Below are 57,671 nucleotides of genomic sequence, written 5' to 3'. Positions count from 1 at the left end.
GGGGCGCAGCAGCGCGGCGTCCAGCACGTCGGGCCGGTTCGTCGCGGCGATGACCACGACGCCCTCCGACCCGCTGAACCCGTCCATCTCGGTGAGGATCTGGTTGAGCGTCTGCTCGCGCTCGTCGTTGCCGCCGAAGCTGGTGCCACCGCGCGCCCGGCCGATCGTGTCGATCTCGTCGATGAAGATGATCGACGGTGCCGTCTTGCGGGCCTCCTCGAACAGGTCCCGCACACGGGCGGCGCCCACGCCGACGACCATCTCGACGAACTCCGACGCCGCCGCGGAGTAGAAGGGGACGTCCGCCTCACCGGCGACGGCGCGTGCGAGCAGGGTCTTGCCGGTGCCGGGCGGGCCGGTCAGCAGCACCCCGCGGGGGATTTTCGCGCCGAGCCGGCGGTACTTGTCCGGGTGCTTGAGGAAGTCGACGACCTCGGTCAGTTCGTTCTCGACCTCGTCGATGCCCGCGACGTCCTCGAAGGTCGCCCGCTTGGCGTCGGCGCCGACCGGCTTCGGCGTCCGTTTCAGGCTGCCCAGGACACCGCCGCCGCCGGCTCGCCGGGAGATCCACACCATCGCGGCCACCCACAGGCCGACGAAGAGCAGGGTGGGCAGCAGGGACACCACGAGGCTGGACAGCAGCCCACGCGGCTCGTTGATCGGCTTGGCCTGGATGACCACGCCCTTGGCCACCATCTGGGCGTAGACCTGGTCCTGGGCGAAGGAAGGCCGCTCGGTCCGGAAGTCGCGGTACTTCTTGCCCTTGCCGTCGGGCTGCGGCTGGGAGCTCTTCAGCTCACCCTGGATCGAGAAACCCTTGGTGTAGATGTCCTTGACGTTCCCGGCCTGCACCTGCTTGGTGAACTCGGTGTACGGGACCGTGATCTCGGTCTTCTGCCCGGACAGGAATGCCGACAGGTAGCTCGACCCGAAGATCAGCGCGAGCAGCAGCCAGAAGATCCACAGGCGGTTCGGCGGCCGCATCCGCCCCGGGCCGCCCGGGACCTGCGGGCGCCGTCCGCCGGGGACGCCCTCGGAGCGCCACGGCGTCTTCGGGTCCTTCCGCGGCGGGGCGGGGGAATCGCGCCGCGATGACTCTCCGGCCACTTCACGCTCCTTTACGCCTGATTCGGCACAAGGCTATTCGCAGATGCGACCCCTGTGGTCGCCGCCCCGTGCACCGGAGACCCCGCCCTGATCACGGGGTCGGGAAGCCGTACTTGCGCAGGATCGCCTTCGCGGTGGGGGAGCCGAGCCAGGCGACGAACGCCTTCGCGGCCGGGTCGTGCGCGCCGCTGCGGACCGCGGCGGCGAAGTAGGTCGCCGTGACGTTCTGCTGCGCCGGGATCGGCACGCTGCTCGCCGAGATCCCGGCCGACCGCATGTCGGTCACGTAGACGATCCCCGCGTCGGCCTCGCCCGTACGGACCCGGGTGAGGACGGTGCGCGCGTCGGACTCCTCCGACCTCGGCCGTACGGTGACGGCCGCCCTGGCCAGGACCTGGGCGGCGTACCGTCCCACCGGCACGATCGGCCCGCCCAGGACCACGCGCAGGCGGCGGTCGGCGAGGGAGGCGAGTCCCTGGACGTGCTTCGGGTTGCCGGGGGCGACGGCGATGGTCAGGGTGTTGTAGGCGAAGGCGCGGCGGCCGGTGACCTTCCCGGCCACGGTGTCCATGGTCGCCCGGTCGGCGGTGGCCAGCACGTCGGCGGGCTCCCGCTCGTCGACGTCCATGGCGAGCTCCTGGGACCCGGCGAACTCGAACCGCACGGTCGTGTTCTTCTCGGCCGCGCCGTACGCCGTGCCCAGTTCCTCGAACGCCTCGGTCAGCGACGAGGCGGCCAGCACCTTCAGCGTGATCCGTTCGTCGCCGGAGGCGATGCCGCATCCGGCCAGGGCCAGGGCGACCGCGGCGAGGACGACGACGCGCGGCATGGGGGGCATGCGCGCTACTTTAGGGCGGCGCTTCCGCTGTTACCGGGCACAACGCGCCGTCAGCGCAGATATGCGTGTGTCGCCGTCAGGCCGGATATGCATGTGTCTCAGCGGCCTTGACCGCCGCCCAGACGCGGTCGCCCTCGGCGAGGCGGAGCTCGGCGAGCGCGGCGGGCGTGACGTCGGCGGCCGCGTGCACCGGATCCTCCAGATGGACCCGGATCTGGTCCGCGTGGGGTTCGAGACCGGCGACCGTCGCGTGCCAGAGATTGCGGGGGCTGCCGTCGGGCCGCGTACGGAACAGCGCGACGGCCGACGGGGGGAACGCCAGGAAGACCTCCCCGTCCAGGGACTCGGCCGCGTTGAAGGTGACGGCGTCCCCGGCCAGGGTGACGGAGTGGCCGTGGGCCGTTCCCCGGTAGAGGTTCAGGCCGACGAGCCGGGCGACGTAGTCCGTCCGCGGGTGGCGGGCGACGTGCGCCGGAGTCCCTTCCTGCACGACGCCGCCGTTCTCGATCACGACGAGCCGGTCGGCCAGGGCCATCGCGTCGAGGGGGTCGTGCGTGACCAGGACGGCCGCGCCGTCGAAGTCGGCGAGGTGACGGCGCAGCCGGGCACGGACGGCCGGGCGGGTGTGGGCGTCCAGCGCGGACAGCGGCTCGTCGAGCAGCAGCAGCCGGGGCCCCACGGCGAGCGCGCGGGCCAGCGCCACCCGCTGCGCCTGCCCGCCCGAGAGCGTGCGCGGCTTACGGGCGGCCTGGTCGGCGAGGCCGACCCGGTCCAGCCACTCCGCCGCCAGCCGGCGCGCCTCGCGCCGGCGCACGCCGTGACAGCGGGGACCGAACGCCACGTTCTCCAGGGCGGACAGGTGGGGAAAGAGGAGGTAGTCCTGGAAGACCACGCCGACCGGCCTGCGCTCGGCGGGCCGGTCGTGCCACGGCTCCCCGTCGACGCGGATGTGCCCCTCCGACAGCGGCGTCAGGCCGGCGAGCGCGCGCAGCGCGGTGGTCTTGCCCGCGCCGTTCGGGCCGAGCAGCGCGACGACCTCGCCCGGCGCGGCGGTGAGCGCCAGGTCGAGGGTGAAGTCCCCGCGCCGTACGACCAGACGAGCGTCGATCACGAAACCCATCGCCCCCGCAGCCCGGCCAGCACGACCACCGAGACGGCCAGCAGCACGAGGCTGAGCACGATCGCGGCCTGCGGGTCGTTCTCCAGCGCGAGGTAGACCGCGAGCGGCATCGTCTGGGTCCGGCCGGGGAAGTTGCCGGCGAAGGTGATGGTGGCGCCGAACTCACCGAGCGCCCGCGCCCAGCACAGCACGGCCCCCGCGCCCACACCGGGGGCGATCAGGGGCAGGGTGACGCGGCGGAACGTCGTCCAGCGCGAGGCGCCCAGCGTGGCCGCGGCGTCCTCGTAGCGCAGGTCGGCGGCGCGCACCGCGCCCTCCACGCTGATCACGAGGAACGGCAGGGCCACGAACGCCTCGGCCAGCACCACGCCCGCGGTCGTGAAGGGCAGCGTCACGCCGAACCAGCGGTCCAGCCAGCGCCCGGCCAGCCCGTTGCGCCCGAGGGCGAGCAGCAGGGCCACGCCCCCGACCACGGGGGGAAGCACCAGCGGGACGGTGACGAGCGCGCGCACCAGCCGCCGGCCGGGGAAGTCGACCCGCCCCAGCACCCAGGCCAGCGGCACTCCCATCAGCAGGCAGAGCAGTGTGGCGAGCGTCGCGCTGATGAGCGACAGCCGGAGGGCGTCGAGGATCTCGGGACGGGCGAGGCGGGTGCCGAGCGTCGACCACGGCGCGCGCAGCAGCAGACCCGCGAGGGGAAGGACCAGGAAGGCGAGCCCGAGGAGGGCCGGCAGCACCAGCACCCAGGGCGCCCGCCGGTTCACGGTCGCTCGAACCCCGCCTGCAGCAGCGTGGCCTGGCCCTGCTGGGACAGCACCGACTGGACGAACTCCCCGGCCAGGCCGGGTTGTGGTGCCTTGGTGAGCGCGGCGATGCGATGTCTCATCACTGGGGCAGCTCCACGACGACGTTGGTGGACTTCACGACCCCCACGGCGACCACGCCGGGCTCCAGGCCGAGCTCGTCGGCCGCCTCCCGGCTCATCAGGGAGACGACGCGGAACGGCCCGGCCTGGATCTCGACCTGTGCCATCACCCCGTCGCGTACGACGTTGGTGACGATGCCGCGCAGCCGGTTGCGGGCCGATGAGGGCACCGTGCCGCCGCCGTCGGAGGGGGAGCGGACGAATGCCGCCAGATCTGCGCCCGAGACGATCCGGTGGCCCTGCTCGTCACGGTGTGCCGACAGTCGCTCCGAGTCGATCCACCGGCGCACCGTATCGGCGCTGACGCCGAGCAGGGACGCGACCTCACTGATCCGGAACGCCGTCACAACGATCAGTCTATCCCTCGCGAAAACGGCATATAACTCCGATTCCGGGTGCCGGATGCGAGGGGTGATCCCCGTCCGTCCTCGCAGTCGCGGCTCCGGATCAAACGGTGGTGACCACCTGGTCGTACTCCAGGCGCGGGTTGCGGGGGCGCCAGGCGTTCGGGCCGGGCCTGCCGATGTTCACGACGGCGAGCACCTGGTGGCCGCCCTCGGGGAAGAACTCCTTGGCGACCCCCTCGGCGTCGAAGCCGCCCATCGGCCCGGCCGCGAGGCCGGCGGCGCGCACGCCGATGATGAAGTAGCCGACCTGGATCGCGCCGTTGAAGGCGGCCATCCGGGAGCGGGCCTCGGGCGCGCCGTGCAGGCCGTCCCGGGCGTCCGGCTTGTGCGGGAAGACCGTCGGCAGGTGCTCGTGGAAGTCGCCGTCGGCGGCGAGGACCGCCACCAGCGGCGCCGCCGCTGTCTTGGCCTTGTTGCCCTCGGCCATGTGCGCGACGAGGCGCTCACGGGCCTCGGGCGAGCGTACGAGCACGACGCGCAGCGGCTGGGTGTTCATCGACGTCGGCGCCCACTTGACGAGGTCGTAGATGGCGCGCACCTGGTTTTCCGACACCGGCTCGTCCGTGAAGGCGTTGGCCGTACGGGCCTCGCGGAACAGGATGTCCTGGGCGGTCGCGTCGATGCTCAGCAGGTCGCTCACGGTGTCCTCCTTCGTCGGTCCGGTGGCCGTTCCACCGACGGAAGCGAGAACAATGATTGAAACTTCAATCATCCGGGTGGCCGAGTGATCCGGCTCACACACGCCGAGCGGCCGCTCCTACAGCGCCAGGCCGAGGGTGAACAGCGCCCCGAAGATGATCTGCAGGCGCCCGGTCTCCCCGAGCACGGCGATCAGGTCCCGGCCCTTCGCGCCCCGCAGGACCCGGCGGTTGGGCGCGATCGCCCACAGCGCCGACAGCAGCGCCAGGATGGCCCACGGCCGGGACACCGCGACGATCACCACGCACAGGAACGCCCCGGCGCTGCACCCGGTGTACAGCAGGCGCGTGCGCCCGTCGCCGAGCAGCACCGCGAGAGTGCGCTTGCCGGACGCGGCGTCGGTGGGGATGTCGCGCAGGTTGTTGACGACCAGCATCGAACACGACAGCAGCCCGACCGGCACCGCCGCCACCCACGCCGCCCACGGCAGGGTCTCCAGCTGCACGTACGCCGTGCCGACCACCGAGACCAGCCCGAAGAAGACGAACACCGACAGCTCGCCCAGCGCCTTGTAGCCGTACGGCCGGGATCCGCCGGTGTAGAACCACGCCGCCGCGATCGCCACCGCGCCGATCAGCACGAGCCACCAGGTGGTGACGGCCGCGAGGACCAGCCCCGCCACCGCGGCGAGCGCGAAGCAGCCGAACGCCGCGACGAGGACCTGCTTCGGCGGCGCGACCTTCGAACCGACCAGCCGCATCGGCCCGACCCTCACCTCGTCGGTGCCGCGGATGCCGTCGCTGTAGTCATTGGCGTAGTTCACCCCGATCTGCAGCAGCAGGGAGACGAACAGCGCGAGCAGCGCCCGCCACCAGACGAAATGGTCATAACCGATCGCCACGCCGGTACCGACGGCGACGGGAACGATGGAGTTGGGGAGGGTTCGGGGCCGCGACCCGGCGACCCACTGGGAGAGGGTCGCCACTATCGCCCTTTCTCGGAGCTGATGATCATGCGGGTGATTCTCCCGGATCCGTGCCACGACGCAGCCTCAGGGTCAGGAGAAGGCCGATCGCCAGCAGTCCGGCGGTGGCGAAGGCCGCGCGGTCGGTGGCCACGGCCAGGCTCTCGTCGGCGGCCCGGGACAGCCGAGGGTCGTCCCGGCGCAGGTCGCCGGCGAACGTCCCGGCGCTGTCGCGCAGCCGCTCCGCGTACGCCGCGCCCTGCCCGGCCGGCAGGCCCGCGTCGCGGAGCCGGGCCGTCATCGCGTGGCTCAGCCCGACCGCGAACACCGCGCCGATCAGCGCGATCCCCAGCGCCGACCCGACCTGCCGGGCCGTCGACTGGGTTCCGGAGGCGAGGCCCGCGCTGGCGGGTGGGACGTCGCGCAGCACGATCCGGGTGAGCTGCCCGGTCGTCAGGCCGAGGCCGATGCCGTACACCAGCATCCACGGCGCCAGCTGGAACCCGGTCGTGTCCGCCCGCGTGGTCAGGCCGATCAGCGCGGCCGCGATCACCTCCAGGGCCATCCCGGCCTGCAGCATCAGGGCGGCGCCGAGACGGCGCGAGAGCCGCGCCGACAGCCCCCCGGCGAGGAAGGTACCGACGGCCAGCGGCAGGATCGCCACGCTGACCTGCAACGGGGAGTTCCCGTGCACGTCCTGGAGGAACAGCGGCAGGACGAACATCAGCCCGAGCTCCCCGACGCTGATGAGGGAGGCCGCGGCGCTGCCGCGCCGGAAGTCCGGGATGCGGAACAGCGACAGGTCGAGGACGACCGGCCGCCCCGCCGCCGCCCGTGCCCGCTCCACCGCGACCAGCGCGCCCAACATGAGGACTCCGGCCACCAGAGCCACCGGGACCGGCGAGACGCCGGTGTCCGGCCAGCGGACCGGGCCGGCGGAGAACGGACGGGTGGGCGACCACCAGCCGTACCGCTGCCCCTCGATCAGCGCGAAGACCACCGCCGCGAGGCCGGCCGTGCTCAGCACCGTGCCCGGCCAGTCGCCGACGCGGCGCACCGCCGGATCACGGGTCTCGGGTACGAGCAGCAACGTGCCGGCGACGATCGCCGCCCCGAGCGGCAGGTTCACGCCGAACGCCCAGCGCCAGCCGTACGACGTCGCGAGCCAGCCGCCGAGCAGCGGGCCCACGGCGGCCATGCCGCCGATGAGCGACCCCCAGATCCCGAACGCGACGGCCCGGTCCCGCCCGGTGAAGACGGCCGTCACCGTCGACAGGGTCGCGGGCAGGATCATCGCGGCGCCGACCCCCTGCAACGCCCGGGCCGCGACCAGCGCGGGCCCGCTGCCGGCGCGGGCCGCCAGCAGGCTCGCCGCGACGAACACGACGGTGCCGAGGACGAGCATCCTGCGCCTGCCGTACGCGTCGCCCGCCCTCCCGAAGGGGATCAGCAGCGCCGCGAACACGAGCGAGTAGATCGAGGTGATCCACTCGGCGTCGGTCGTGGTCAGCCGCAGATCCGTCACGATCCTGGGGAGCATCACGTTGACGATCGTGGCGTCGACGATGATCAGGGAGACCCCGAGGCTGATGACCACCATGCCCAGCCACCGGCGGCGTCCGGGCGAGCCGGTCGCGGACGCGGGCAGGAGGGGGGCCGAGCGCAAGGTCATCGAGGTGTTCCAAAGCGGTTTATTCGATCCTGAATCGTTCGGCGTCAAACCTACCCCCGCTCTTTCCGGCTCCTCCCGGGCCCCCTCCGGCGCCCTGCCGACTTTCGATCCCCGCTGGCCCCGGGAGCCCTGAGCACAGAGAATGGCTGCCGTGCGCACCTCTGAGGCCGACCTCGAACGCATGTCGCTGTCCCGCCTGCTGGCCGTCGCCGGTCACGTCGTCGCCATGCGCTGGCAACGGCTCATGGGAGGTTACGGCCTCACCCCGCACGGCCTGGCCGTCCTCGCCTCCCTTGAGCGCGGATCGGCGCTCACACAGCGCGAACTCGCCAAAGGATGCGGCGTCGCCCCCTCGACACTCAACCACACGGTGGACCACCTCGAGCGTTCGGGCTGGATCGAGCGGCGGCGCGACGTCACCGACCGCCGCCTCGTACGCCTCGCGCTGACCGAGACGGGGCGCCGGCAGCTCCGGCAGGCCCAGGACGCGGCCGGCAGCCACATGGAGCCCATGCTCGACCACCTGCACCCGGCCGACGAGCGGATCGTGCGCGGCTTCCTCCTCGCCACCGTGCTGCGCTTCCAGGCTCTGGACGACGCCGCCGAAGACACTCTCGGCTACCCGGCCGCGCCGGAGACCGAGCGCTTCTGACAGGCGCGCGCACCCCGCACCGGATCACCGGAATCTGTCCCCTGGCGGTGTTAGTTTCGGCGCATGTCCTTCGACCTGCTGGAGCACCTTCCCGACGACTGGCGCGCACGTGTGGAGCCGCTGCTCGACCCCGACGCGACCCGGCGTCTCAGCGACTTCGTCGCCGCCGAGTACGCCGCCGGCACCGTCTACCCGCCGCTGCCCGACCTGTTCAGCGCCTTCCGCCTGTGCGCGCCCGATGACGCACGGGTGCTCATCCTCGGGCAGGACCCCTACCACGGTGCCGGTCAGGCGCACGGGCTGAGCTTCAGCGTGCGGCCGGGCGTGCGGATTCCGCCGTCGCTGCGCAACGTCTTCAAGGAGCTCCACGACGACCTCGGCGTTCCCGTGCCGACCACGGGAGACCTGACGCCCTGGGCCGAGCGCGGGGTGCTGCTGCTCAACGCGGTGCTGACCGTGCGCGCCGGGAAGGCGGGCTCCCACGCGGGGAAGGGCTGGGAGGAGTTCACCGACGCCGTGATCCGGGCACTCGACGCCAAGAGCGAGCGGGTGGTGTTCGTCCTGTGGGGCGCCTACGCCCGCAAGAAGCGCGACCTCGTCACCGGCTCGCAGCACGTCGTGTTCGAGGCGGGCCACCCCAGCCCGATGAACCCCCGCGGTTTCCTCGGCAGCCGGCCGTTCAGCGCGGTCGACAAGGCCCTGGCCGACGCGGGCCTCCCCGAGATCGACTGGACCCTCGAAGCGTCGGCGTGACAGAACTCGGTGGCCGCACCGCCGGGTGCGCGGGTGGTGCGGCCGACGGCCGGGAGCGGGATCGTCCTCCCGTGTAGCCGAATCAGGCGATCGCGGTGTGGAGGCGCACCATCGCGACCGGCTCGCCCATGTCCACCTTGCTGTGCGCGCCGTCGGGTGCCCAGCCCGCCGAGGTCAGGAAGGCGCGCAGCGTCTCGTCCGCCGCGAAGAGCCAGGTGACGGCCGTCGTGCAGCCGTCCTCGCGCAGATGGTCCACGGTGGCGGAGAGCAGGCGGCTGCCGTGCCCGGCACGCCCGTGGGCCGGGTCGATGAGCAGGGTCAGCAGCTCACCGGTGGCCTGCGGGTCCTGGTCGGAATCGCCCGCCGGGGCGTGTGCGGCGAACCCGGTGATGACCCCCTCGTCCACGGCGACCAGCAGCCGGTGCCGCGGGCTCGGCGGCGCGGCAACCGCCTCCGCCCAGCGCTCACGCCACAGGGCGGCCGCCTCGGAGCCGGTCATCTCGGCCAGCGCCGCGTCGGGGATGACACCGCGATACCCCTCGCGCCAGGCCCGTACCTGGATGTCCGCGACGGCGGCCACGTCTCCTGGATACGCCGCTCGTACCCCCACCACGCCCACCGGTGCCGACCCCCGCTTCCGTCACGTCCTGTATGCCGACGACCGTACCGCCCTTCCGCCGACCCACCGATCGCCGACCTTCGTGTTGAGAGTTGCGATCGGTCGGTCGGCGCGCGGCTTTCATCGTCGTCAGGCGTAGAACACTGGAGCTGCGAGGATCCCGTCACTTAGAGTCTTCACAGACGGCGACGGGGAGGTGGCATGGGGGCTTCGACGATGGGCGACGACTTCGCGATCCGAGCCACCGGTCCGGCGACAGAGGGGGGCCGGCTCTCACTTTCCGAGGTGGCCCGTATCGCCGGCGGCGTGCAGGCCACACTCGAGCGCCTCGCGTTGTCCCTCAGCGGCGGTGCTGTGACGCCTGGACGGCGCCCGCGGGAGATCGTCGACGCTGTGCGCCTCGACTTCGTCGGGTTCGCCGCGGGCTCAGCCGTCCTGAAGCTTGCCAGAGGACACGACACCGAGCTTCTTGAACGGTCTCTCGACGCTCTACGAGTCGGGGCAGAGGAGATACGCCGAAACCCCGGCAGGGTTCCCCGGCATTTCACCCAGCAGGTGATAACCGGGCTCCGTGCGCTATCTGGGGGTGTCGGCTCGGGTGGTATTTCCAAAATCGAGCTTCTGGCGCGTAATGTACCGATTTGCTCGATAGATGAGGAGTTTCGGGACCTGCTACATCGGCTCGAGAGGTCGACGACAGAGGAGGAGGTGACCGTTGTCGGCCGATTGCATATGGGGGATCTCTCTCCTGCTTCCCTGCGTTGCCGTATAGACACATTCTCGGGGAGTATCCTATGTGACTTTGACGCCGGGATGAGAGACGCCGTATTGGACGCGATGGACCAGCTGGTGATGGCGAGCGGCACCGCCGAGGTGCAGCCGGATGGATCGACGGTGCGGTTGTTGCACATCGAGGATCTTTCCGTCGTCCGCGAAACTCGCTCAAAAACGCTCGCGACGCTGGCGCGAGAGCAGGGCATCGCCCCGGTCAGAGGGGCGACGGAGTTGCACGGGGGCGAGGCCATCGACGACTTTGAAGACTTCCTTGCCGCCGTCAGGTCGGCAAGGCGCGACTGACCCATGGACCATGTCGTCGTCGACACGGACGTGTTCTCATACTTGTTCCAAGGTGTGAATACCTCCGACTATGAACCGCACCTCAAGGGCGTCGTTCCGGTGCTCTCGTTCACGACCGTAGGAGAGCTTCACTTCGGGGCCGCAAAGCGAGGGTGGGGTGCCCGACGCGTCACTCAACTGGACGAGGCGATTCGGCGCTACCTCGTGGTTCCGTTCGATGAGGACCTCGCCCGCTTGTGGGGACAGCTCAAAGCGCAGGCCGTGAGGAAGGGGCATCCTCTCGGCGATGCCATGCACAACAACGACATGTGGATCTGCGCGACGGCGATCTTCCATGATGCGCCTCTTCTGACGAACAATGTTCGTCACTTCAGCGGGTTTCCCGGGTTGTCGCTGCTCGCTGCGACGACGGAGTGACGTCAGTCGCCGGAGGTGGCACGGCGGCGGGCGCGGTAGGCGCGGGTCTTGGTCCGGTTGCCGCACATCCGCATCGAGCACCAGCTTCGCGAACGGTTCTTCGACGTGTCGAGGAACGCCCACCGGCACGTCGCCTCCCGGCACACCTTGAGGCGGGGCCAGTCGCCCTCGGCGGCAGTGTTGATGACCGCGGCGGCGAGGGCCGCCAGGCCGCCGCGGACGCCGCCGCGCAGGGGGATCAGCGCAGGGCCGTCGAGGGACACGCGCAGCGGGAGGCCGGCCAGGAGCCGGTCCAGGTCGGCGGGCGGATCCGCCCCGGCCGGGCCGTGATGGCCGAGCATGGCGGACCGGAGGCCTTCGCGGAAGGCGACCGCCATGGCCAGGTCGGACTCGTCGGCGCGCGTGCCGGGCGGCGTCAGCCCGCGCTCCGTCAGCCAGTCGCTCAAGTCGCAGGGCGCGCCGAGGTCGTCGATGTCACAGTCGACGTCGTACGTATTGACGAAGTCCCGTAGCAGCAGGGCACTGTCCGAGCCGCTCATTCACTCTCCCCGTTTCGACACCAGCGTACTTCGATCACCGGTTTCCCGGGCGGTGGCACGGCTCGTTCGCGGCCGCTACGAGGCCGCGGCCAGCGTCTGGGCGAAGCGGGCCGCGCCCTCGGCGAGCTCCGTCTCGCCCGCCGCCGTTCCGTAACTGAGCCGCATGCGGGGCTTCGGCGGCTCCGCGGGGAAGTAGCGGCGGCCCGGGCTGACCAGGACCCCTGCGCGGGCCGCGGCCTCGGCGAGGGCGACGTCGTCGACGCCCGCCGGCAGGCCGACCCACACGTGCAGGCCTCCATGCGGCCGGACGGCGGGGTGCAGCCCGGCCGCCGCGAGCGCGGAGATGAGGGTGTCGCGGCGTCGTAGCAGCGCCTCGCCCACGGTGCGCAGGTGGCGCGGCCAGGCGGGTGAGGTGACCAGTTCGAGAGCGGTCTCCTGCAGCGGGCGGGCGACGAAGAACGATTCGACGACCTGCGCGGACCGGATGCGCTCGGCGACCGGCCCCCGGGCGATCACGGCGGCGACGCGCAGGCTCGGCGCGGTGATCTTGGTCAGCGACGCGATGTGCAGCACCCTGCCGTCCCGATCGGCCGCGACCAGGGGCGGGGGAGGAGGGTCGATCGCCAGATGGCGGCTGTAGTCGTCCTCGACCACGAACGCTCCCGCTGCCCGGGCGACATCGAGCACCTGCGCGCGGCGTGGGGCGGACAGCACCGTACCGGTCGGGTTGTGGAAGGTCGGCTGACACAACAGCGCGCGGGCTCCGGTGGCGGCGAACGCGTCGGCCAGCAGGTCGGTGCGCAGGCCCTCCGCGTCGACCGGCACGGGAACGGGGCGAAGCCCGGCGGCACGGGCAGAGGCCAGAGCGCCCAGGTAGGTGGGCGACTCGACGAGCAGCGGCGCCCCGGGCGGCAGGAGCGCGCGCAGGATCAGGCTGATCGCGGCCTGCCCTCCGCTGGTGATCGTCACGTCCGCGGCGGTGACATCGCCGCCCGCCGTACGCGCGAACCACTCGCGCAGCTCGCGCAGGCCCGAGAGCGGCGGGCGCTCCCACGCGTACGGGCGGCGGGCCGCCCGCGCGGCGGCGGTGGCCAGCGCCCGTACGGGTTGCAGAGCGGGCGCGAGGTAGCCGCCGCTGAGCGCGATCACGCCCTCGGGCGCCTGGGAGAGCAGGCCCACCACACCGTCCGCGTCGACGGTGCGGTCGCCGAGGGCCACCGCCTGCCAGTCCAGGTCGGCCGGCTCGGCCGGCGCGGGCCGGGTCCGCTCGGCGACGTACGTGCCGCTGCCGGGACGGGCGACCACGAGACCTTCGGCGGCGAGCGTCCGGATCGCACGGGCGACGGTGACGGGGCTGACCTGATGGCGGGTCATCAGCGAGCGGCTGGAGGGCAGCCGGTCGCCGGGACGCAGCCTCGCCACCTCGGCCCGTAGCTCCGTGGCGAGGGCGGCGATACTGCTATCGTTGCTCATGAGGAATAAGGATAACGCTACTGTCCGAGGTGCGATAGCGCTGCCTGCGGGATTCGGTGCCGCCGCGCTCGGTGTCCTCGCCTTCTCCTTCACCTTTCCGGCCACCTCGTTCGCGCTGCGCGGTTTCGGTCCGTACCTGATCGGTGTCGGGCGGGCGGGGATCGCGTCCGTCCTCGCCGTCATCGCCCTGCGGCTGATGCGCGCCCCGCGTCCCCGCGGCCGCCAGTGGGCCTCCCTCGGGCTGGTCGCCGCCGGCATCGTCTTCGGATTCCCGATCCTGTCCACGTTGGCCCTCGACCATGGCTCGTCCTCCTCGCACGCCGCCGTGGTGATCGGTCTGCTTCCCGTCGCGACGGCGGTCTTCGCCGTCGTACGGGCCGGTGAGCGCCCCTCCCTTCTCTTCTGGGCGGCGAGCGTGGCGGGCGCGGCGTTCATCGTCGTGTTCACCCTGCGCAACGGTGTGGGGCGCTTCTCCCTCGCCGACGCGCTGCTGTTCGGAGCGCTGCTGGCCGCCGGCCTCGGGTACGCCGAGGGCGGCCGGCTCGCCCGCGAGATGCGGGGTCCGCAGGTCGTGTCGTGGGCCCTCGTCCTGGCCGCGCCGATCACGATCCCGGTCACGGTGGCACTGTCGATCGCCGCGCCCGCGCACTGGAGTCTCCCGGCCGTGGCCGGTCTGGCGTACGTGTCGGGCGTGTCGATGTTCCTCGGGTTCTTCGCCTGGTACGCCGGGCTCGCCAAGGCGGGGGTGGCACGGGCGAGCCAGGTGCAACTCGCCCAGCCGCTGCTCACGCTGCTGTGGTCATGGCTGCTGCTCGGTGAGCACGCCGACGGGAGCACGGTCGTCGCGGCGGCCGGCGTGCTCGTCTGCGTCCTCATCGCCCAGCGAGCCCGGATCGCGCGCGGCGCCCGCCCGGCGGGCGTCGGCGAGTCGGTTCGGCCGGGCGCCACGGCCACGCATGAGGCGGCGAACGGCTGACCTGGCCGATCCGGTCCGAGCGGAGCCGGTCCGAGGAGGTCAACGCCCCTCGCCACCGTCCCGCCGGTTTGCGATGCTCGGTGAAGGCGCGCGCGAAATGGGGTGAACGCTCGCATGACGAGCGGGCTCACGGGTCTTCGCCGAGACCCGGACGGAACGCTCGGCGAAGGTGCTTGCAGAAGGGGACAAAGGCGTCGGAGGGGGCAGGTCAGTACCCCTTCGCCGAGCGTTGTGCCCGCCGCCGGGAGGGAGCGGTCGCCCTTCGTCGGTGATGTGGTCGGGGATGACGATCAAGACAATAAAGCATCGAAAAAGATGCATCAAGATAGATGCATCTAGAGCGATGTATGGTGCCGGGATGAACGGAGTGGAGCTGTTCCTGCTGGGCCGGACCCTCATGAAGATCGGTGAGGAGGCCATGCCGACGGAGGGGTTGCCGAAGTACACGACCAGCGTTCGGACGGTCCTGATCGTGGCGAGCGACATCCTGGGGCACCCGGACAGTGCGATCGGCGAGATCGCCGCCCGTACGGGCCTGCCGCAGAGCCAGGTGTCCGGTGCGGTGGCCCGGTTGCGCGAGGCGGGTTCCATCGTCACGGCGCCCGATCCCCGGGACCGGCGGCGGATGCTCGTACGCCAGGCCCCCGGGGTCTCCGAGCGGGTGGCGGTGGTGCGTTCCACGTCCGTCGACGGCGCGCTGGCCACCGCACTGGGTACGGACGACCCGGAAGAGGTCGCGGAGGTCACCGCCATGCTCGAGACGCTCGCCGGGCGGCTGACGCCGGAGACCCTGGCTCGATTGCGGGTGGAGCCGACTTGACCTCAAGCGTGGTTGATGTTCAACGCTCCTCGGAGACAACGGGTTTTTCCGAGGGGAGTGACCATGCGGGTGATCGAGGTACGAAGGTTCGGCGGTCCTGAGGAGCTCGTCCCGGTCGACAGACCGGATCCCGAGCCCGGGCCCGGGCAGGTCGTGGTGGCGGTGTCCGCGGTGGACACCCTGTTCGTCGAGACGCAGATCAGGTCCGGCCGGGGCGGCGAATGGTTCGGCGTGCGGCCCCCCTACGTGCCGGGCGACGGCGTCGCCGGCGAGGTGAGCGCGGTGGGAGAGGGCGTGGACGCCGCCTGGACCGGACGGCGCGTCGCCACTCGGACTCCCGACGGAGGCTACGCCTCACACGTCGTGGTTCCGGCCGACGGGCTGCTGCCCGTACCGTACGGCCTCGACCTGACCGACGCGGCGGCGCTGCTGCACGACGGGGTGACCGGGCTCGGCGTCTTCGAGGCCGCGCGGGTCCGGTCGGGGGAGTGGGTGCTCGTCGTCGCGGCGGCCGGGGGCATGGGCTCGCTGCTGGTGCAGTTGTCCAAGGCGGCCGGGGCGCAGGTCGTCGCGGCCGCCCGGGGCAAGCGCAAGCTCGACCTGGCCCGTGAGCTGGGCGCCGACGTCGTGGTCGACTACAGCGAGCCGGAGTGGACGGACCGGGTGCGCGAGGGGGCCGACGGCCGGGGGCCGGACGTGGTCTTCGATGGCGCGGGCGGTGAGATCGGCCGGGTCGCGGTCGCGGTCGCGGCGGACGGGGCCCGGATCTCCGCGCACGGCGCGTCCAGCGGCGGATTCGCTCCGATCGACACCGACGAGGCGGCGCGGCGGGGGCTGACCGTGCGCGGGATCCAGGACCTGCAGTTCGGCCCCGAGGAATACCGCCGGCTCGCCGAACGGGCCTTCGACGAGGCGGCGGCGGGCCGGCTCAGGCCGGTCATCGGCCGGACCTTCCCGCTGGAGCGGGCCGCGGACGCCCATGCCGCGATCGAGGCTCGTGAGGTCCTCGGCAAGGCGCTGCTGGTCTGCTGATTCCGCCGTCTTCCACCGGCCGTACGCGACCCGGGTGAATCATCCGTGCCTCGGGCGAACCGGCGGGCGGTCCGACGCGTCCGAGGATCATGGGAGGGACATGACACGTCTGATCGTCCGCGCGGCGGCCTGGGTGTGCGCGCTGGTCCTCGGGGCATCGGTGATCTTCTTCGGGCGCGCCTGGTTCGCCTGGCAGCGGGAGCCGTCGGCGTACGGCACCTCGACCAACGCGCTCTGGGCCCGGCACCAGTGGGTCGGCGAGGCGCACGCCGAGGGCGAATATCGCGCGCTCGCGGACACGCTGCGCCGGAACAGGATCAGTGACGTGTTCTTCCACGTCGGCCCGCTCACCGGCGACGGAGAGATACCGCCGTCCCGGTACGCCCACGCGGGGGAGCTGCTCGCCGCGCTGCGCCGGCTGGCCCCCGAGGTGCGCGCCCAGGCGTACGTCGGGCAGGTGGAACGTTCCGGCGGCGGTCCGCTCGACCTGCGTGCGGCGGCGACGCGGGAGAACGTCCTTACGACCGACCGCGCCCTCCTGGATCTGGGCTTCGCCGGAATCCACTACGACATCGAGCCGATCTACCCCGACGACCGGAACTTCCTCGATCTGCTGACGAACACGCACCGGCTCACCCGGGCCCGTGGGCGGGTGCTGTCGGCCGCGCTGGAGCAACAGACGCTCGCCGACTGGACGCAGCCGCTGTTCCGGGCGGTGCTGCCGCGCGGGAAGGACCACTACCCGCCGCGGCCGACGGCGGCGTACCTGCGCGCGGTCGCCGACCGCGTCGACCAGGTGGCGATCATGACGTACGACTCCGAGGCACCGACACGGGCGCTCGCCGGGCGGCACTTCGCCCACCACACCGAGCGGACGCTGTCGCTCATCGGCGATCGCGTGACCGTCTTCATGGGGGTGCCGACCTACCGGTCGCCGACACCCTGGGCCGAGGATCTACCCACCGCGCTGCGCGGCGTACGGCAGGGCGTCGCCGAACTGCGCCATCGGCCCCGGCGACCGTACGGAGTGGCGGTGTACGCCGACTGGACGACGAATCACCGGGAGTGGGCGGCCTACCGTGCCGGGTGGCCGGCCGAGCCGCACTGACGGTGTTCGCCAGGCCTCCGGAACCGGCCGTCCGCGACCACGTGCGGTCGACCCCGCGAGCACGCTCCGTTCGCGTTCCAGGACCCTCGCGGACAAGGAAATCTCACGATTGCGATACATGCTGCTAAAGCTGGTTAAATGACGTGTCTTTGCAGCTCGGAGCACTTCCCCGCGGATCCCCTGACCGCTCGCGGCCACATGATCGAACCGTCCTCGCGCGGGGAAGGATTTTCGGCGACCGTGGCGCGGATCGCCTCGGCTGGCGGTGTGGGAGGTTCGGGAGAGATGCACATGGAGGACACTGTCCAGGGAGCGGCCCGTCAGCTCCAACAGCTCACGGCCGACTACTCGGGTTGGAGATTCGGGCTGGGCGGCTCCGGCCACTGGTGGGCGGTACGCCGCAACGAGTATCTCCGCGCCCAGAGCAGGGAAGAGCTGGAAGTGAAGCTGCGACAGCATCTCGACGCCCGGCAGGACGCCTGACGGGCGGACGCGCGGATGCGCGCGCCTCGGTGGCCGGTGCGCCGGTCGGGTGGGTGACCGGCGCGGAGAGCCCCAGACCCCTGCCACCGAGGCACGCATCCTCCGCCGGGAGAGGCTCCGCCAGCCCCGCCAGACCCCGGCGGAACCCCGTCCCAATCACTCCAACGTACGAGAGGCCGCCAAGGTTCTCCGGTAACGCCGGTTTTCTGAATCCCGATGCTGAAGGTGACGTCGTCAGAACGTGTACCCCCGAGCGCGTTCTGGCGACGTCTTCCTCATCACGGCCGTTCGCGCAGGCAGCGGGCTCCGGAGCGGGGAGTGCTCCGCGCTCCGAGACGACCCCGGCGAGGACGACACGGGGGTCCCCGCGGCTCCCGGCCACCGCCGATGCCCGGTAAGTTCGGTACATGGCACCCAGCACGAGCGCCCTGCCGCAGGGACGTGACGAGTCCGCGCCCTTCGGCCGGATGCTGACCGCGATGGTCACCCCCATGGCCTCCGACGGCACCGTCGACTACGACGGGGCGGCTCGGCTGGCCGCATATCTGGTCGACGAACAGCGCAACGACGGCCTCGTCATCAGCGGGACGACCGGAGAGTCGCCGACGACGAGCGACGAGGAGGACGAGCGCCTGCTGCGCACCGTCCTCGAGGCGGTCGGCGACCGCGCGACGATCGTCGCCGGAGTCGGCACGAACCACACCGCGCACACGCTGAAGCTGGCGCGCCAGGCCGAGCAGGCCGGCGCCCACGGGCTCCTGGTCGTCACCCCGTACTACAACAAGCCGCCGCAGGAAGGACTCGCGCGCCACTTCACCACGGTGGCCGACGCGACCGGGCTGCCGGTGATGCTGTACGACATTCCCGGCCGTACGGGCACGCCCATCGCCGCGGAGACGCTGCTGCGGCTCGCCGACCACCCGCGGATCATCGCGGTCAAGGAGGCGAAGGGCGATCTGTTCGGGGCGTCCAAGGTGATGGCCGAGACCGATCTGGTCTTCTACTCCGGCGACGACGCGCTGAACCTGCCGTGGCTGTCGGTCGGCGCCGCCGGCTTCGTCAGCGTGGTCGGCCACGTCGTCGGCGCCGACCTGCACGAGATGATCGACGCATTCCTCGGCGGTGACACGCGGCGCGCCACGGAGATCCACCGCAGGCTCGTGCCCGTGATCACCGCCATCATGACCCGCACGCAGGGTGTCATCGCCACCAAGGCGGCGCTGTCCCTGCTCGGGCTTCCCGGCGGACCCGTCCGGCCGCCCCTGGTGGACGCGACGCCGGAGTTCACCGCCGCTCTGCGCGAGGACCTCGTCGCCGGCGGCGTCAAGATCGTGGAGGGTCCGTGAGCGGACCACAGGTTTCCAAGGCATCGCCGGAAAGGCGAGCCGCTGATAGCTAGGAGGGCGCGTGACCAACGCGCATGACCATGCCCCCGCGCGATCCGGCGAGGGGGAGCGGTACTGATGAGTCATCCGCATCCCGGACTGGGTTCACCGCAGCCGCTCGTCCAAGGCGGCCTGCGCATCGTTCCGCTCGGCGGTCTCGGCGAGATCGGCCGCAACATGACGGTCTTCGAGTACGACGGCCGGCTGCTCATCGTCGACTGCGGCGTGCTGTTCCCCGAGACGGAGCAGCCCGGCGTCGACCTGATCCTGCCGGACTTCGACTACATTCGTGGCCGCCTCGACGACATCGCCGGCATCGTCCTCACCCACGGGCACGAGGACCACATCGGCGCGGTGCCGTACCTGTTGCGCGAGCGACGGGACATCCCCGTCATCGGCTCCCGGCTGACCCTTGCCCTGCTGGAGGCCAAGCTCGCCGAGCACCGCATCAATCCGGTCGCGATCCGGGTGGCCGAGGGCGAGAAGCAGTCTCTTGGACCGTTCGACTGCGAGTTCCTCGCGGTCAACCACTCCATCCCGGACGCCCTCGCGGTCGCCATCCGCACGCCGGCCGGCCTCGTGCTCGCCACCGGTGACTTCAAGATGGACCAGCTGCCGCTCGACGGCCGCCTCACCGACCTCGGCGGGTTCGCCCGCCTCGGCGAGGAGGGCATCGACCTGCTGCTGTCCGACTCCACCAACGCCGAGGTCCCCGGGTTCGTCACCAGCGAGCGCGAGATCGGCGTCGTGCTGGGCGACGTGCTCCGCATCGCGGCGAAACGGGTCATCGTCGCCTGCTTCGCCTCGCACGTCCACCGCGTCCAGCAGGTCCTCGACGCGGCGCACGCCAGCGGCCGCAAGGTCTGCCTCGTCGGCCGGTCGATGGTGCGCAACATGGGCGTCGCCCGCGACCTCGGCTACCTGCAAGTGCCGGCCGGGATCATGGTCGACCAGAAGGAGATCGACAAACTTCCCGCCGAGAAGGTCGTGCTGGTCTGCACCGGCTCGCAGGGCGAGCCGATGTCAGCGCTGTCGCGGATGGCCAGCCGGGACCACCAGATCCGGATCGAGGAGGGCGACACGGTGATCCTCGCGTCGTCGCTCATCCCCGGCAACGAGAACGCCGTCAATCGCGTGATCAACGGCCTCACCCGCTGGGGCGCGAAGGTCGTGCACAAGGGCAACGCGCTCGTGCACGTCTCCGGCCACTCCCCGGCCGGCGAGCTGCTGTACGTGCTGAACATGACCCGGCCGAGCAACTTCATGCCGGTGCACGGCGAGTGGCGCCACCTGCGCGCGCACGCCCGGCTGGCCGAGGCCACCGGCGTTCCCGCCGAGAACGTCATCATCGCCGAGGACGGCGTGGTGGTCGACCTCGTCGACGGCAAGGCGTCGATCGCCGGGGTGGTACGCGCCGGATACGTCTACGTCGACGGGCTGTCGGTCGGCGAGATCACCGAGACGTCGCTGAAGGACCGCCGCATCCTCGGTGACGAGGGGTTCGTCTCCGTCGTCGTGGTCGTCGACTCCGAGAGCGGCAAGCCGCTGGGCGGCCCGGAGATCCACGCCCGCGGAGCGGGCATCGACAACTTCGAGCCGGTCATGCCGCGCATCGAGGAGGCCCTGGAGACCGCCGCCGCCGACGGCGTCAACGACATGCACCAGCTGCGGCAGCTCGTACGCCGCACGGTGGGTCGCTGGGTCAACGAGTCGTACGGCCGCCGGCCGATGATCATCCCGGTCATCGTCGAGGTCTGACCCGCCTCCGGTAGCCGGCCCGGACCGGTGCCGTACGGACCGCCCACGCGGTCCCGTACGCCACCGGTTCCGGGCCGCCGACCGCACGGTCGCGCGTACGGCACGGTCACGCGTACGGCACGGTCGCGCACGGGGAGGTCCCGCTCGTACGGTGCGGTCGCGCACGGACGGTGGGGTGGCGCAGGACGGCGAGGTCGCGCGTGTACGGCGAGGTCCCGCACGGACCGCGCGGTCGGGTGCGTACGACGCCGGTTCGGCCTGATGAGGCATGGTCCGGCGACACGCCGTGCCGGCCGAATTCTGGGGCGGGCGGGCGGGTCGCCGCTAGTCTCGCCATCATGGCCACACGTACGCCCGGGGGTGCGAAGGGCTCCTCCTCAGGTACGCGTGGCGGCACGGCGCGAAGGCCCGCGGCCCGTAAGCCGGCGGCCGGGGGCAAGGCGTCGGCCGCGAAGACACCGGCACGCGCGTCGGGGACGCGCAAACGCTCCTCGACAACCCCGAGGCCGGCGGCGCGCTCTCGCGGGCCGCAGCGGCCCGACCCCATCAGCACTCTCTTCCTCGGCTTCTGGCAGTTCGTCGCCCAGATGTGGCTGCTCCTGGCCCGGGCGGTCGGCGGGCTCGCGCGCATGTTCGGGCGCGGCGCCCGCGAGCTCGACCAGGAGCATCGCCGCGACGGGCAGGGTCTCGCCTTCCTCGGCCTGGCCATCGTCCTGGCCGCGGCGACCTGGTTCGACCCGCACACGTGGGCGCTGAAGTACCTCGGGCGGCTGATCCGGGACTGCCTGGGATCGCTGGCCATGGTGCTCCCGCTCATCTGCCTGCTGCCGGCCTGGCGGCTGCTGCGGCACCCGGAGCGCAACGGCGACGTCGGCCGGATCCTCATCGGCTGCGCGGCCCTCATCGGCGGCATCGTCGGCATCGTCCACATCACGCACGGCACGCCGTACCCCAGTGCGGGCGAGCACGCGCTGCAGGGCAGCGGCGGACTGGTCGGCTGGCTGCTGTCCGCGCCGCTGACCAGCACCGTCACCGCCTTCGTCGCGGTCCCGCTGCTGTTGCTGCTGATCGGCTTCGGCGTCCTGGTGATCACCGCGACGCCCGTGCACCGGGTGCCGGACCGCCTCGCCGAGCTGCGGGACCGGATGATGCTGCGCGAGCCGCCGGAGCAGCCGGAGCCGACGGCAAAGAACAAGAAACGGTCTCGCAAGACCGAGGTCGACGTCGGCGAGCACCAGAAGCCGTACGACACGCCCGTCGTCTCCGACCGCGACACGCGCCCCGGCGAGATCTTCGAGGAGGACGACGCGCCGAGTCTCGCCGACGAGCTGCTGGCGCCTCCGGACCCGCCGGCGCTTCCCGCGCCGCCCGACCCGACGCCCGCGCCGCGGATCACCGAGCAGCTCACCCTGTCGACCAGCGCGAAGGGCGACGGCTCCTACTCGCTGCCGGCTCCCGGCGTCCTGAAACCCGGCTCGGTCGTCAAACCGCGCACCAAGGCCAACGACGTCGTCGTGAACGCGCTGTCGGAGGTGCTCGACCAGTTCGGCATCGACGCCCAGGTGACCGGCTTCACCCGGGGCCCGACGATCACCCGGTACGAGATCGAGCTCGGCCCCGCGGTCAAGGTCGAGCGGATCACCGCGCTGGCCAAGAACATCGCGCTCGCCGTCAAGAGCGCCGATGTGCGGATCATCTCCCCGATCCCCGGCAAGTCCGCGATCGGCGTCGAGATCCCCAACACCGACAAGGACATCGTCAGCCTCGGTGACATCCTGCGCTCCCCGGTCGCGACCGGGGACCACCACCCGATGCTCGTCGGCCTGGGCAAGGACGTCGAGGGCCGCACCGTCGTGGCCAACCTCGCCAAGATGCCGCACATGCTCATCGCCGGCGCCACCGGTGCCGGTAAGTCGACGTGCATCAACGGCCTGATCACCTCCATCCTCATGCGGTCGACCCCGGACGAGGTGCGCATGGTCCTCGTCGATCCCAAGCGGGTGGAGCTCACCTCGTACGGCGGGATCCCGCACCTGATCACGCCGATCATCACCAACCCCAAGAAGGCGGCCGAGGCGCTGCAGTGGGTGGTGGGCGAGATGGACCGGCGCTACGACGACCTGGCCGCGTCCGGGTACCGCCACATCGACGACTTCAACAAGGCCGTCGTCGCCGGGAAGCTCACCGCGCCGCCGGGCAGCGAGCGCGTCTACACGCCGTACCCCTACCTCCTCGTGGTCGTCGACGAGCTGGCCGACCTGATGATGGTCGCGCCGCGCGACGTCGAGGACTCCGTCGTGCGCATCACCCAGCTCGCCCGCGCCGCGGGCATCCACCTGGTGCTCGCCACCCAGCGGCCCAGCGTCGACGTCGTCACCGGCCTGATCAAGGCGAACGTCCCGTCCCGGCTGGCGTTCGCGACCTCAAGCCTCGCCGACAGCCGGGTCATCCTGGACCAGCCCGGCGCGGAGAAGCTCGTCGGCCAGGGTGACGCGCTGTTCCTGCCGATGGGCGCCAGCAAGCCCATGCGGCTGCAGAACGCCTACGTCTCCGAGAAGGAGATCTACGCGGTCGTCGAGCACTGCAAGAAGCAGGCCGAGCCCGACTACCGCGAGGACGTCTCCGTGGCGGAGTCGCGCAAGAAGGAGATCGACGAGGACATCGGCGACGACCTCGAGCTGCTCGTCCAGGCGGTCGAGCTCATCGTCTCCACGCAGTTCGGCTCGACCTCGATGCTGCAGCGGAAGCTGAGAGTCGGGTTCGCCAAGGCGGGCCGTCTCATGGACCTGCTGGAAAGCCGCAACATAGTGGGGCCCAGCGAGGGGTCGAAGGCACGTGACGTGCTGGTCAAACCCGACGATCTGCCAGGTGTGATGGCCTCGCTACGCGGTGAGTAGCGATCGAGATCTTGGGGTAGCTGACTTATACCGCGTTGCACGTCGCGTCTCACGCCCGGCCTTCATAGACTGATCGCGGAGCGGGAGGCGACCCGGCGGCGTGGCACCTGAACACCGCCACGAGGTTCCCAGGAGGCGCGCTGTGACCGAGCGAAGCGAGGGAGCCATTCCGCACAGCACCAATGGCCAGGGTGCCGACGAAGGAGGTGCCGTGACCATCGGTGGCACCCTCGCGAAGGCCCGCCAGGAGGCCGGTCTCAGCGTCCCGCAGGTCGCCGGCCGGACCCGCATCCGCGAGACGGTCATCAAGGCCATCGAACGCGACGACTACAGCATGTGCGGGGGCGACTTCTACACCCGCGGGCACATCCGCAACATCGCCCGCGCCGCCGGGATCGATCCCGAGCCGCTGATCCAGGAGTACGACGACGCGCACGGCGGGTCGCCGCAGGCGGTCCGGGTCCGGGAGATGTTCGAGGCCAAGGCCCCGGTGAAGATCCTGGAGCGGCGCTCGCCGAACTGGAGCGCCGCCATGGCGGCCGCCCTGGTCATCGTCGTCGTCTACGGGATCTTCCGGGTCGCCACCGGTGAGGAGAGGCACAAGTCCGCCGAGCGGGCCGCCGCTCCGGCCGCCACCGCCCCGGCCATTCCCCGGCCGTCGCACAGCGCGGCCGTGGCCCAGGCGCCGCGCAAGGAGGTCACCGTCCGCGTCAAGGCCAAGCGGGCCAGCTGGCTGAGCGTCCAGGACGCCAAGGGCAAGCAGCTGTTCAGCGGCGTCATCCGCCCCGGCCAGTCCGAGGAGTGGTCGGCAAAGAAGCGCATCAACCTGGTCATCGGCAACGGCGGCGGGGTGCACCTGACCGTCAACGGCAAGGACCTCGGCTCGCCCGGCCAGGACGGTCAGGTCGTCCGGCTCGGCTTCGGCACGGGAGACCCCCAGAAAGGCTGAGGGCCGCCCGCCGCCCGAGGGCCAGTACCGTATGGTGCATGTCCACCCCGTGTACTGAGCCCGTGGCGGCGCCCGGCGCGCGCCCCGCGAGAGGGGAGCGCCGCGCGTGAGCACCGCCGACCATTCCAACGACTCGGCGGATCGCCGCACCGTCTCCCTGGTCACCCTCGGCTGCGCCCGCAACGAGGTCGACTCCGAGGAGCTCGCGGCACGCCTGGAGAGCACGGGCTGGACGCTCGACGACTCCGGCGACGCCTCGGTCGTCCTCGTCAACACCTGCGGCTTCATCGCCGCCGCGAAGAAGGACTCGATCGACACCCTGCTCGCGGCGGCCGACTCCGGGGCGCGGGTCGTGGCGGCCGGCTGCCTCGCCGAGCGGTACGGCGCCGAGCTGGCCGAGTCGCTGCCCGAGGCCGACGCCGTCCTCAGCTTCGACGACTACGCCTCCATCGGTGAGCGTCTCGACGACGTCCTCGCGGGCCGGGGTCACCGGGCCCACACGCCGCAGGACCGGCGGAAGCTGCTGCCGCTCAGCCCGGTGGAGCGGTCCGGAGCCGACGTCCGGGTCCCCGGCCACGGTGACCCGCCGGCCGACCTCGGCGCGCCCGACCTGCCCGAGGGCATCGCCCCCGCGAGCGGCCCGCGCGTGCTGCGGCGACGCCTCGGCGGCGGCCCGGCTGCCCCCCTCAAGCTCGCGTCCGGCTGCGACCGGCGCTGTACGTTCTGCGCCATTCCCGCCTTCCGCGGGGCCTACGTCTCGCGCCGGCCCACCGAGATCCTCGACGAGGCGCGCTGGCTGGCCTCCCAGGGCGTCCGGGAGATCGTCCTGGTCAGCGAGAACTCCACGTCCTACGGCAAGGATCTCGGCGACATCCGGCTGCTCGAGACGCTGCTGCCCGAACTCGCCGCCCTCGACGGCATCGAGCGCGTGCGGGTCAGCTACCTCCAGCCCGCCGAGCTCCGCCCCGGCCTGATCGAGGCCATCGCCACGACGCCCGGCGTCGTGCCCTACTTCGACCTGTCCTTCCAGCACGCCAGCGGCCCGCTGCTGCGCCGGATGCGGCGCTTCGGCGACCGCGAGCGTTTCCTCGGGCTGCTCGAGCAGATCCGCGCCCTCGCGCCCGAGGCGGGCGTACGGTCGAACTTCATCGTCGGCTTCCCCGGCGAGACCGAGCAGGACGTCGACGAGCTGGCGCAGTTCCTCACCGCCGCCCGCCTCGACGCGATCGGCGTGTTCGGCTACTCCGACGAGGAGGGCACCGAGGCGGTCGGCTTCGACGGCAAGCTCGACGCCGACGAGATCGACGCCCGTGTCGCCGACCTGTCCTCCCTCGCCGAGGAGCTCACGGCCCAGCGCGCCGAGGAGCGCATCGGATCGGTCGTGGAGGTGCTGGTCGAGGAGCCCGGCGAGGGCCGGGCCGCGCACCAGGCCCCCGAGATCGACGGCGGTGTGACGCTCAAGGGCGACGCGCCCGTCGGGCGGATCGTACGCGCGCGTGTCGTCGAGGCGATGGGCGTGGACCTCCTCGCCGTCGTGGACGGGCCATGACCACCTCCGCCGGCGAAGACCCGATCGCCACGCCGGCGGCCCCGCAGGCGGGCGTTCTCAATGTCGCGAACCTGCTGACCGTCGTCCGCCTGGTGCTGGTCCCGTTCTTCGTCTGGCTCATGTTCGTCGAGGGCACCTGGTGGCGGGTCGCCGCGCTCGCGCTGTTCGCCGTCGCGTCGCTCACCGACCGGGTCGACGGCGAGCTCGCCCGTCGGCGCAACCTCATCACCGACTTCGGCAAGATCCTCGATCCGATCGCCGACAAGGCGCTCGTCGGATCGGCGCTCGTCAGCCTCTCGCTGCTCGGCCGGCTCTGGTGGTGGGTGACCATCGCCATCCTGGTCCGGGAGGTGGGGATCACCCTCCTGAGGTTCGTCGTCATCCGGTACGGCGTCATCGCCGCCAGCCGCGGCGGCAAGCTCAAGACCATGCTCCAGGTGATCGCCATCGGGCTGTACATCATGCCGGGTCCGATCGATCCGCTGCGGTGGATCGTCATGGGGGCCGCCACGGTGGTCACCCTCGTCACCGGCTTCGACTATCTGGTCAAGGCCTGGCAACTGTGGAAGGACGGGCGTGCGAGTCGAGCTGCTGACGGTCGGTGACGAGCTGCTGCGCGGCGACATGGTCAACGGCAACGCCAGGTGGCTCGGGTGGCGGCTCACGGAGGCGGGCGCGCGGGTCGTTCGCGGCGTGGTCGTCCCCGACGACACGGAAACGATCACAGCGGCGCTCCAGGAGGCCCTCAAGCGCGCCGACGCGGTCATCGTGACCGGAGGCCTCGGCGGCACCTCCGACGACGTGACACGGGACGCTCTGGCCCGCGCGGCCGGGGTGACCCTGCGGCGCGATCCGGCCCTGGAGGCCCGCCTGCGGGAGCGTTCCGTGAGCCGCGGCGTCCCGCTGCGGCAGTCGGCGCTGCGGATGGCCGACGTCCCTGAGGGCGCCCGGCAGCTTCCCAACCCGGCCGGCACCGCGCCGGGACTGCGCGTGGCCCTTCCGGGCGGTGTGGCGTACGCCGTGCCGGGGGTGCCGGAGGAGATGCGCGCGATCGTCGAGGAGTGGGTGCTGCCCGAGCTGGCCGGCACGCCGGTGGCGGCCCGGGTGATGCGCACCGCGACGGTGTGGGAGTCCGTGGTCGCGGCGCGGCTGACGCCGGTCGAGGCGCTCCCCGGCGTGCGGCTCGCCTACTACCCGTCCCCGGGCGAGGTCCGGGTGCGGATCGAGGGGGACGCCGAGGACCGGGTGGCCGAGGCGGCGGCGATGGCGCGGGAGCTGCTCGGCGGGGCGGTGTACGCCGAGGAGGACGTCGCCCTGGACCGCGTGGTCCATCGCCTGCTGGCCGAGCGGGGCGGCACCGTCGCGGTGGCCGAGTCGCTCACCGGAGGCCTGCTCGGCGCCGAGCTCACGGGAATGCCGGGCTCATCCGCGACGTTCCTAGGTGGTGTTGTCGCATACGCGACCCCACTCAAGAATCTGCTTCTCGGCGTGCCGGCGGATCTGCTGGCCGCGCACGGCGCGGTCCATCCGGACGTCGCCGCCGCGATGGCGGTCGGTGTGCGCGACCGCCTCGGAGCCTCCTACGGTCTCGCCGTGACCGGGGTCGCCGGGCCCGATCCGCAGGACGGGCAGCCGGTCGGCACCGTTCACGTCGCGGTGGCCGGTACCGGCGATCATCCGACGGTTCGCTCGGTCCGGCTGCCGGTCGCGGGCGACGGCGAGCGGGCCCGGGGCCCGATCCGCAGGATGACGGTCGTCCATGCACTTGACCTGTTGCGGCGTCATCTGCTCACACTGGAGTCCTGCGAGGGTTGGGCCGTCACGGCGGGCAACCGGGAAGAACCAGGGTGATTACAGCGTTACGTCGGAAGCGAACATGAAAGTTTCGGTCTGCCACGTGCATCGTGAAGACAGGTACGGTGGAACCGGTAGATGAGTCAGGACACACGGAGGGAGCGAGACATGGTCCTGCTTCGTCAGCTGCTCGGCGACGTACTCCGGCAGCTGCGGCTGCGCCAAGGCCGTACCCTCCGGGAAGTTTCCGCGGCGGCACGGGTGTCGCTGGGTTATCTTTCCGAGGTCGAGCGGGGACAGAAGGAAGCCTCCTCGGAGCTGCTCGCCTCGATCTGCAAAGCCCTCGGCGTGCCCCTCTCGCACGTGCTGCGCGATGTCTCCGACCAGCTGGCGCTGGCCGAGCTCCAGCAGGAGCCGGTGATGGCCGGTGCGCCGCCGGAGCACGAGCGGCTCGACGGCGACCGGATTTCGGCCGACGCCATTCCCGCCACCCCGGAGACGATCGAGAACGCCCTTCGCGCCGATATGGTCGCGGCCTGACCGCCCAGACCGCGTAGGCGCCCCCGCTGCGGATCCGCTCAGGTTCCATGAAAGCGGCGCGGGGCGCTTCGCTGTGCCGCGCGACATCGAGGGCATCCCGGGCGGACTCCCGTGTACCGCAGACGGCCGGGGAACCGGACATCTGACCCGACACGCCCCCTCCGGTCTCTCCCGCGTCCCGTTCCATCGCCGCGCAGGGCGGGACCCGGCGGCTGACGCTGTCTGCGAGTCGTGCGCATGATGTGGGACTAGAGTCTTGGGAGCCCCATCAACCCCTGCCGCGAGAGGTGCCGGAGTGGCTGACTCATTCGCCCACCTGCATGTTCACACTGAGTACTCGATGCTTGACGGCGCGGCGAAGGTCGCCCCATTGGTGCAGCGGGCCGCTGAGCTGGGGATGCCGGCGGTGGCGATGAGTGACCACGGCAACATGTTCGGGTCTTACGAGTTCTACGGCGCGGCGACGAAGGCCGGGATCACGCCCATCATCGGCATTGAGGCCTACGTGGCTCCGGTATCCCGGTTCCACAAGGAGCCCGTGCTCTGGGGAGAACGGTCGCAGCGCAAGAGCAACGAGACGACGGGTGAGGGCGGCGACGTCTCCGCCTCCGGTTCGTATCTTCACAAGACGATGTGGGCCGCGACGGCGCAGGGCTTGCGGAACCTGTTCAAGATCTCCTCGCTGGCTTCGCTGGAGGGGCACTACCGCAAGTGGCCGCGGATGGACGATGAGCTCTTCGAGCAGTACGGCGAGGGGATCATCGCCACCACGGGCTGCCCATCGGGCGCGGTACAGACCCGGCTGCGGCTCAACCAGTTCGAGGAAGCCCTGAAGGCGGCCGGTAAATATCAGGAGATCTTCGGCAAGGACAACTACTTCCTCGAGCTGATGGATCATGGCCTGCCGATCGAGCGGCGGGTCCGCAAGGACCTGCTGGAGATCGGCAAGCGGCTCGATATTCCGCCGCTGGTCACCAACGACTCCCATTACGTCACCGAGGACCAGTCCGAGGCGCACGACGCGCTGCTGTGCGTGGGGACGCAGAGCCAGATGGCGGATCCGAGTCGATTCCGGTTCGGCGGGTCGGGCTACTACCTGAAGACCGCGGAGGAGATGCGCGCGGTCGACTCTTCAGACGCCTGGCTCGAAGGATGCCGGAACACGCTGGCGATCGCGGAGCGCATCGAGGACTACGCGCCGGTGTTCGCGCACCGAGATCTCGCCGCCAAATATCCGGTCCCCGACGGCGAGACCGAGATGAGCTGGCTGCGAAAGGAGGCAGCCCGCGGAGCGCACGACCGGTACGGCGAGAACGTGCCCACCGAGGTACTGGAGCGGATCGAGTACGAGCTCGGCGTCATCGAGGGCATGGGCTTTCCCGGGTACTTCCTCGTCGTCGCCGACATCTGCCGGTATGCAAGGGAGTCTGGCATCTGGGTCGGGCCCGGCCGCGGTTCGGCCACGGGCAGCATGGTCTCCTACGTCACCGGGATCACCGAGCTCGATCCGATCGAGCACGGGCTGATCTTCGAGCGGTTCCTCAACCCCGAACGTGTCTCGATGCCTGATGTCGACTTGGACTTCGACGAGCGCCGGCGCGGTGACATGATCCGGTACGTCACCGAGAAGTACGGCGAGGACAACGTCTCACTGATCATCACCTACATGACGATCAAGTCCAAGGCCGCGGTCAAGGATGCCGGCCGGGTTCTGGGCTATCCCTTCGCGCTCGGGGAGAAGATCACCAAGGCGTTCCCGCCGGCGGTGATGGGGAAAGAGATCCCGCTTTCGGGTGTATTTGACGAGAATCACCCGCGGTACAACGAGGCCACCGAGCTTCGTCGTCTGTATGAAGAAGATCCTGACGTCAAGAAGGTCATCGACACCGGCCGCGGTATCGAGGGACTGACCCGGGGTACCGGCGTGCACGCCGCCGGGGTGATCTTGTCCAGTGAGCCGCTGGTCGAGGTCATGCCGATTCATCAGCGTCCCGATGACGGCGCTCGCATCACCGGCTTCGACGGCCCGAGCTGTGAGACGCTCGGCGCGCTGAAGATGGACTTCCTCGGGCTGCGGAACCTGACCGTCCTGGGTGACGCCGTCGCCAACGTCAAATCCAACCGCGGCATCGACTTGGACATGCTGTCGGTGCCGATGGATGACGCCAAGACCTATGAGCTGCTGCGGCAGGGCTGGACGCTGGGTGTCTTCCAGCTGGACTCCACCATGATGCGGGACCTGACCAAACTGATGGCCCCGACCCGATTCGAGGACGTCTCCGCCGTCCTGGCGCTGGGCCGGCCGGGCCCGATGGGCGCCAACGCGCACGTCAACTACGCGCTGCGCAAGAGCGGGCAGCAGAAGACCGAACCGATCCATCCCGATCTGAAGGAAGCCCTCGAGCCGATCCTGGGCACCACGTACCACCTGGTCGTGTACCAGGAGCAGGTCATGGCCATCGCCCAGCAGCTCGCCGGCTACACGTTGGGCGGCGCGGACATCCTGCGCCGGGCGATGGGCAAGAAGAAAAAGGAGGAGATGGACAAGCAATGGGCCATCTTCTCCGAGGGTATGGGCAAGAACGGTAACTCCCAGGAGGCCACCAAAGCCGTCTGGGACGTGCTTGTCCCCTTCTCGGCCTACGGATTCAACAAGTCCCATACGGCCGGGTACGGACTGGTGTCGTACTGGACCGCGTACCTGAAGGCCAACTACCCGGCCGAGTACATGGCCGCGCTACTGACCTCGGTGGGCGTCAACAAGGACAAGATGGCGGTCTACCTCGCGGAGGCCCGCCGGATGAAGATCAAAGTCCTGCCTCCGGACGCCAACGAATCCCAGCTCCGGTTCGCCGCGGTCGGCTCGGACATCCGTTTCGGGCTCGGCGCGGTCCGTAACATCGGCGAAAACGTCGTCGATGGCATCGTCTCCGGCCGGAGGGAAGGCCCCTACACCGACTTCAACGATTTCCTTCGGCGGGTCCCCATCGCGGTCTGCAACAAGCGCGCGATCGAATCGCTCATCAAAGCCGGGGCGTTCGACAGCTTGGGCCACCGGCGCAAGTCGCTGGTGCTCGTCCACGAGCAGGCGGTCGATGCGGTCATCGATGACAAACGTAACGCCGCCATGGGCCAGGATTCGCTGTTCGGCGAGATGGACGTGGAGTCCTCTGGGGATGCGATCAGCGTCGCGATCCCGGAGGGGCCCGATTGGGACAAGGCGACCCTGCTGGCGTTCGAGCGGGAGATGCTCGGCCTGTACGTCTCCAGCCACCCTCTCGACGGGGCTGAACGCGTCCTGGAACGTAACCGGGATCACGCGCTGGCCGAACTGCTGGCCGGGTCCCGCACCGAGGGCACCGTCAAGATCGCCGGAATCATCGGCAAGGTCGACCGGAAGGTGACCAAAAATGGCGACACGTGGGCGATCATCACGCTCGAAGACCTCGACGCCGGTATCGAATGCTTGTTCTTCCCCAAGGCGTACATGCTGTACGCGACCGAACTCGTCGCCGACCGCGTCGTGTCGGTGACCGGCCGGATCAATGAGCGCGACGGCGCCATCACCATCTACGGCGAAACGTTGGAGATCCTCGACGTGTCAACCGTGGGAAGCGACGTGGAGTCGCCGGTGGTGATCTCGCTGCCCGAGGTGCGGGTGAATCCCGCTCTCGTCCAGGACCTGAAGCAAATTCTGGTGACCCATCCCGGCAAGGCGCCCGTCCACCTGCGGCTGCAACCACACCGGCCCGGCGCGAAAGGCATCCTGATCAATCTGGAAAGATTCCAGGTCAGCGCCGACACCGCGTTCTTCGGCGATGTGAAGCATCTCCTGGGCCCGAGCGCGATCGGCACCTGATGCCTGAGCCCCAGTGCCTCCCATCGGGCGCTCGCGGCTCCTGACGGGCCCCGCGAGCCGAACCACGGTTACCGCGTTCCTCGCCGGGAAGGGTCGCCCCTGATAGGGATTCGACCCGACTGAGGAGGACCCGGCGATGTCGACCGTGAAGAGCCCGCTTTCCGACGAGGCGCGCAAGGTCACCGGCGCCGCGTTGCAGGAGTCGCTGGTGGATCTCGTCGATCTGCACCTGCTGGCCAAGCAGGCGCACTGGAATCTCACCGGGCGCAACTTCCGCTCCGTCCACCTGCAGCTCGACGAGGTCGTCGCCCTGGCGCGCGACCACGCGGACACGGTGGCCGAGCGGGCCGTGGCGATCGGTTTCAACCCCGATGGCCGGGCGCGCACGGTGGCCGAGACGACCAAGGTCCACCAGCTGGACGCCGGCTACCTGCAGGACGACAAGGTGGTCGCCGCGATCACCGACATCCTCGCCGAGATGATCCAGCGGTTCCGTGCCCGCATCGAGACCACGGACGACTCGGACCTCGTCTCCCAGGACCTGCTGATCACGGTCGCGCAGGACCTGGAGAAGCAGCACTGGATGTTCGAGACGCAGCGCTGAGGGCGCACCGGCGCCGCCGCGTCGACACGCTCTGCCCCGGCACATGGCAGCGGAGGAATCCGCTGCCATGACCTTTCATGGCGGCGGACTCCGCCGAGACTGACACGAGGGACACCAGAACGTGACCCGCTCCTCCGGCCGGTCACCCTGGTCCGCCCGCCGGATCGGCGTACCGCAGCGCCGGCAGGGCCGGCCGGCGCGTCCGTAGACCCACGTCTGCGCACCCGGCCGGCGGGCGCCGGTGGTGATCTGGTCCAAGTGATCCTTGTTGGCGTCGATCAGACGGCGGGCGAGTTCGACCAGCGCCTCGATGCCGGGGACCTCGCCGACGGGGCACCACGGGTCCACGCCCCGCAGGAACAGCACCTCCGCCTTGTAGAGGTTGCCGATTCCGGCGAGCCGGGTCTGGTCGAGCAGGGCCTCACCGACCGCTCGCTCCGGGCGCTCCCGCAGGCGACGGACCGCCTCGGCCGGATCCCAGTCCGGGCCGAGCAGGTCGGGGCCCAGGTGGCCGACGACGCGATCCTCCCGTGAGGTGCGCACCACTTCCACCACGCCGAGGGAGAAGCCCAGCGCCTGCCATTCGGCGTTCGCCAGGACCAGCCGCAGGCGGTGGTCGCGCGGGGGCGGCGCGCCGGCCGGCCGGATCCGCCAGGCCCCTTCCATGCGCAGGTGCGTGTGCACGGTGACGTCGCCCTCGACCCGGATGAGCAGATGCTTGCCCCGCGACACCACCTCGATGACCGAACGACCGGTCAGGTCGGTGGTGGCGTATCGAGGCACCCGGAATTCGCTGCGCGTGAGCACCCGCCCGGCGAGAGCCGCGTGCAGCCGCTTCGCGGCCGCCCAGACGACGTCTCCCTCCGGCATCGCGTCCTCCGGCTCCGCCGCCTCAGTTTCTGAAGGCGGGGGAGTCCCAGGCGGCGGGGTCCTCGGTCAGCTTGTGCACGGCGGGGGGCAGCTCGCCGGAGGCCACGTCGGCCAGGGTCACCTGCTCGAGGATGGCCCGCTCGCTGGCGCGCAGCGCGATCCAGACGGCCTGGAGCGCGCGCGCCGGCCCTTCGTACCCCACATGCTCCGGCCGCTCCCCGCGTACGCCGACGAGCGGGCCGTCGATGGCCCGGATGATGTCGGCCAGCGAGATCTGGTCCGCCGGGCGGGCGAGCCAGTAGCCGCCCTCCGGCCCGCGCTGACTGCGGACGAGCCCCGAACGCCGCAGCTGGCTGAGGATGTTCTCCAGGAACTTCGGCGGGATCTGTTGAGCCTCGGCCAACTGGACGGCCGTCACGGGGCGCTCACCGCCAACGGCCAACTCGGCGGACGCGCGGAGCGCGTAATCGACCCGGGCGGACAATCGCATGCTCTGATTATCCCGCCTCGTCGGAGCTGATCACGCCAGGAGCCCCTGTTTTCCGACCGGTGTTCGGTGTTTTTCACGCTCTCCTTCCCGACACCGAGCCGTCCGTCACCGTTCGAACACCGAGCGTTCACGCCGGCGCGTCAGCCGGCCAGGTGGATGCCGCGCGCCCAGAGACGCTGTTCAGCCACCTCCTCCGCTTGTCACGTCGGGTTCGTGCGCGTTCATGGGCCGCTCACCCTCCTCACTCGCTTCGCGGGCGGCCGCGTCGTGCCTGACGCTGTTCAGCCGCCCACTCCGCTCGCCGTGTCGGGTTCGCTCGCGCCGATCGGTCGCCCGCCCTCCTCGCTTCCGGCGACCGGCTGGACGAGGCCGATGACCTCGGCCGCGGCCCGTGCGTTGGCGCGCGTCGCCCCGTACGTCGCGACGTAGGCGACCCCCTCCGGCCGCCACACCGGCAGGCCCATCTCCACCAGGACGGCGTCCGGGCGCGCTGCCAGCAGCGCCGAGACCAGTGCGCGGTGCCCCGCGTACCGGTGCGCGTCCCGGACGACGATGACGAGCGATCGCCCGTCGGCACGTTCCAACAGCCGTCGCGCGTCGGCGTCGCCGGCCTCCACGGGCACCGCGTCGGCCGCCCAGGGCCCGAGACCCCAGGGGACCGGTCCGACCGCGATGTTCGACGGCGCCTGGATCTCGACGACGAACGGTCCGGGGGACACGGACGGCGCGCCGGTGACCCGTACCGCCCGCCGGGCGGCCTCCAGGCCGGCGGCACGGTCGACCTCGGCGCTCTCGGCGGTGGCGAGCCACGCCTTGAGCGCGGTGACCCGTCCCGCGGCCTCCTCGAGACGTTCGCCGGGCAGCCGCCCGTCGCGCACGGCCGTGACGAGGTGCTCACGGATGGCCCGTACGCTGTCCTCGTACTCCCGCGAGCCCAGGCACAGCAGGTCGGCCCCGGCGAGTACGGCGCGGACCGCCGCCTCGGGGATCCCGATCGCGTCGCTGGCCGCGCGCATGTCCAGGGCGTCTGTGATGACCGGCCCGTCGTAGCCCAGGGTGCCGCGCAGCAGCCCGGTGACCGCGGCGGGCGACAGGGTCGCCGGGTCGTCGCCGGTCAGGGCGGGGACGCGCAGATGCGCGGTCATGATCGCGGCGACTCCGGCGTCGATGGCCGCGCGGAACGGCACCAGCTCGCGGCGATCGAGCAGCGAAAGGTCGGCCAGCACCGTCGGGATCTCCAGGTGGGAGTCCTGGGAGGTCGCGCCGTGGCCGGGAAAGTGCTTGGCGCAGGCGGCGACGCCGGCCTCCTGCAGGCCCGTGACGGCGGCGGTGACGTGCCGCGCGACGAGGGCGGCGTCGGACCCGAACGCGCGGGTGCCGATGATCGGGTTGTCGTCGGCGGTGTTGACGTCCGCGGACGGGGCGAAGTCGAGGTTGACCCCGACCTCCCGCAGCTCCGCGCCCAGCGAGCGGTGCACCCGCCGGGTGGTGGCCGGGTCGTCGAGAGCGCCGAGCGCCGCGCTCCCGGGGTAGGGGCTGCCGGTCTCGTGGGCCAGGCGGGTGACGTCGCCGCCCTCCTCGTCGATGGAGATCAGCGGATCGGCGTACCGGCGCAGTCGTGCGGTGAGTTCCGCGAGTTCGTCGGAGCCCGGCACGTTGCCGTTGATGGCGAACAGCGTGACGCCGCTCAGGCCCTGCTCCAGTCCGTCGAGGACCCAGCGCGGCGCGGTCGCTCCGGGGAAGGGCACGAGCAGGGTGGCGTTGACGAGGCGTTCGAGAGAGGTGTCGCGGGTCATGCTCGCACCGCCCCCGCGGTCAGGCCCGGTCCGGCCAGGCGACGGTGGACGAGGAGGAAGAACCCGATGACCGGGACGGTGAACAGCGTGGACGCCGCCATGATCGGCCCCCAATCATTGCCGGAACGGCCGAAGAAGAACTGCAACATGATGGGCAAGGTCGCTTTGTCCTGATCTTTAAGGAACGTGAACGCGAAGAGGAACTCGTTCCAGGCGGTGATGAAAGAGAAGATGCTGGTCGCGATCAGGCCGGGTGCGACGAGCGGGAGCACGACGCGGAAGAACGTCCGCAGGGGCCCCGCGCCGTCGAGCGCCGCCGCCTCTTCCAGTTCCCTCGGCACGGCCGCGACGAACCCGCGCAGCATCCACACGCCGAACGGGAGCGCGAACGCCACGTAGACGGCGATCAGGCCGGCCAGGTCGTTCAGCAGGTCCAGACGCGCCAGGTCGGTGAACAGGGGGATGACCAGGGCCTCGGCCGGGACCATCTGAACGACGAGGAGCATGACGAGGAAGCCTGTGCGGAACCGGAAGCGGAAACGCGCCACCGCCGTGGCGGCCAGCAGCGCGAGCAGCCCCGAGACGGCCACGGTGGCGGTGGCCACGATGGCGCTGTTGGCGAAGTAGTGCCAGAACGGCACGCCGGCGACCTTCCCGGTCAGCACGGTGTCGAAGTGCCGCAGGGTCGGATGGGCCGGCAGCGGGTGCGGGGTGGTGGCGAAGATCTCGTCGTTCGGCTTGAACGCCGTCGACACCATCCAGCAGACGGGGAACACGGCCACCACGAAGACGCCCAGGCCGAGCGCGTTCAGCACCGCCCGCCGCAATCGCGCGCCCGGTCGCCTCGCCGGCCGCCGCCGGGGGCTCACGCGGCGCCCTCCTGGCGGATGACCGTGCGAACGTGCACGGCCGTGACGAGGAGGACGATCAGCGTGAGGACGACCGCGATCGCCGAGCCCAGGCCGTACTTGGCGTTGAGGGAGCCGAACGCCTCGGAGTAGCCGTACAGCGACAGGTTGAACGCGTCGCGGTTGGCCAGGCCGGACAGCACGAACAGCTGGGTGAAGACGCGGAAGTCCCAGATCACCGCCAGGGTCAGCAGGACGCCGAAGATCGGCCGCAGCAGCGGGAAGGTGATCTTCCAGAAGCGCTGCCAGGCGGTCGAGCCGTCGACGCGCGCCGCCTCGTACAGTTCGTCGGGCACGGTCCGCAGCCCGGCGAGCACCGAAACGGCGATGAACGGGAACGACATCCACACGACGCACAGCGTCAGGACCGTGTAGGTGGGCAGCGGCCGGGCGAACCAGTTGTAGCTCTGCCAGCCCGAGCCCACCAGCCCGTCGGGCAGGAGGTCCAGGAACCAGCCGACGAGGCCGCCGGTCGTGCCGAACAGCCACGAGAAGACGATCGCCGCGGTGACCTGAGGCGTCGCCCAGGCGACCATGATCCCGCCGGTGACCAGCGCCGACATCCGGCGGCCCAGGCTGCCGAGCAGCAGGCCGGTGAGCGTCCCGGCGATCAGGGTGGCCGTGACGGCGACGGCCGCGAACAGGACCGTGTGCCGCAGCGCCGTCCAGAACAGGTCGTCGCCGAGGATGCGCCGGTAGTTCGCCAACCCGACGTTCTCGGCCGGCCGGCCGCGCAGCTGCCGCACGCCGACGTTCTGCAGCGACATCCGGCCGATCTGGATCACGGGCCAGACCAGCAGCACGCCGATGACGACAAGCGACGGCAGGATCAGCAGGTACGGCCCGAGCCGGACGCGTCGGCGCACGGGCCCGGTGGGGGAGCCGGGGTCCGGTGACCCGCGAACGCGTCGCCCGGCCTCCTCGACCGTCTCGATCATGGCCACCTCGCTGGTCGGATCACTCGTTGAGCAGGGAGCCGGCCTGCTCGTCGGCCTTCTTCAGCTCCTGATCGGCGGATGCGCCCTGCATGATCGCCTTCACGGCGTTCGGCAGGACCTTCTTGGCGCCCTCGTAGTCGGCCCATCCCTTGCTGGCCGGCGTGAACCTGACGCCCGCCTCCGCGGCCCGCGCGAAGGGCCCCATGATCGGGTCGTTCTGGTACGTGCCGCTCCGCAGGACGTCGCTGAACTGCGGCAGGAACTTCAGCGTGGTCGCGAAGGCCTGCGCGTTCCTCTTGCCGTCCAGGACGGTCAGGTAGTCGAACGCGAGGTCCTTGTGGCGGCTGTCGTTCCAGACGGCCAGGTCGGACCCGCCGGAGAAGACCGGTGCCAGGCCGCCGTCCCGGCCGGGGATGGGGAACACGCCCCAGTTGGGAGCGCCCTTCTTGTTGATCTTCTCCAGCTGGGGCAGCGCCCAGCTTCCGTCCATGTACATCCCGACCTTGCCGAGGGCGAAGTCCTGCTGCGGGCCCTGCAGCTCGTTCTTGCCGATGTAGGCGTCCGGTGCGACCTTCTCCTTGGAGACCAGCCCGGCGTAGAACTCGATCGCCTCCCTGGCCTGCGGCCCCGCGAGGGTGCCGGTCCAGCGGCCGTTCTGCTTCGCGGCGACGTCCCCGCCGTTCGCCCAGACGAAGCTGAGGATGCCGTTGGTGAAGTCACTCGGCGCGGCGATGCCCGGCACGCCCTTCGCCTTCTGGATCCTTCTGGCCACCGCAACGAGCTGGGCCCACGACGCGGGCGGCTGCAGGTGGAGGTCGCGGAACCAGTCCTTGCGGTACCACACGGCCCGTACGCCGCCGTACCACGGAACGGCGTACGTTCGGCCGTCGACCTGGTCGTTGGCGAGCGCCCCCTGGCTGAGGTCGTGGCCCTCGGCCCAGTGGGACACCTTGGCGCCGATGTCGGCGAAGGCGCCCTGCTGGATCCAGGACCGTACGTCGGTGTTGCCGACCTCGGTGACGTCGGGGCCCGACCCGCCGGCGATCGCGGTCTGGAACTTCTGGGTGGCCTGCGGCCACGGGACGTACTCCACCCGCACGTCGGTCTGGGGATGCATGCGCCGGAACTCGGCCTTCACTCCGTCCAGGAACCTCGTCTGCTCGGGGCTGCCCTCGCCCATCTGCCAGACGACGATCCGGCGCGCGGTCCCGGACGGCTCGGTTCCCCCGCCGGACTCGCACGCCGCGGCGAGGACCAACGCCAGGGCCGCCGCGGTGACGCCCGTGGCGAAACGCAGGGTGGAACTCGCATCGATGACTCTCACAATGGAACTCCTTTCGGTCGCGCCCCGATGTCGCCGGGCGGCCGCACGGCCGGTCACGGCATGTCCACGCGCTGATCGCGAAATGCGTCCCTACAGTCGCGAAATGGGTCCTCCCGCCGGTTCCGCACGACGAGGTGCGGGCATTGTGGTCGGCTCGTGCGGCTAAACTAGCAATAAAGTTTCCAATTACGCGGAAACCGTTAGCGGATCGAGACGGAAGGCGGCCGGAATGGCGACTCGCCCGGGCACACCCAGACTGCTGCGCGAGCTGAACGACCGCTCCGCGCTCGATCTGCTGGTGAGCTCAGGCCCGCTCACCCGCGCCCAGATCGGCCAGTACACGGGCCTGTCCAAGGTGACCGCCTCCCAGCTGCTGTCGCGGCTGGAGGAGCGCGGCCTCGTGGCCGTCGTCGGAGAGCAGGCCGGCGGCCGCGGGCCCAACGCGGCCCTCTACGCCGTCGTGCCCTCCAGCGCGTACGTCGCCGGCCTGGAGGTCGGCCCGAACGCCGTGACCGCCGCGATCGCCGACATCACCGGCAACGCCGTCGCCGAGGTCACCGTCGACCCGAACGGCGCGGACGATCCCGTCTCCGTCGTCCACAGCGCCGTCGTGAAGGCATGCCGGTCCGGCAAGATCCCGCTCGCCAAGCTGCACGCGCTCGTCCTCGGTACCCCCGGCGTCGTCGACCCGCGCACCGGCGACGTGCAGTTCATCTTCGACCTGCCGCACTGGCACGCGGGCATCCTCGAGGCCCTCCGGCGCGACCTGCGGCTGCCCGTCACCATCGAGAACGACGTCAACCTCGCCGCGCTCGCCGAGAAGGCCGACGGCGCCGCCCGCGACACCGACGACTTCGCCCTGCTGTGGGCGGCCCGCGGTCTGGGCCTGGCGGTCATGCTCGGCGGACGCCTGCACCGGGGCGTGTCCGGCGGCGCCGGCGAGATCGGCTACCTGCCCGTCCCCGGCGCGCCGCTGCCCGAGAAGGACACGGAGTCGGTCACCTGGGGCATGCCGGCCCTCGCGGGCGGCCTCGGCGCCCTCGTCGGCGCCGACGCCATCCGCGAACTCGCCGCCGAACACGGCTTCACCGGCCCGACCGCCACCGAGTGCGTGCAGGCGGCCGTACGGTCCGGGGAGGCCGGGGACGCGTTCCTGCGCGAGCTCGCCACCCGCCTGGCCTACGGCGTCGCGTCCGTGACGATCGTGCTGGACCCCGGGCTCGTGGTGATCAGCGGTGACCTGGGCCGGGCCGGCGGAGAGCGCCTCGCCGAGTTCATCGAGGAGGCCGTCGGGCGGATCTGCCCCACCCGGCCGCGCGTCGCACTCACCCGCGTCGAGGGCAACCCCGTCCTGCGGGGCGCGCTGCTCGCCGCCCTCGACCGCGCCCGCGACGACGTCTTCTCCGCCTCTCCCGCCTGAGCGCCACGCGGAGGGGCGCATGCCCCATCGTCACGCAGCGTCGCCCGACGGATGAGTTCCGCCGTCGCGTACGGATCATTTGAGCGACGTTGATAGGTTCTGCGGCGTCCATGTCGATCCATCGGGAGGCCGCCGTGCCGAATGTCCAGCCGCTCACACACGGGGATCCCCGGCGGCTGGGGGCTTACGAGGTGACCGGCCGACTCGGCGAAGGCGGCCAGGGAATCGTCTACCTCGGCCGCGGCGCCACCGGGTCAGTCGCGATCAAGGTCCTGCACGCCCAGCTGATCGAGGATGCAGGGGCCCGCGCCCGCTTCGTCCGCGAGGTGGAGGTCACCAAGCGGGTCGCCCGGTTCTGCACCGCGCAGGTCCTGGACGCGGGCATGGCCGACGACGGCCCCTACATCGTCAGCGAGTACGTCCCCGGCCCGTCGCTGCAGCAGCAGCTCCGGCAGGAGGGCCCCCGCCAGGGCGGCGCCCTCGACCGGCTCGCCGTCAACACCGCCACCGCGCTCGCGGCCATCCACCAGGCCGACGTGGTCCACCGGGATTTCAAGCCCGGGAACGTCCTCATGGGTCCGGACGGCCCCGTCGTGATCGACTTCGGCATCGCCCGCGCCCTCGACGCCAGCGGCACCACCGCCGCCAGCCAGATCGTCGGCACGCCCGCCTTCATGGCGCCCGAGCAGCTGACCGAGGGCCGTGTCGGCCCGGCGACCGACATGTTCGCCTGGGGCGTCACGATCGTGTTCGCCGCCACGGGCACCCCGGCGTTCGGCAACAAGTCCATCCCCACGGTGATCCACCGCATCCTCCACGAGGACCCTGACCTCGGCGCCCTCGACGGGCGTCTGCGGGACATCGTCGCCGCCTGCCTCGCCAAGGACGCGGCGCGACGTCCCACCGCCCGGCAGCTCATGGACGAGCTCATGGGCCAGCGCGCCCCCGGCACCCCCGCCACCCCCGGCACCCTCGGCGCCCCCGCGGGCGAGCCCGAACCGCGGACGTCCGTGGACCCCGCCGACCGGATGCCCGTCCCCGGCCCGCCCGGCGGCCCCACCGAGATGCTCCCGCCGACCGGACCGCCGACCGGACCGCCGGCCGGACCTGCGGCCGGTCCGCCGGGCGGCGCCACCGAGGTGCTGCCACCGGCCGGTTCCCCGGGCGCCGGCACGGCGCGCATGCCCGCCGCCGGCCCTCCGCCCACCCAGCGGATGCCCGCGTACGGACCGGGGCCCGCCGCGCCACCGCCCGGGGGCTACCACCCGTCCGACGGCGGCACCTACAACCTGCCGCCCGTCACACCACCTCCGCCGCCGTACGGCCAGGAGCCCGCGCCGAGGAGACGTGGTGCGGGAGCCGTCATCGCCGTCATCGTCGCCGGTGTCCTGCTGCTCGCCGGAGGCGGCGTCGTGTGGGCCGCCATGAACAAGTCCAACGGCGACCCGGACACCTCCGCCGCGGCGAGCCCCTCCGCCAAGAAGCACGCGACCAAGCGGCAGCGCACGCCGTCGCACAAGGCGACCCACAAGAAGTCACCGACGACGCACCCGCCGGCCGCGAAGAAGCCCCCCAAGGCCAACCCGTACACCGCCGAGCGCCTGTGCGGCAACGGCTACCAGGTCATCGAAAGGCACCCGCTCGGTGAGGCGACGGCCTATCTGCTGTACAACCGGGGCAACGGCGGCAACTGCGTCGTCACCATGGTGCCCAAGTCCACCGGCCAGAAGAAGAGCATGACCGCGTCGCTCGCGGTCAAGGACGGCGGGCAGGGCGCACGGTCGGCCACCACCCCATTCTTCTTCGCCGGGCCGGTGCGGCTCCCCGCCAAGGACAAGTGCGTCCGGTGGGGCGGCTCCTCCCCGACGCAGACGTGGACGAGCGGCTGGACGCACTGCGGCTGACCACCCCGGTCAGCCGCGGAGACGGAGGCCGCGCGGGGTGGGATGGAACCCGGCGGCCTCCAGCGCGGCGGCGAGCGGGGACTCGACGATGGACGCGCCGTCCGCACGCTCGACGGTGAGCCGTCCGAGCGCGCCCTCCCGTACGGCCAGGGCGAGCGCGTCCACGGCGGGCTGAAGGTCGTCCTCGCTCCACGACAGCAGGGTCTTCCCGCCCCGCTCGACGTACAGCGTCAGCCGGCCCTCGACCAGCACGACCAGGGCCCCCGCCTTGCGGCCGGGCTTGTGCCCGCTCGCGACCTCTCCGGACCGCTCCGGCCAGGGCAGGGCCGCCCCATAGGGATTGGCCGGGTCGGTCGACGCGAGGACCACGGCGCGCGGCGCGCCGGTGTCCGGACGCGTCGCCCGCAACCGGTCGACGGCGCCGGGCAGCGCGAACTGCGCCGCGCCCAGGCCCTCGACGAAGTACCCGCGCCGACACCGGCCGGACTCCTCGAACGCCCGCAGCACCGGGTACACCGCCGCGAACCCGCCCGGCGTCCGCTCGGCCATGACCGCCCCTCGGATCACGACGCCGTACCGGTCGAGCAGCGTCTCGGCCAGCGCGTGCCCGCGGCGGGTCGTGTCGGACTCCGGCTCGGGCAGCAGCCACCAGCGGCCCGCGACGGTCGGCGGCCCGGTCCGCGACGGCATCGCCGGCCGGCGAAGCGTACGGGACCGGTGCACCGTCCGGCCGGAGCCGAGCCGGGCGCGCAGCGGCGCGAGAGTGTCGTTCGTGAGCCGTCCCGCCCACACCAGGTCCCACAGCGCGGTCACGAGCTCCTGGTCGTTCAGGGACCCGACACGGTCGGACAGCGTACGGAAGAACACCGCGCCGCCATCGGACAGCGACTCCAGCACGCGCTCGTGCAGCGGCGTCAGCGTGATCTCGGCGGACTCGGGCATCAGCAGCGGAGCCGTGTCCGCCAGATACAGGGACACCCATCCGTCACCGCCCGGCATCCCGCCCTGCCCGGCCCACACCACCTCGCCGGAGGCGGTCAGCTCGTCGAGCATCGTGGGGGAGTAACCGGGGACCCGTGCGGGCAGGACCAGCGACTCCAGGGCCGAGGCGGGCACCGCGGCGCCCTGCAGCTGCTCGATCGCGTGCACCAGCGCGTCGATGCCCCGCGGACCCGAGCCGCGCGCCGTGATGCCGTGCCAGGCCGGCAGGAACCGGGCCAGCGCCTCCGGCGGCGACGGCTCCACCTCGGCCCGCAGCCGGGCCAGCGACCGGCGGCGCAGCATCCGCAGCACCCCCGCGTCGCACCACTCCGTGCCGCGCTCGCCCGGGGTGAAGTCGCCCTCCGCGACCCGGCCCGCCGCGGCCAGCCGCCGCAGCCCGTCGGTCACCACCGCGACGCCCAGCCCGAACCGCGCCGCGACGCCGGCGGCGTGGAACGGCCCGTGCGTCCGGGCGTGCCGGCTGAGCAGGTCGGCCAGCGGATCGGCCACCGGCTCCAGGAACGCCTCCGGCACCCCGACGGGCAGCGGGACGCCAAGCGCGTCACGCAGCCGCGCGGCGTCCTCGATCGCGGCCCAGCGCTCCGTCCCGGCGATCCGCACGCGGATCACCCGGCGGGAGTCCTCCAGCTCCACGAGCCACCGCGGGTCGACGCCGCGCTCGACGAGCTCGTCCGTGCCCAGCGGGCCGAGCTCCCGCAGCAGGTCGGCGGCGCCCTCCCGGTCACGGGCGCGCCGGTCGGCCGTCAGCCGCCGCAGCTCCCGGCCGGCCTCCGCGATCACCTCGGGGTCGAGCAGCTCCCGCAGGTCCGCCTGGCCCAGCAGCTCGGCCAGCAGCGTCGAGTCCAGCGCCAAAGCCTGCGCCCGCCGCTCGGCCAGCGGCGCGTCCCCCTCGTACATGAACGCGCCGACGTACCCGAACAGCAGCGACCGCGCGAACGGCGACGGCACCGGCGTCTCCACCTCGACCAGCCGCGCCTTCCGGCTCGCCAGCTCCCGCATCAGCGCGATGAGGCCAGGCACGTCGAAGACGTCCTGCAGGCACTCCCGGACGGTCTCCAGCACGATCGGGAACGAGGGAAACCGGCTTGCCACGGACAGCAGCTGCGCGGCGCGCTGCCGCTGCTGCCACAGTGGCATGCGCCGCCCCGGATTGCGGCGCGGCAGCAGCAGCGCCCGCGCCGCGCACTCGCGGAACCGCGACGCGAACAGCGCGGAGTTGCCCAGCTCGTCGGTGACGATCCGCTCGATCTCCTCCGGGTCGAACACCGCCAGGTCGCCCGCCGGCGGGGCCGCCCCGGTCTCGTCGAACGACGCACCGGTGTCCGGCACCCGCAGCACGATGCCGTCGTCGGAGTGCACCGCCTGCGCCTCCACGCCGTACCGCTCGCGCAGCCGCGCGGCCATCGCCAGCGCCCACGGCGCGTGCACCCGCGCCCCGAACGGCGAGTGCACCACCACGCGCCAGTCGCCGAGCTCGTCGCGGAACCGCTCGACCACCAGCGTGCGGTCGTCGGGGACGTATCCGGTGGCCTCCCGCTGCTCGGCGAGGTACGCCAGGAGGTTCCCCGACGCCCAGTCGTCCAGGCCGCTCGCCCGCAACCGCGCGCGGGCGTCGTCCGGCTCCAGCGCGGACAGCCCACGGGCGAACGCCCCCAGCGCCCGGCCCAGCTCCGCCGGCCGCCCCGGAGCGTCACCGTGCCAGAACGGCAGCTTGCCCGGCTGCCCCGGCGCCGGCGAGACCAGCACCCGGTCCGGCGTGATGTCCTCGATCCGCCACGAACTCGCGCCCAGCACGAACACGTCGCCGACCCGCGACTCGTACACCATCTCCTCGTCGAGCTCACCGACCCGGGAGGACTTCTCGCCGACGAGGAAGACGCCGAACAGCCCGCGGTCCGGGATCGTGCCGCCGCTCGTCACCGCCAGCCGCTGCCCGCCGGGCCGCCCGCGCAGCACGCCGGCCACCCGGTCCCACACCAGGCGCGGGCGCAGCTCCCCGAACTCGTCGCTGGGGTACCGGCCCGCGAGCATGTCGAGCGTCGCCTCCAGCACCGATCTCGGCAGCGTCGCGAACGGCGCGGCCCGCCGTACGAGCGTCTCCAGCTCGTCCACCGGCCACTCGTCCATCGCGGTCATCGCCACGATCTGCTGGGCCAGCACGTCCAGGGGATTGCGGGGGTACCGCAGCTCCTCGATCTCCCCGTCGCGCATCCGCTCGGCGACGACCGCCGTCTGCACGAGGTCGCCCCGGTACTTCGGGAAGATCACGCCCTTCGAGACCGCCCCCACCTGGTGCCCCGCCCGGCCGATCCGCTGCAGCCCCGCCGCCACCGACGGCGGCGACTCCACCTGCACGACCAGGTCCACCGCGCCCATATCGATGCCCAGCTCCAGGCTCGACGTCGCCACCACGGCGGGCAGCCGGCCCGCCTTCAGTGACTCCTCGATCCCGGCCCGCTCCTCCTTCGACACCGAGCCGTGGTGCGCGCGCACGACGTCCGCCGGCGCGCCCCGCGCCGCCCCCGCCTGCGCCATCACCTCGGCCGGGGAGAAGTCCTGTGGGAGGGCCTCGCCGTTGGCTCTTTCCCAGGCCAGCTCGTTCAGCCGCCCGCTCAGCCGCTCCGCCAGCCGCCGCGAGTTGGCGAACACGATCGTCGACCGGTGACTCTCGATCAGGTCGAGCACGGCGTCCTCGACGTGCGGCCAGATGTTGCGCCCCCGCAGCGGCGAGTCGTCCTCGGCGCGAGGGTCCGGAGGGAGCTCGGCCATGTCCTCCACCGGCACCGAGATCCGCAGCTCCACCTCCTTCTCGTGCGGCGGCTGCACCGCCGTCGCCGGCCGCGCCCCGCCCAGGAACGCCGCGACCTCCGACACCGGGCGCACCGTCGCCGACAGCCCGATCCGCTGGGCGGGGCGCTCCAGCAACGCGTCCAGCCGCTCCAGGGACAGCGCGAGATGGGCGCCGCGCTTGGTCGCCGCCACCGCGTGCACCTCGTCGACGATCACCGTCTCGACGCCGCGCAGCGCCTCGCGTGCCTGCGAGGTCAGGATCAGGAAGAGCGACTCCGGTGTCGTGATCAGGATGTCGGACGGCCTGGTCGCGAACCGGCGGCGCTCGTCGGCCGGGGTGTCCCCGGACCGCACGGCCACGCTGATGTCGGGCTCGGCCAGCCCCAGCCGCCGCGCCGTCTGCCGCAGCCCGGTCAGCGGCGCGCGGAGGTTGCGCTCGATGTCCACCGCGAGGGCCTTGAGCGGCGAGACGTACAGCACCCGGCAGCGCCGCTTCGGATCCTCCTCCGGCGGCGCCGACGCCAGCCGGTCGAGCGACCACAGGAACGCCGCCAGGGTCTTGCCCGACCCCGTCGGCGCCACCACCAGCGTGTTGTCACCCCGGGAGATCGCCTCCCAGGCGGCCGCCTGGGCCGCCGTCGGCGCGGCGAACGCCCCGGCGAACCAGGCACGGGTGGCGGCCGAGAAACGGTCGATCGGCGTCATCCTGCCAGTGTGCATCGCCCCACCGACGGAATCGCCCACCGGTGACAACGGCGAGTAGCGTGGGGACAGTGCGACTCACGATTTTCTGGGATCGGATGAACCAGCAGTTCGGCGAGGGCTACGCCGACAGCGTGGCCAAGGACTACGTCATGGCCGAGCTCGACGGTCGCACGGTCGAGCAGGCCCTCGCCGACGGCGTCGGCGCCAAGGACGTCTGGCGGGCCGTGTGCGCCACCTTCGACGTCCAGCAACGCCTCCGCTGAGCCCTCAGTGCCGCCGCGAGCGGCTCCGGCTCCTGCTCCGGGTCGACCCGCCGGTCGAACGACTCCGCCTCGTGCTCTTCGAGCGCGTCGAACTCCGGGATCCGCCCGGATGCTCGGCGGGGCGTTACCTGATCGGGAAGCTCAGGTACAGATCCGCCGGCTCGGCCACCGACGGCAGATCGCTGACCTGCCCGTCGCCGACCTCCACGACCCGCCACACCCCGTCCGCCCGCCGGGCCAGGTCCGTCGTGATGAACCGGCACCCCAGCGCCCGCACGCACGGGGCGATCGGCTCCGCCTGCGGGCGGGGATGACGGTCCGGCGTGTCCGGGTGCGGCCCCATCAGCACCGGCTCACCGTCGACCCACCACACGCGCGCCTCGCCGCCCTCGAACCGCTCGTACTCGCGGATGACGATGCCCCCGGCCAGGAACTCGCCCTGGCGCTCGACGAAACGCTCGACCACGGCGTGCAGCCGCTCGACGTCGGCGAGGTCGGGGATGAAGCAGGCCTCGTCCCACTCGTGCTTGCGCGACTTCACGTAGTCCTTCACGACCGCCGGGCCGGACCGCAGCGGGCGTACGAGCTCGGCCAGCTTGTCCGCCGCCGGCGTCGCTCCCGGGGACAGCGGCAGCCACACGCTCGCCGGGGTGACGCCCGCGAACGTGTCGTACCAGCCGGGCAGCTCGTGCGCCTTCTCGTAGCCGTCCGGCGGGACCGCCAAGACGGTGTTCCGGGCGGCCAGGGCGGCGGCGAGCGCGGCGTACTGCGCCGGTGTGGTCATCCAGCCGCGATACCACGTCGTCCCCAGCCCGTCGGGGACCCGTCGTACGGCCTCGGCCGCGTCACCCCGCTGCAGCGCGCCATGGTCGATGAGCGCGACGGACCCGCCGAGCGCGCGTACGGCCTCGGCCTCCCGGGCGAAGTGCTCATCGACCCGCCGGGGGTTCAGCGGGTCGGCGCACATGAGGATGGTCACCGGCATGATCCTGACCCTCAGCGTAGGGCAAGACGCCGTGTCTTTCCCCGGGGAATCGGCGCGTCCGTTCATGATCGAACACATGTTCGGCTAGAGTGATGGAAGCGACGGCGTTGTCCACAGTGGTGGGCCGGACTCTCGAAAATTGTCGGCGGGTCCCCGTAACGTCGCTCCCGACAACAGCAGGCATCGACCCGACAGGGACACCTCACATGGCAGCAAACGATCGCGAGAAGGCACTCGAGGCGGCGCTCGCGCAGATCGAGCGGCAGTTCGGCAAGGGTTCCGTCATGCGGCTGGGCCAGGAGGGGCGCCCCCCGGTCGAGGTGATCCCGACCGGCTCGATCGCCCTCGACGTCGCCCTGGGCATCGGCGGTCTCCCGCGCGGTCGCGTGGTCGAGATCTACGGGCCGGAGGCCTCCGGGAAGACGTCCATCGCGCTCCACGCCGTGGCGAGCGCGCAGAAGGCGGGCGGCATCGCGGCCTTCGTGGACGCCGAGCACGCGCTCGACCCCGAATACGCCAAGAAGATCGGCGTCGACATCGACGCCCTCCTGGTCTCCCAGCCCGACACGGGCGAGCAGGCCCTCGAGATCACCGACATGCTGATCCGCTCCGGCGCCATCGACATCGTCGTCATCGACTCCGTCGCGGCCCTCGTGCCCCGCGCGGAGATCGAGGGCGAGATGGGCGACAGTCACGTCGGCCTCCAGGCCCGCCTCATGTCCCAGGCCCTCCGCAAGCTCACCGGCGCCATCAACCAGACCAAGACCACAGCCATCTTCATCAACCAGCTGCGGGAAAAGGTGGGCGTTATGTTCGGTTCGCCCGAAACGACCACCGGTGGTAAGGCGCTGAAGTTCTATGCGTCGGTGCGACTGGACGTGCGGCGGATCGAGACGATGAAGGACGGCACGGAGGCGGTCGGAAACCGCACGCGCGTCAAGGTCGTCAAGAACAAGATGGCCCCGCCCTTCAAGGTGGCCGACTTCGACATCCTCTACGGCATCGGCATCAGCCGCGAGGGCGGTCTCATCGACATGGGCGTCGAGCACGGCTTCGTGCGCAAGTCCGGTGCCTGGTACACCTACGAGAACGACCAGCTCGGCCAGGGCAAGGAGAACGCCCGGCGGTTCCTCAAGGAGAACCCCGACATGGCCGACGAGATCGAGAAGAAGATCAAGGAGAAGCTCGGGGTGGGTCCGCGGCTCGACGCCGAGGCCGAGCCGGCGGGCGCTCCCGCGGCGGCTCCGGCGGCCGCTGCCCCTGCCGCCGCGGTCGGCAAGGCCGCACCGGCCAAGCGGGCCGCGAAGACCCCGAAGCCGGGAGACGAGTGATCCCGGGTCGCCCTTCGGCAGGGCCGTTCGAGGGGCTGACCAATGAGCGCTCCTGAGGGGTGGCGGCGCCCCGCTCCGCGCCGGGCCGGGCCCGGTGCGGAGATCTTCCCTGGCGACGCCGTCTCCGCTCAGGAGCCCAGAGAGGCGGACGGCGCGGTCGGCTCAGCCGGCGGAGCGGATGCCTCGACGGGCGGAGCGGGCGCGCCGACGGGCGGTACGGAGATGCCGGCGGGCGATACGGGCACGCCGACGGGTGGTGTGGAGGCGTCGGCGGGTGGGCGGTCGGCGCGGCGCGGGCGGAGGCGCGGCGGGGGCCGTCTTCCCGACGGGCCGACGCCGGGAAGTGCGGCGGCGCAGGGGCCGCCCGCCGATCCCGAGGCGGTGGCGCGCGAGATCTGCCTGCGGCAGCTGTCGTTCTCTCCGAAGACCCGCGCGCAGCTCGCCGACGCGTTGCGCCGCAAGGGCGTGCCGGACGACGTCGCCGAGCGGGTGCTGGGCCGCTACTCCGAGGTCGGGCTGATCGACGACGCGGCGTTCGCGCGGGCCTGGGTGGAGTCGCGTCATGCCGGCCGAGGGCTCGGCCGCCGGGCGCTCGCCGCCGAGCTGCGGCGGCGCGGCGTCGCCGACGAGATGGTCAGCGAGGCCGTTGAGGAGGTGGGCCCGGAGCAGGAGGAGGCGGCGGCCCGTGAGCTGGTCGCCCGCAGGCTGCCCGCCACCCGGGGCCTGGACCCGGTCAAGCGCACCCGGCGGCTGATGGGCATGCTCGCCCGCAAGGGCTACTCCGGCGGCCTCGCGTACCGGGTGGTGCGTGAGGCGCTGGAGGCCGAGGGCGCCGAGGAGATCCCGGACCTGTCCTTCGACGACTGATCCGCGGCGCAAGGCCGGCCGGGCAGAGTCCGCGAACTGACCGGTGCGCCCCTGTTCCGATGGCCGGGGTCTGCGGGGGCAGGCCGCCGCCTTACGTCGCTCGCTCGCTGGCCGATCTGGCGGCCTCCGCCGGGTACGCGGACCAAGCGCACCTGGGCCGGGAGGCGCGTGCCCTGTCCGGGCTGACGCCCTCGGCGCTGCTGGCCGAACGACGCCGCCCCGCCCGTTCCGGCGATGAGGGCCCGTCGGCTCGGTGACACGGGTGATGACTGTTCCGCTTCACCGGGCGTGCGTCTTCGGGGCGGATCGGCGGCAGCGTTCCCGTTCATCCCGGTCTCCAGCCCTGACATGGACCGTTACAAGAAACATCGAGCGAATCGTCCGGAACGAGGGGTCTTTCCTTGCCCATTACCTCTTGGCCGCTTACGGTTACCGCAGTGAGGTGTTACTCCGCGCAGTGCGGATTGCCATAGGACTGACCGCGTTCGACCAGGTGGAAGGTGTTGTGTCCGGCTCCCGAGGCCGGTGGTTCACATAGCAGGGTTCCGGAACGCTCCGGAGCCCCTCTGACCGTGCGCGTCCGGCGCTCGCCGGGGGTGCAGGTGGCGGCCGTCCCGGTCTCCCGCACGGCGCGTCCGTAACCCCTCGCATCGCCCGGCATCAGGTGCTCTTGGTGGCGCAGCGTCGAGGAAAGGGGTCAGCGCCGTGATTTACGTCGTGATGGGTGCGGCACTGGTCGTCATCCTGGCGCTCGTCGTCCTCGTCGTCGTCGTGCTCCGCCGTTTCGACGCGGCCGCGCGCACGGTCGCGTCCAACGAGGAGCAGGCGGAGACGCAGCGCGGCGCGGACGAGATCGTGGCCAAGGCCCGGGCCGACGCCCAGGAGATCCTCGGCGACGCGGAGGTCAGGGCCCGCGAGGTTTCCGCGACGGCCCGCTCCGAGGTCGAGGACGAGATCAAGTCGCTGAAGGAGGACCTGCGGGCGATCCGGGAGGACCTGGAGCGCCGCGAGGCCCGGCTCGCCGAACGTGAGCACCGGCTGGACGACGAGGTTCGCCGCCTGGAGGAGCGGGCCCGTGAGATGGCCGACGCGAAGCAGGCGCTCAAGGAGCGGCGTGCCGCACTCGACCGCCTCGACGATGAGCGCAAGAGCGTGCTGGAGCAGGCCGCGGGGCTCACCGCCGAACAGGCCAGGACCGAACTCGTCTCCCTGATCGAGAACCAGGCCAAGCGCGAGGCCGTGCTCGTCACGCGGGAGATCGAGAACGAGGCGCGGGAAGAGGGCGAGAAGCGCGCCCGCAAGATCGTGACGCTGGCGATCCAGCGGGTGGCGAGCGAGCAGACCGCCGAGTCGGTGGTGTCGGTACTGCACCTGCCCAGCGACGAGATGAAGGGCCGGATCATCGGCCGTGAGGGCCGCAACATCCGTTCCTTCGAGACGACGACCGGCGTGAACCTCATCATCGACGACACTCCCGAGGCCGTACTGCTCAGCTGTTTCGATCCCGTACGCCGGGAGGTCGGCCGGCTCACCCTGGAGAAGCTCGTCCTCGACGGCCGGATCCACCCGCAGCGGATCGAGGAGATCTACGAGCACAGCAAGGCCGAGGTCGATCAGCTGTGCGTGCGCGCCGGCGAGGACGCCCTGGTGGAGCTGGGGCTGGCCGAAATGCACCCGGAGCTGATCACGCTGCTCGGGCGCCTTCGGTACCGGACGTCGTACGGGCAGAACGTCCTGGCGCACCTGATCGAGTCGGCGCACCTGGCCGGCATCATGGCGGCCGAGCTGAAGCTCCCGGTGCCGCTGCTGAAGCGGTGCACGCTGCTGCACGACATCGGCAAGGCGCTGACGCATGAGGTGGAGGGCAGCCACGCGCTCATCGGTGCGGAGATCGCCCGGCGGTACGGCGAGGACGAGGACGTCGTCCACGCCATCGAGGCGCACCACAACGAGGTGGAGGTGCGCACGGTCGAGGCGGTGCTGACCCAGGCGGCGGACGCCATCAGCGGGGGCCGCCCGGGCGCGCGGCGAGAGTCCCTGGAGGCGTACGTCAAGCGGCTGGAACGGCTCGAGGAGATCGCGACGAAGCGGGAGGGCGTGGAGAAGGTCTTCGCCATGCAGGCCGGGCGGGAGATCCGGGTCATGGTGCGGCCCGACTCGGTGGACGACCTGCAGGCGCAGGTCATCGCGCACGACATCGCCAAGCAGGTGGAAGAGGAGCTGACCTACCCCGGTCAGATCCGGATCACCGTGGTCCGCGAGTCGAGGGCTACGGAGTTCGCCCGCTGAGGATCATCGGCCCGGGGCCCGGCGGCACCGGGGGATCAGCCGCAGGTCGACCCGGCCGATATTCTCCGGCATCAGCGGTGATCCTTGCTCCGTCCTCGTGTCGTTAGTACGTTGCCGTACGTCCTTGCACGCGGATGATCGACGGGGGCGTTGCTCCGCCGGGACGGGATGTGCGGATATGGGCTGCACGCGGGCGTTGCGCGCCACGATGGCGACGGGGATCGTGCTCGGCGCGGTGCCGCCGGTCCTGTACGCGGCCCCCGCCCGAGGCATGTCGGTCTGGGAGACGCGGATTCAGGAAGCGCCGGTCCCGGAAGCACCGGTCCGGGAGGTGTCCGGGGTCGAGGCGCTGGCAACGGAGCTGTACTGGACGCCGGCGCGGATGGCCGCGGCGACTCCCGCCGGGGACGAGACGGCGGCATCGCCGCGCGGTCACGTGGCCGCGCGCGCCTCGGCGGCGGGCCGGGTCGCGCACGCGTTCCACGCCGTGCCGTCGGTCGGGGTGCTGTTCTTCACCTCCCGGCGGGCACGAGACCACTTCTGCACGGCGAGCGTGGTTCGCAGCGCGCGGCACAACCTGCTGCTGACCGCCGCGCACTGCCTCTACGCGTACGACGACGACAGGCGGCGGGCGCACTACCGTTCCCACCTGGCCTTCGTCCCGAAATACGAACGGGCGCACGCGCCGTACGGCGTCTGGACGGCGAAACGCCTCTACGTCCCGGAGGGCTGGGTCCGCCGGGGCGACGTCGACCTGGACTTCGGCTTCGCCACCCTGCGCCGTGATCGGGCCGGCCATGACATCGCCGACGTGACCGGGTCCAACCTGCTCGCCCCGAACGTCCGTCTCCCGGCCGCCATTCGCGTCATCGGCTACCCCACGGTGCGCTACTCCGCCGCGGACCGGCCGATCTACTGCGACACGGTGGCCCGCAGGCGGTTCCGCTGGCAGAACACCTTCGCCTGCGGCGGTTTCTATGGAGGTACGAGCGGCAGCCCGTGGCTGTGGAAGTACGAACCCGGTCGGCGGCAGGGACGGGTGATCGGTGTCGTCGGCGGCTACCACTCCGGTGGCCGCCGCCACGATCGCTCCTACTCCGCGCGGTTCGACGACGACGTCGTCGCGCTCCGGGCCCGAGCCGAGAGGCTGGGCTGACGGCGAGGCTCTGGTGAGTGCCTCGCGGCGTGCTGTCCGCCCTGCGGGGTTCGATCACGAACCATGCGATGAGTTTCGCCCGCCCGCCAGGTCTTTATTAGGTGAGGACGTACAGGAGACCAGGGGCACGGCATGGCGGCGCGACTGCCATCGGCTGTTCGCATGAGCGGATGATCGACGGCTATCGGACGCGGAGAGGTAGCGGTGATGTCGAGTAATGACGAGTTCACCCGCTTGACGGATCCATTCCGGCCTGAGCTGCTGGTCCATTGCTACCGCATGCTCGGCTCGATCCACGACGCCGAGGACCTGGTGCAGGAGACCTACCTACGTGCCTGGCGGTCGTACGAGAACTTCGAAGGGCGCTCGTCGCTGCGATTCTGGCTCTACCGGATTGCGACCAGCGCCTGCCTGACCGCGCTGGAGCATCGGAGCCGCCGGCTGCTGCCGTCCGGCCTCGCCGAGCCGAGCGACGACCCGGGCGGGCCTCTGTACCCGGCGTTGCCGGAGGTCGAGTGGGTGCAGCCCCTGCCCGGCCCGCTCAACGATCCGCCGGCGGCCGATCCGGCCGTGATCGTCGCGTCCCGAGGCAGCGTCCGGCTCGCGCTCATCGCCGCGCTGCAGCATCTGCCCGCGAAGCAGCGGGCCGTGCTGATCCTGCGTGACGTGCTCGCCTGGCGGGCGGCGGAGGTCGCCGACCTGCTCGGCACGACGACGGCCGCGGTCAACAGCGCGCTGCAGCGCGCGCGGGCCCAGCTCGAACAGGTGGCGCCGGTGGAGGACGAACTCGCCGAGCCTGCCGAGCCCCGTCACCGAGCGCTGCTCGACCAGTACATGTCGGCGTTCGAGAACGCCGACATCGGCGCCCTCCTTCGGCTGCTGCGCGATGACGTTGCTTTGGAGATGCCCCCGAACATGACGTGGTTCACCGGCCGCGCAGCGGTCGGCCGGTTCATCGCGGCGAAGGTCTTCGCCGGCCCCGGCGTGACCCGCATGGTCCGCATCACGGCAAACGGGCAGCCCGCAGCCGCGGTTTACTGGCGCGCGGACGACGGTGTACACCGCGCGCACGCTGTGCAGGTGCTCACCATCACCGACACGGGGATCTCGCGGATCGTCTCGTTCAACGACCCGGGCCTGTTCGCCGCCTTCGGCCTGCCGGTGAGCCTTGACGCCGCCGGCGTGCCCACGAGCGCATGACGCAGCCGAGCTGTCCGGCCGATCTGCTGGAGCGGGCGATCCGCTACGGCCTGGAGAGCATGGAGGCGGTCGGGGCCGGATGCCTGTCTCGTCCGACGCCCTGCGTCGGCTGGGATGTCCACGCGCTGCTCCGGCACGTCAATGACTCGGTCCGCGCGATGCGGGAGGGGATCGAGCTCGGACGCGTCGACCTGGTCCCGTCCGAGTCGGAGGACGAGGACGGCAACGGCGATCCGGCGGCCGACCTCGTGGCCGCCTTCCGAGGCGGTACGCGACGGCTCCTGCGCGCCTGGACCGCGGCCGGACACCGCGGTCACCGGATCGTCATAGCCGGGCATCCGATGGTGGCAGAGCTCGTCGCGATCACGGGTGCCATCGAGATCGCGATGCACGGGTGGGACCTCTCCGTGGCCTGCGGCAGCGATCGGCCAATTCCGGCTGAGCTGGCCGTCGACCTGCTGACGTTGTCGCCGCTGGTGGTCAACGACGCCCTGCGCCACCCGCTGTTCGCGGCGCCCGTCGCGGCATCGTGGTCGGCCGGCCCGAGCGACCGCCTCATCGCCTTTCTCGGCCGTAGCCCCGCAGGCGTGGACGCGGGCGTGGACGCGGGCCGGTAACCGGCACGCCGGCAGTTCCTCCATCGCGCAGGCCTTCATCGAAGAGAACAGAAGAGGAGATTTAAATGCCGATCCAAGAACTCACCGGAACCACGGCACTCGTCACCGGCGCCAGCCGGGGTTTCGGGCGCGGTGTCGCTACCGCGCTCTCGGCGGTGGGCGCCGACGTCGTCGCGGTCGCCCGTGACCGTGGGTCGCTGGAGGAGCTGCGGGCGCAACTCGGTGACACCGTCATCCCGGTCGTCGCCGACGCGGCCGACCCGGTGGTGGCCGGCCGGCTCGTCGAGGAGTACCGGCCGCGCACCCTGGTTCTCAACGCTGGAGCGAGTCCGCTGGCCAGGCCGCTCCAGCAGCACACGTGGGAGACGTTCAGCCGCAACTGGGAGGTGGACGTCCGGCAGGTGTTCAACTGGACACGTGAGTCGCTGCTGCGGCCACTCGACCCTGGCAGCGTGGTGATCGCGTTCTCCAGCGGAGCCGCGCTGGGCGGTTCGCCCCTGAGCGGCGGCTATGCCGGCGCCAAGGCCACGATCAGGTTCATCATCTCCTACGCTGCCGGCGAGTCCGAACGGGACGCGCTCGGTATCAGGTTCGTCTCGGTGCTCCCGACCCTGACCCCGGCCACCGACCTCGGCGCGAGCGGCGTGGCCTCCTACGCCGCCCGGCAGGGGGTGGACGTGGCCACCTTCCTCCAGGGGCGGGGGCCTGCGCTCACCCCTGAACAGGTCGGCAAGTCCATCGTGGCCCTGGCCACCGACCCGGACCACGACCGTCCCGCCTACCTGCTCAACGCCGACGGCCTGAGCCAGGTCGGCTGACGGGCTGCCGCAGCGGCGCCACGCCGAGCGATTACGACACATTCCAACCCTCACCAAATATCAAAATCACAAATGCCGCCATGGCGGCGGCTGGAGAACAGAAATGTCACTCGAGAACAAGAACGCGATCATCTACGGAGCGGCAGGCGCGGTCGGTGGCGCGGTGGCCCGGGCCTTCGCTCGCGAAGGCGCGCGCGTCTTCCTGACCGGACGAGATCTCAGTGCCGTCGACGCGCTCGCGAAGGAGATCTCAGCCGCCGGTGGAGCGGCCGAGACGGCGCAGGTCGACGCGCTCGACGAGGAGGCCGTGGGGAGCCACCTCGATGCCGTCGTGGAACAGGCCGGGACGATCGATGTCTCGTTCAACGCCATCGGGATCCCACAGCAAGGCATTCAAGGGATCCCTCTCACCGAGCTCTCGGTGGAGAGCTTCTCACTGCCGGTCACCACCTATCCGCGGGCTCATTTCGTGACGGCCAGGGCCGCCGCGCGTCGCATGATCGAGCAGCGGTCCGGCGTGATCCTGATGCACACGCCCGAGCCGGCCCGTCTGGGTGCGCCGCTGGTGGGAGGAATGGGCCCGGCCTGGGCAGCGCTCGAAGGCCTCAACCGCGCGCTCTCGGCCGAATGTGCCCAGTACGGCGTCCGCGCCGTCTGTCTCCGCACGACCGGCATGCCCGAGACGGCGACGATCGATGTCGTCTTCGGCCTCCATGCCGACACGCACGGCATCACGCGAGAGCAGTTCACCGCCCTCACTTCCGGCATGACTCACCGGAAGCGCGCGACCACACTGGCGGAGCTCGCGGACGTGGCCGCTTTCGTGGCCTCCGACCGGGCGGCCGCGATGACCGGTACCGTCGCGAACCTGACCGGCGGAATCATCGTCGACTGATTCGCCCTGAGGTCGCGGGCCTTGCGCGGGGCGGTCCTTCGTTCGTGGCCGCCCCGCGGTGCCGCTGTCGCTATTTGAGGCCGTAGGCCCGGTGGACCGTCTGGTCGATCGTGTTGCCTTCGGTGTCCGCCGCCTGGACGCGCAGGC

At 71.5% G+C, this 57,671-nt stretch carries 52 protein-coding genes (2 of these 52 cut by a window edge); 31 read left to right on the top strand and 21 right to left on the bottom strand.

Annotated features, from left to right (window positions below):
* The 9 genes from ftsH to NE236_RS15705 form a co-directional block, all read right to left on the bottom strand.
* A protein-coding gene (gene ftsH, locus NE236_RS15740; RefSeq protein WP_252842710.1) for an ATP-dependent zinc metalloprotease FtsH crosses the window boundary here: on the bottom strand, positions 1-1,107 show its 5' portion. It extends 864 nt beyond the left edge of the window; the window shows 1,107 of its 1,971 coding nt (coding positions 1-1,107); it begins with the start codon at positions 1,105-1,107; its stop codon lies beyond the left edge, outside the window.
* Between the two features lie 91 nt (positions 1,108-1,198).
* Entirely contained in the window at positions 1,199-1,945 is a 747-nt protein-coding gene (modA, locus tag NE236_RS15735; RefSeq protein WP_252842709.1) for a molybdate ABC transporter substrate-binding protein, read from the bottom strand.
* A gap of 76 nt (positions 1,946-2,021) precedes the next feature.
* Positions 2,022-3,065: an ABC transporter ATP-binding protein gene (locus tag NE236_RS15730; RefSeq protein ID WP_372494351.1), complete on the bottom strand. Its 1,044-nt coding sequence runs from the start codon at positions 3,063-3,065 to the stop codon at positions 2,022-2,024.
* Positions 3,053-3,829 carry a molybdate ABC transporter permease subunit gene (gene modB, locus NE236_RS15725; protein ID WP_252842707.1) on the bottom strand — a complete coding sequence of 259 codons (777 nt, stop codon included), beginning with the start codon at positions 3,827-3,829 and terminating at the stop codon, positions 3,053-3,055. The genes NE236_RS15730 and modB overlap by 13 nt, the downstream gene beginning before the upstream one ends.
* The gene (locus NE236_RS43565; protein WP_289850428.1) at positions 3,826-3,951 is read right to left on the bottom strand and encodes a hypothetical protein; all 126 of its coding nucleotides are present in this window, start codon (positions 3,949-3,951) and stop codon (positions 3,826-3,828) included. Before NE236_RS43565 ends, modB begins: the two co-directional genes overlap by 4 nt.
* Positions 3,951-4,337 (bottom strand): TOBE domain-containing protein, encoded by a 387-nt coding sequence (locus NE236_RS15720; protein ID WP_252842706.1) that lies wholly within the window; start codon positions 4,335-4,337, stop codon positions 3,951-3,953. The genes NE236_RS43565 and NE236_RS15720 overlap by 1 nt, the downstream gene beginning before the upstream one ends.
* A gap of 100 nt (positions 4,338-4,437) precedes the next feature.
* Positions 4,438-5,037, bottom strand: coding sequence for a malonic semialdehyde reductase (locus NE236_RS15715; protein WP_252842705.1), 600 nt, complete (start codon positions 5,035-5,037; stop codon positions 4,438-4,440).
* A gap of 117 nt (positions 5,038-5,154) precedes the next feature.
* Positions 5,155-6,021 (bottom strand): 1,4-dihydroxy-2-naphthoate polyprenyltransferase, encoded by an 867-nt coding sequence (locus tag NE236_RS15710; RefSeq protein WP_252842704.1) that lies wholly within the window; start codon positions 6,019-6,021, stop codon positions 5,155-5,157.
* A gap of 25 nt (positions 6,022-6,046) precedes the next feature.
* Positions 6,047-7,672 carry an MFS transporter gene (locus tag NE236_RS15705; RefSeq protein ID WP_252842703.1) on the bottom strand — a complete coding sequence of 542 codons (1,626 nt, stop codon included), beginning with the start codon at positions 7,670-7,672 and terminating at the stop codon, positions 6,047-6,049.
* A gap of 151 nt (positions 7,673-7,823) precedes the next feature.
* Between NE236_RS15705 and NE236_RS15700 the strand changes: the two genes are divergently transcribed.
* Together NE236_RS15700 and ung are read left to right on the top strand one after the other, a co-directional pair.
* Positions 7,824-8,324, top strand: a complete 501-nt coding sequence (locus NE236_RS15700) for a MarR family winged helix-turn-helix transcriptional regulator (protein ID WP_252842702.1) — start codon at positions 7,824-7,826, stop codon at positions 8,322-8,324.
* A 63-nt stretch (positions 8,325-8,387) separates the two neighbouring features.
* The gene (gene ung, locus NE236_RS15695; protein WP_252842701.1) at positions 8,388-9,077 is read left to right on the top strand and encodes a uracil-DNA glycosylase; all 690 of its coding nucleotides are present in this window, start codon (positions 8,388-8,390) and stop codon (positions 9,075-9,077) included.
* A gap of 82 nt (positions 9,078-9,159) precedes the next feature.
* On the opposite strand, the gene NE236_RS15690 is transcribed toward ung, so the two are convergent.
* Positions 9,160-9,657: a GNAT family N-acetyltransferase gene (locus tag NE236_RS15690; RefSeq protein WP_252842700.1), complete on the bottom strand. Its 498-nt coding sequence runs from the start codon at positions 9,655-9,657 to the stop codon at positions 9,160-9,162.
* A 240-nt stretch (positions 9,658-9,897) separates the two neighbouring features.
* On the opposite strand from NE236_RS15690, the gene NE236_RS15685 reads away from it, so the two are divergent.
* Positions 9,898-10,773, top strand: coding sequence for a hypothetical protein (locus NE236_RS15685; RefSeq protein ID WP_252842699.1), 876 nt, complete (start codon positions 9,898-9,900; stop codon positions 10,771-10,773).
* A 3-nt stretch (positions 10,774-10,776) separates the two neighbouring features.
* Positions 10,777-11,190, top strand: a complete 414-nt coding sequence (locus NE236_RS15680) for a type II toxin-antitoxin system VapC family toxin (protein WP_252842698.1) — start codon at positions 10,777-10,779, stop codon at positions 11,188-11,190.
* A gap of 2 nt (positions 11,191-11,192) precedes the next feature.
* Here NE236_RS15680 and NE236_RS15675 read toward each other — a convergent pair whose 3' ends face one another.
* The gene (locus NE236_RS15675; protein WP_252842697.1) at positions 11,193-11,729 is read right to left on the bottom strand and encodes a CGNR zinc finger domain-containing protein; all 537 of its coding nucleotides are present in this window, start codon (positions 11,727-11,729) and stop codon (positions 11,193-11,195) included.
* A gap of 75 nt (positions 11,730-11,804) precedes the next feature.
* Positions 11,805-13,202: an aminotransferase-like domain-containing protein gene (locus NE236_RS15670; protein WP_252842696.1), complete on the bottom strand. Its 1,398-nt coding sequence runs from the start codon at positions 13,200-13,202 to the stop codon at positions 11,805-11,807.
* Between NE236_RS15670 and NE236_RS15665 the strand changes: the two genes are divergently transcribed.
* The 15 genes from NE236_RS15665 (at position 13,201) to NE236_RS15595 (ending at position 32,956) form a co-directional block, all read left to right on the top strand.
* Positions 13,201-14,178 (top strand): DMT family transporter, encoded by a 978-nt coding sequence (locus NE236_RS15665; protein WP_252842695.1) that lies wholly within the window; start codon positions 13,201-13,203, stop codon positions 14,176-14,178. The two genes, NE236_RS15670 and NE236_RS15665, sit on opposite strands and share 2 nt — an antisense overlap.
* A gap of 358 nt (positions 14,179-14,536) precedes the next feature.
* Positions 14,537-14,998, top strand: a complete 462-nt coding sequence (locus NE236_RS15660) for a MarR family transcriptional regulator (RefSeq protein ID WP_252842694.1) — start codon at positions 14,537-14,539, stop codon at positions 14,996-14,998.
* Positions 14,999-15,061: 63 nt separating this feature from the next.
* Positions 15,062-16,030, top strand: a complete 969-nt coding sequence (locus NE236_RS15655; RefSeq protein ID WP_252842693.1) for a zinc-binding dehydrogenase — start codon at positions 15,062-15,064, stop codon at positions 16,028-16,030.
* A 100-nt stretch (positions 16,031-16,130) separates the two neighbouring features.
* Positions 16,131-17,138 (top strand): glycoside hydrolase family 18 protein, encoded by a 1,008-nt coding sequence (locus NE236_RS15650; RefSeq protein WP_252842692.1) that lies wholly within the window; start codon positions 16,131-16,133, stop codon positions 17,136-17,138.
* Positions 17,139-17,429: 291 nt separating this feature from the next.
* On the top strand, positions 17,430-17,621 hold the full coding sequence (locus NE236_RS15645; protein WP_252842691.1) for a hypothetical protein: 192 nt from the start codon (positions 17,430-17,432) through the stop codon (positions 17,619-17,621).
* Positions 17,622-18,028: 407 nt separating this feature from the next.
* Positions 18,029-18,967 carry a 4-hydroxy-tetrahydrodipicolinate synthase gene (gene dapA, locus NE236_RS15640; protein ID WP_252842690.1) on the top strand — a complete coding sequence of 313 codons (939 nt, stop codon included), beginning with the start codon at positions 18,029-18,031 and terminating at the stop codon, positions 18,965-18,967.
* A 117-nt stretch (positions 18,968-19,084) separates the two neighbouring features.
* The gene (locus NE236_RS15635) at positions 19,085-20,764 is read left to right on the top strand and encodes a ribonuclease J (RefSeq protein WP_252842689.1); all 1,680 of its coding nucleotides are present in this window, start codon (positions 19,085-19,087) and stop codon (positions 20,762-20,764) included.
* A gap of 338 nt (positions 20,765-21,102) precedes the next feature.
* Positions 21,103-23,661: an FtsK/SpoIIIE family DNA translocase gene (locus NE236_RS15630; RefSeq protein ID WP_252842688.1), complete on the top strand. Its 2,559-nt coding sequence runs from the start codon at positions 21,103-21,105 to the stop codon at positions 23,659-23,661.
* Between the two features lie 211 nt (positions 23,662-23,872).
* The gene (locus NE236_RS44495; RefSeq protein ID WP_252842687.1) at positions 23,873-24,610 is read left to right on the top strand and encodes a helix-turn-helix domain-containing protein; all 738 of its coding nucleotides are present in this window, start codon (positions 23,873-23,875) and stop codon (positions 24,608-24,610) included.
* A gap of 106 nt (positions 24,611-24,716) precedes the next feature.
* Complete coding sequence (rimO, locus tag NE236_RS15620; RefSeq protein ID WP_252842686.1) at positions 24,717-26,159, top strand: 30S ribosomal protein S12 methylthiotransferase RimO; 1,443 nt, start codon at positions 24,717-24,719, stop codon at positions 26,157-26,159.
* Entirely contained in the window at positions 26,156-26,764 is a 609-nt protein-coding gene (pgsA, locus tag NE236_RS15615; protein ID WP_252842685.1) for a CDP-diacylglycerol--glycerol-3-phosphate 3-phosphatidyltransferase, read from the top strand. The genes rimO and pgsA overlap by 4 nt, the downstream gene beginning before the upstream one ends.
* Positions 26,736-28,010 carry a CinA family nicotinamide mononucleotide deamidase-related protein gene (locus tag NE236_RS15610; RefSeq protein ID WP_252842684.1) on the top strand — a complete coding sequence of 425 codons (1,275 nt, stop codon included), beginning with the start codon at positions 26,736-26,738 and terminating at the stop codon, positions 28,008-28,010. The genes pgsA and NE236_RS15610 overlap by 29 nt, the downstream gene beginning before the upstream one ends.
* 111 nt (positions 28,011-28,121) lie before the next feature.
* Positions 28,122-28,493, top strand: coding sequence for a helix-turn-helix domain-containing protein (locus NE236_RS15605; RefSeq protein ID WP_252842683.1), 372 nt, complete (start codon positions 28,122-28,124; stop codon positions 28,491-28,493).
* Positions 28,494-28,788: 295 nt separating this feature from the next.
* The gene (dnaE, locus tag NE236_RS15600) at positions 28,789-32,352 is read left to right on the top strand and encodes a DNA polymerase III subunit alpha (RefSeq protein WP_252842682.1); all 3,564 of its coding nucleotides are present in this window, start codon (positions 28,789-28,791) and stop codon (positions 32,350-32,352) included.
* Between the two features lie 136 nt (positions 32,353-32,488).
* Entirely contained in the window at positions 32,489-32,956 is a 468-nt protein-coding gene (locus NE236_RS15595) for a Dps family protein (protein WP_252842681.1), read from the top strand.
* A 75-nt stretch (positions 32,957-33,031) separates the two neighbouring features.
* Here NE236_RS15595 and NE236_RS15590 read toward each other — a convergent pair whose 3' ends face one another.
* The 6 genes from NE236_RS15590 to NE236_RS15565 all read right to left on the bottom strand — a co-directional run bounded on the left by NE236_RS15590 (position 33,032) and on the right by NE236_RS15565 (position 39,282).
* Positions 33,032-33,826 (bottom strand): DNA-formamidopyrimidine glycosylase family protein, encoded by a 795-nt coding sequence (locus NE236_RS15590; RefSeq protein ID WP_252842680.1) that lies wholly within the window; start codon positions 33,824-33,826, stop codon positions 33,032-33,034.
* A 22-nt stretch (positions 33,827-33,848) separates the two neighbouring features.
* Entirely contained in the window at positions 33,849-34,316 is a 468-nt protein-coding gene (locus tag NE236_RS15585; RefSeq protein ID WP_252842679.1) for an RrF2 family transcriptional regulator, read from the bottom strand.
* A gap of 281 nt (positions 34,317-34,597) precedes the next feature.
* Entirely contained in the window at positions 34,598-36,112 is a 1,515-nt protein-coding gene (locus NE236_RS15580) for a glycoside hydrolase family 3 protein (RefSeq protein WP_252842678.1), read from the bottom strand.
* The gene (locus NE236_RS15575; RefSeq protein ID WP_252842677.1) at positions 36,109-36,981 is read right to left on the bottom strand and encodes a carbohydrate ABC transporter permease; all 873 of its coding nucleotides are present in this window, start codon (positions 36,979-36,981) and stop codon (positions 36,109-36,111) included. The genes NE236_RS15580 and NE236_RS15575 overlap by 4 nt, the downstream gene beginning before the upstream one ends.
* Positions 36,978-37,958 carry a carbohydrate ABC transporter permease gene (locus NE236_RS15570; protein ID WP_252842676.1) on the bottom strand — a complete coding sequence of 327 codons (981 nt, stop codon included), beginning with the start codon at positions 37,956-37,958 and terminating at the stop codon, positions 36,978-36,980. The genes NE236_RS15575 and NE236_RS15570 overlap by 4 nt, the downstream gene beginning before the upstream one ends.
* 19 nt (positions 37,959-37,977) lie before the next feature.
* A complete protein-coding gene (locus tag NE236_RS15565; RefSeq protein WP_252842675.1) occupies positions 37,978-39,282 on the bottom strand; it encodes an extracellular solute-binding protein in 1,305 nt (434 codons plus the stop codon).
* A 229-nt stretch (positions 39,283-39,511) separates the two neighbouring features.
* Between NE236_RS15565 and NE236_RS15560 the strand changes: the two genes are divergently transcribed.
* Together NE236_RS15560 and NE236_RS43550 are read left to right on the top strand one after the other, a co-directional pair.
* Entirely contained in the window at positions 39,512-40,702 is a 1,191-nt protein-coding gene (locus NE236_RS15560; protein WP_252842674.1) for an ROK family transcriptional regulator, read from the top strand.
* Between the two features lie 134 nt (positions 40,703-40,836).
* Positions 40,837-42,606: a serine/threonine-protein kinase gene (locus NE236_RS43550; RefSeq protein WP_308209102.1), complete on the top strand. Its 1,770-nt coding sequence runs from the start codon at positions 40,837-40,839 to the stop codon at positions 42,604-42,606.
* Positions 42,607-42,615: 9 nt separating this feature from the next.
* Here the strand turns inward: NE236_RS43550 and NE236_RS15550 are convergent, their stop codons facing one another.
* Entirely contained in the window at positions 42,616-47,103 is a 4,488-nt protein-coding gene (locus tag NE236_RS15550) for an ATP-dependent helicase (protein WP_252842673.1), read from the bottom strand.
* A gap of 68 nt (positions 47,104-47,171) precedes the next feature.
* Here NE236_RS15550 and NE236_RS15545 point away from each other — a divergent pair, with 68 nt between their 5' ends.
* A complete protein-coding gene (locus NE236_RS15545) occupies positions 47,172-47,366 on the top strand; it encodes a DUF3046 domain-containing protein (protein WP_252842672.1) in 195 nt (64 codons plus the stop codon).
* Between the two features lie 124 nt (positions 47,367-47,490).
* On the opposite strand, the gene NE236_RS15540 is transcribed toward NE236_RS15545, so the two are convergent.
* Positions 47,491-48,351 (bottom strand): ATP-grasp domain-containing protein, encoded by an 861-nt coding sequence (locus NE236_RS15540; protein ID WP_252842671.1) that lies wholly within the window; start codon positions 48,349-48,351, stop codon positions 47,491-47,493.
* A gap of 206 nt (positions 48,352-48,557) precedes the next feature.
* Here NE236_RS15540 and recA point away from each other — a divergent pair, with 206 nt between their 5' ends.
* From recA to NE236_RS15490, 9 genes are all read left to right on the top strand, one after another.
* On the top strand, positions 48,558-49,682 hold the full coding sequence (gene recA, locus NE236_RS15535) for a recombinase RecA (protein ID WP_252842670.1): 1,125 nt from the start codon (positions 48,558-48,560) through the stop codon (positions 49,680-49,682).
* Positions 49,683-49,724: 42 nt separating this feature from the next.
* The gene (gene recX, locus NE236_RS15530; protein ID WP_252842669.1) at positions 49,725-50,549 is read left to right on the top strand and encodes a recombination regulator RecX; all 825 of its coding nucleotides are present in this window, start codon (positions 49,725-49,727) and stop codon (positions 50,547-50,549) included.
* Positions 50,550-50,608: 59 nt separating this feature from the next.
* The gene (locus tag NE236_RS15525) at positions 50,609-50,806 is read left to right on the top strand and encodes a hypothetical protein (protein WP_372494350.1); all 198 of its coding nucleotides are present in this window, start codon (positions 50,609-50,611) and stop codon (positions 50,804-50,806) included.
* Positions 50,807-51,269: 463 nt separating this feature from the next.
* Positions 51,270-52,838 carry a ribonuclease Y gene (gene rny / locus NE236_RS15520; protein WP_252842817.1) on the top strand — a complete coding sequence of 523 codons (1,569 nt, stop codon included), beginning with the start codon at positions 51,270-51,272 and terminating at the stop codon, positions 52,836-52,838.
* 178 nt (positions 52,839-53,016) lie between these two features.
* Positions 53,017-53,994 carry a trypsin-like serine peptidase gene (locus NE236_RS15515; protein WP_252842668.1) on the top strand — a complete coding sequence of 326 codons (978 nt, stop codon included), beginning with the start codon at positions 53,017-53,019 and terminating at the stop codon, positions 53,992-53,994.
* A 207-nt stretch (positions 53,995-54,201) separates the two neighbouring features.
* On the top strand, positions 54,202-55,194 hold the full coding sequence (locus NE236_RS15510) for a sigma-70 family RNA polymerase sigma factor (protein WP_252842667.1): 993 nt from the start codon (positions 54,202-54,204) through the stop codon (positions 55,192-55,194).
* A complete protein-coding gene (locus NE236_RS15505) occupies positions 55,191-55,811 on the top strand; it encodes a TIGR03086 family metal-binding protein (RefSeq protein WP_252842666.1) in 621 nt (206 codons plus the stop codon). Before NE236_RS15510 ends, NE236_RS15505 begins: the two co-directional genes overlap by 4 nt.
* A 65-nt stretch (positions 55,812-55,876) precedes the next feature.
* Positions 55,877-56,629, top strand: coding sequence for an SDR family oxidoreductase (locus NE236_RS15495; RefSeq protein ID WP_289850427.1), 753 nt, complete (start codon positions 55,877-55,879; stop codon positions 56,627-56,629).
* A 103-nt stretch (positions 56,630-56,732) separates the two neighbouring features.
* Positions 56,733-57,524 carry an SDR family NAD(P)-dependent oxidoreductase gene (locus tag NE236_RS15490; protein WP_289850426.1) on the top strand — a complete coding sequence of 264 codons (792 nt, stop codon included), beginning with the start codon at positions 56,733-56,735 and terminating at the stop codon, positions 57,522-57,524.
* A gap of 70 nt (positions 57,525-57,594) precedes the next feature.
* Here NE236_RS15490 and NE236_RS15485 read toward each other — a convergent pair whose 3' ends face one another.
* Positions 57,595-57,671, bottom strand: the final stretch of a protein-coding gene (locus tag NE236_RS15485) for a S8 family serine peptidase (protein WP_252842664.1). It continues 3,952 nt past the right edge of the window; only the last 77 of its 4,029 coding nucleotides appear in the window; its start codon lies beyond the right edge, outside the window; the stop codon is at positions 57,595-57,597.

Source organism: Actinoallomurus purpureus (assembly GCF_024055795.1).
GTDB lineage: Bacteria > Actinomycetota > Actinomycetes > Streptosporangiales > Streptosporangiaceae > Actinoallomurus > Actinoallomurus purpureus.
Note: the sequence above shows the minus strand (reverse complement) of the source record. Positions and strands in the feature narration are given on the sequence as shown.

Coding starts and splice junctions, on each gene's coding strand:
- NE236_RS15655 (WP_252842693.1), top strand. CDS start 15,062: ATGCGGGTGATCGAGGTACGAAGGTTCGGCGGTCCTGAGGAGCTCGTC.
- NE236_RS15495 (WP_289850427.1), top strand. CDS start 55,877: ATGCCGATCCAAGAACTCACCGGAACCACGGCACTCGTCACCGGCGCC.
- NE236_RS15645 (WP_252842691.1), top strand. CDS start 17,430: ATGGAGGACACTGTCCAGGGAGCGGCCCGTCAGCTCCAACAGCTCACG.
- NE236_RS15585 (WP_252842679.1), bottom strand. CDS start 34,316: ATGCGATTGTCCGCCCGGGTCGATTACGCGCTCCGCGCGTCCGCCGAG.
- NE236_RS43565 (WP_289850428.1), bottom strand. CDS start 3,951: ATGAGACATCGCATCGCCGCGCTCACCAAGGCACCACAACCCGGCCTG.
- pgsA (WP_252842685.1), top strand. CDS start 26,156: ATGACCACCTCCGCCGGCGAAGACCCGATCGCCACGCCGGCGGCCCCG.
- NE236_RS15540 (WP_252842671.1), bottom strand. CDS start 48,351: ATGCCGGTGACCATCCTCATGTGCGCCGACCCGCTGAACCCCCGGCGG.
- NE236_RS15550 (WP_252842673.1), bottom strand. CDS start 47,103: ATGACGCCGATCGACCGTTTCTCGGCCGCCACCCGTGCCTGGTTCGCC.
- NE236_RS15570 (WP_252842676.1), bottom strand. CDS start 37,958: ATGATCGAGACGGTCGAGGAGGCCGGGCGACGCGTTCGCGGGTCACCG.
- recX (WP_252842669.1), top strand. CDS start 49,725: ATGAGCGCTCCTGAGGGGTGGCGGCGCCCCGCTCCGCGCCGGGCCGGG.
- NE236_RS15675 (WP_252842697.1), bottom strand. CDS start 11,729: ATGAGCGGCTCGGACAGTGCCCTGCTGCTACGGGACTTCGTCAATACG.
- rny (WP_252842817.1), top strand. CDS start 51,270: ATGGGTGCGGCACTGGTCGTCATCCTGGCGCTCGTCGTCCTCGTCGTC.
- NE236_RS15730 (WP_372494351.1), bottom strand. CDS start 3,065: ATGGGTTTCGTGATCGACGCTCGTCTGGTCGTACGGCGCGGGGACTTC.
- NE236_RS15705 (WP_252842703.1), bottom strand. CDS start 7,672: ATGACCTTGCGCTCGGCCCCCCTCCTGCCCGCGTCCGCGACCGGCTCG.
- NE236_RS15590 (WP_252842680.1), bottom strand. CDS start 33,826: ATGCCGGAGGGAGACGTCGTCTGGGCGGCCGCGAAGCGGCTGCACGCG.
- NE236_RS15510 (WP_252842667.1), top strand. CDS start 54,202: ATGTCGAGTAATGACGAGTTCACCCGCTTGACGGATCCATTCCGGCCT.
- recA (WP_252842670.1), top strand. CDS start 48,558: ATGGCAGCAAACGATCGCGAGAAGGCACTCGAGGCGGCGCTCGCGCAG.
- NE236_RS15505 (WP_252842666.1), top strand. CDS start 55,191: ATGACGCAGCCGAGCTGTCCGGCCGATCTGCTGGAGCGGGCGATCCGC.
- modA (WP_252842709.1), bottom strand. CDS start 1,945: ATGCCCCCCATGCCGCGCGTCGTCGTCCTCGCCGCGGTCGCCCTGGCC.
- NE236_RS15515 (WP_252842668.1), top strand. CDS start 53,017: ATGGGCTGCACGCGGGCGTTGCGCGCCACGATGGCGACGGGGATCGTG.
- NE236_RS15525 (WP_372494350.1), top strand. CDS start 50,609: ATGGCCGGGGTCTGCGGGGGCAGGCCGCCGCCTTACGTCGCTCGCTCG.
- NE236_RS15670 (WP_252842696.1), bottom strand. CDS start 13,202: ATGAGCAACGATAGCAGTATCGCCGCCCTCGCCACGGAGCTACGGGCC.
- NE236_RS15630 (WP_252842688.1), top strand. CDS start 21,103: ATGGCCACACGTACGCCCGGGGGTGCGAAGGGCTCCTCCTCAGGTACG.
- NE236_RS15605 (WP_252842683.1), top strand. CDS start 28,122: ATGGTCCTGCTTCGTCAGCTGCTCGGCGACGTACTCCGGCAGCTGCGG.
- NE236_RS15580 (WP_252842678.1), bottom strand. CDS start 36,112: ATGACCCGCGACACCTCTCTCGAACGCCTCGTCAACGCCACCCTGCTC.
- NE236_RS15680 (WP_252842698.1), top strand. CDS start 10,777: ATGGACCATGTCGTCGTCGACACGGACGTGTTCTCATACTTGTTCCAA.
- NE236_RS15650 (WP_252842692.1), top strand. CDS start 16,131: ATGACACGTCTGATCGTCCGCGCGGCGGCCTGGGTGTGCGCGCTGGTC.
- NE236_RS15595 (WP_252842681.1), top strand. CDS start 32,489: ATGTCGACCGTGAAGAGCCCGCTTTCCGACGAGGCGCGCAAGGTCACC.
- NE236_RS15665 (WP_252842695.1), top strand. CDS start 13,201: ATGAGGAATAAGGATAACGCTACTGTCCGAGGTGCGATAGCGCTGCCT.
- NE236_RS15560 (WP_252842674.1), top strand. CDS start 39,512: ATGGCGACTCGCCCGGGCACACCCAGACTGCTGCGCGAGCTGAACGAC.
- NE236_RS15490 (WP_289850426.1), top strand. CDS start 56,733: ATGTCACTCGAGAACAAGAACGCGATCATCTACGGAGCGGCAGGCGCG.
- NE236_RS15660 (WP_252842694.1), top strand. CDS start 14,537: ATGAACGGAGTGGAGCTGTTCCTGCTGGGCCGGACCCTCATGAAGATC.
- ung (WP_252842701.1), top strand. CDS start 8,388: ATGTCCTTCGACCTGCTGGAGCACCTTCCCGACGACTGGCGCGCACGT.
- dapA (WP_252842690.1), top strand. CDS start 18,029: ATGGCACCCAGCACGAGCGCCCTGCCGCAGGGACGTGACGAGTCCGCG.
- NE236_RS15635 (WP_252842689.1), top strand. CDS start 19,085: ATGAGTCATCCGCATCCCGGACTGGGTTCACCGCAGCCGCTCGTCCAA.
- NE236_RS15685 (WP_252842699.1), top strand. CDS start 9,898: ATGGGGGCTTCGACGATGGGCGACGACTTCGCGATCCGAGCCACCGGT.